Source organism: Teichococcus globiformis (assembly GCF_042646265.1).
Lineage (GTDB): Bacteria > Pseudomonadota > Alphaproteobacteria > Acetobacterales > Acetobacteraceae > Pseudoroseomonas > Pseudoroseomonas globiformis.
Window position 1 is genome coordinate 57,672 of the sequence record NZ_JBHRTN010000006.1, and the last position, 57,671, is coordinate 115,342.

Here is a 57,671-nt window from a genome sequence, read left to right on the forward strand (position 1 = left end):
CACCAGGAAGACCGGCACGACCAGCAGGAAGAAGGGCATGATCTGCGCCGCTAATACGAGGCGCAGCAGCGTGGCCCGCCCGAGAAAGCGGTACTTTGCCAGGGCAAAGCCAGCCAGCGTACTGGTGGCGAGCTGCAGGAATGTAACGCTCACCGTCACCACCGCCGAGTTGAACAGCCAGTTCAGCATGGGCAACTCGCGGAACACGCGGGCGAAGTTGCTCCAGGCAGGATCGTGCGGCCAGTAGACCAGCGGACGCGCCAGCAACTCCGCAGGGCCGCGCAGAGCGCCGACCGCCACATCAAGGAAGGGCAGCAGCATGGCTGCCGCGCTTGCCGACAGGATGCCATAGCGCAGCAGGGAAACAAGCACAGCCTTGCGCTTACCAGCCATCCAACCCGCCCCGCCGCAGAAGCCGCAGCTGGATCAGCGTCAATACCATGATCAGCAGGAAGAGCACCGTTGCGGCCGCCGAGGCACGGCCCATACGTAGGTGCTCAAAGGCCATTCGATAGAAGTAGAGGGCGGTGACATCCGTGCTGCCCGCCGGTCCCCCACCGGTGAGCAGCAGGATCAGCGCGAACGAACCTAGGCCGTTGATCAGGCTGGTAATGGTGGTGAAGAGCAGGGTAGGGCGTAGCATCGGCAGAGTGATGCTCCAGAACATCCTTAACGGTCCTGCACCATCGAGCCGTGCGGCGTCCCATAGCCGGCTATCTACCTGGCCTAACCCGATAGAAAAGAGCAGAATGTTCTGGCCCAGGCTGGTCCAGCCTGCCACCAGGACGACCGACAGCATGGCCGTGGCCGGAGAGCCCAGCCATTCGGGTCCCTCCAATCCCGCGATGCCGAGCAGGTGGTTCAGGATGCCGTCGGCGGGATCGAGCACGAAGCGCCAAGCATAAGCGATGGCCACGGCGTTGGTCACCATGGGCAGCCAGTGCACCACCCGCCAGAAGGGCTGTAAGCGGGCACCTTGCATCGCCCAAGCGATGGCGAGCGCCAGCGGCACGCCAAGAGCCGCGCTGCCGACGGCGAAGATGAAGGTGTTTCCCAAGGTGCGCTGGAACAGGGGATCAACGCCCAGCAGATAAGCGTAGTTGGACCACCCGACCCAACGCGGAGGCGTCAATGCATCCCATTCAGCCAGGGATAGCAGCACCGAGACAAGTACCGGCAGCAGGTAGAAGATGGCACCGGGCAACAGGGCGGGCGCCAGGAACAGCCACGGCGTCAGGCGCCACCGGCGGCTTAATGCGGCCGCGCGGCCCTGTGGAGTGGGCGGGCCCGCGTCCAATCAGCGCTCCTCTTCCAGCAAGGGCATGATCTGCCGCTCCGCCTGCCGCAATGCCAAACCTGGCGGCAGGGTGCGGTTCCAGGCACGCTCTATGTTATGGTGGAGCAGTTGCTGGATCTCGGTCATGCGCCGTAAGTTCGGTAGCGCAACCGCGCGACCGGAAGCGAGCGCCTCAACAAAAGGTCGAGTGAAGTCGTCAGCAAGGTCCGGCGCTCCAAGGGCGATATCGGCCTTGTTGCCGGTCAGCCCGCCCATGCGCAGCAGCATCTCACCGGTACAGGAAGGCCGCCCTCCGGCACGCGGCGTGTTCAGCCAGCGCAACAGGGACCAGGCCTCAAGCTGGCTGGGGCTGCGGGCGTCGACGGCCCAGAAGAAGGAATACTGCAGCGTGCGCCAATCCACCTCGCCAGATGGAATGGGCGCAACCCCGACCACAGCGGAGAAGCGCTCGCCCAGCCCCTGCTGCAGTGTGTCCTTTACCCAGTTTGCCATGATGGCCATGCCCACCGTGCCGCTGGAGAAATCCCGCGACGTGACGGCGTTGCTGGCGCTGCCGTCGGTGAACAGCTGGGCCATGCCGGCCAGTACCTCCTCCGCCTCCGAAGTGGCGAGCCCGGTTCGATGTTGGTCTTGCAACGGCATGACGCCCCGCGCCATCAGCATCGCCAGAAAGGGATGCACGGTGTTGCCGGAAGTGGGACCAAAGGCGTAGCCGGCTGTAGCGATGTTGTTGCGGACGTTGCGGCGCGTGATACTGGCAGCCATTTGCCGCACTTCGTCCCAGCTGCGCGGCGGTGCCGCGTAGCCCGCACGGCTCAGCAACTCCTTATTGTACACCAGCATGTAGGTGCTGATCTCGCCCGGAATGCCCCACAAGGCGCCGCGCACCTCGGCGCCCGGCACCGTGGAGGGCAGGTAGGATTCGCGGATGAAGCGATGGATTTCCGTCGGCGGCTTGGCCAGAAGCCCCGCAGCGGCAAGCTGACCGGACCAGAAGGAGTAAACATTGTAGATGTCAGGCGAAGTTCCCGCCAGGCGCGCGGTGATCACGGTTTGCAAGTAGTCGGCGATGTCGGCTTGCCGGTAGACGATGCGGAGGCCTGGATGCAGTTTCTCGTATTCTCGGTAGCAGGAGAACAGTGGGGCCATCTGATCGTTCGTGTAATGCGCAGCAATAGTGATCGTACGGTCCTGCGCCGTGGCCACTCCTGCTGAACCGCATGTGAGCAGGGCCGCGAGGCTTGCGCCCTGGAGACGCCGTGGGAGGTTGCACCACCTACGGCCTGCCGACTTGTTTCGAACGCATGGCCGCCTCATGAGGCAGCAGCACGCGGCCGGGCCGTCATCACGCAAAAGGGGATGCTGCCGATCAGTCCGGCCAACGCAGGCAAAGCCACAGCCACGGCAAAGGCCGAGCCTGATGTGATCAACAAACCGAGCAGGAGCAGCCCTGCGATGCTGTGCGGCCAGAAGCGGCGCACCGCCTCGCGCCACAGGATGGCGCGGGGCCGCCGTTGCTGCACCGGCCAGCCCGCCCGGCGCAACCTGAAAGCATGGCTCAGCACCGTCAAGCTCTTGTCGAGTGCCGCAATGCTGTCGAACAGCAGGATGAATCCGCTTTCTGCGGCGGCGTCACGCATAACGCGGCCTCGCCGGCCAGCGGGGGCTGCCATCAGGTTCAACGCATGGCCTGCCAGGCGCGGCAGGTGCAGCAAACCGTAGCCGGAGAGAAGCAGCACCAGCAGCGATCCACGCGGCGTTCCCTCCGCTCCCTCCATGGCGTTCAACACCGCCAGGGGCAGCATGGCGAACCAGAGCGGCGCCAGCGCGTAGTGCAGCATGGCCTGCAGCATCTGGAGCCGCCCCAGCACACCCAGCGCCGGGTTGAGCAGCAGGTGGCGGTACTGCATGTTGCCGGCATTCCAGCGACGGTCCCGCTCAAGGAATTCCGCCACATTAGGCGGGTGCGCCTCGAAGGAGCCCTGCGGCGTCGGCAGCACACGGACCTCCCATCCGGCCTGGTGCAGCCGCGCGGCCTCGACATGGTCGTGCGACAGGATGGCGGAACCATCCGGCAGGGTCTCCAGCCGGCAGTGCTGACGGAAAGGCGCAATGCGCAGAAGGGCGTTGTGCCCCCAGAACGGACCTTCGCCGCCCTGCCACCAATCCTGCCCCGCGGCCCAGGTCAGCATCCCTGGCGCGTGGCCATGGCCCAACAAGCATGCAAAAGACGTTGCACCTTCTCCGCCCGTTACCGTGGATTGCAGGATCGCCAGACCGGGTTCCTGCTGCATGGAGCGCACCATCTGCAGCACCAGCGCCGGCTCCATTACGGAATCGGCGTCCAGCAGCAGCAGCAGGGAGAAGCCGCCGGCGTGGTGATCCAGAAATTCCATGACGTTGCCGGCCTTGTAGCCAACATTGTCCGCGCGGCGGCGATAGATCACTTCGCCCTGTGGCCGCGCTGCAGCGAGCTGCGAGACAGCTGCCTCTTCGCGCGCCGCGGCATCGTTATCCTGCGTGTCCGAAAGAATGGCGATGGCAAAGGCATCGCCGTGCCCTGAAGCCTTCAGCCCGTCCATCAACGCCGCGAGCGGCTGCAGTACCTCCGGCATGGCTTCGTCCCGCACGCAGACGGCCAGAAGCGTCCGCAAGACCAGTGGGTCATGCGTCGCGGCTTCACCGACCGATGAAGCGCGCAGCCGCACCAGAAAGCCCAGCAGCCCCGTCACGCCGCCAAGCGCCAGCCAGGGAGCATTGGCCAGGATGCAAAACAGCAACGCCACTTCCCACACGCTCCAGCCGCCAGGTGCCAGCACGTGCACGCCGAGCGCGATCCATGCCATGGCCACGGCGCCGACCATAAGCGCGAACAACCGACGCCGGGCCGCAACATCCGCCTCAGGAAAGGTGACGGCTCGGGTCCATTCCGTACTCATCCGCCGGCGGCGGCCAGGCCGCTGCCATCCCGTTCCATCATCCGGCGTTCCCAGCCCAGCGCGTCAGCAGCGATGCGGTCGAGGCTATCGTATTGCGGCTGCCATTGCAGACGTTGCCGCACATTCTCCGCCCGCGCCACCACGGCGGGCGGATCCCCCGGGCGACGCGGTGCGACCCGCCAGGGTACGGGCCGGCCCGCCGCGCGCCCCACTGCCGTCAGCACCTCGCGCACCGAGTGACCGCGGCCGTATCCGCAGTTCAGCGTCAGGCTCTCTCCTCCACCCAGCAGGTGGTGCAGGGCCGCCACGTGGGCGCTGGCAAGGTCGGCCACATGAACATAGTCCCGCACCCCGGTTCCGTCCGATGTCGCGTAATCCGAGCCATGGATGTCGACCGCCATGCGCTGTCCCAGGGCGGCCTCGCAGGCCACCTTGATCAAATGCGTGGCGCCGGCCCGGCGCTGGCCAGTACGACCCGCAGGATCGGCGCCGGCCACGTTGAAGTATCGCAAGGTGACATAGCGCGCGGCATGCGCGGCGGCGGCCTCGGCCACCATGCGTTCCGCCGCGAGCTTGCTGGAGCCATAAGGATTGATCGGGCGGCAGACCGCATCCTCCCCGACCGGAAGGGTATCTGGAATGCCGTAAACGGCCGCGGTCGAGGAAAGCACCAGCAGCCGCACCCTGGCGGCAACCATCCCCTCAAGCAACCCTATCGTGGCCCCAAGATTGTTCTGCCAATAGCGTAGCGGCTCGCGAACGCTTTCCGGCGCCACCATCAAGGCGGCGAAATGCATCACCGCACAGGCTCCAGTTCGGGTGAGGATCGCTTCAACCAGCGCGGCATCGCCGGCATCCCCACGGACAAAGGTGACGCCCGCCGGAACAGCTTCCTGAAATCCAGTGGAAAGATTATCCAGCACCACAGGATGGCAGCCAGAATCTTGTAGCGCCAGCACGACCTGGCTGCCGATATAGCCGGCACCGCCGGTGATAAGCACGGTGGTCATGGACGCGGTCTCACCTGCATAAAGGATTGATTGGGAACGCCCTCTTTGCCCAGTTGAGGAGTGAGGCGTGAAGTCCCGCGTCCGGGCTCATTCCGCCAGCTCCGGAAGCGGCGACTGGCCCTGCAGGCGCATCTGCTCCGCCCCGCCGGTTTCGGCCAGCGCCCGTGCCAGTCCTTCCGGCCCATCGAACTGGTAGCCGAGCTGCGTGGCATAGGCGGCGCAGGCTCGGTGCTTGCGCGCCGGATCGGTGGGCGGCGCGCATTCGGGCAGGCTGTTCCAGAAGTCCGAAAACGGTCGGCGCGGCGTGTCGGCGCGGCGCAGATACGGAAAATCTTGCCACCACAGCACCGGGGGCGAGAGCGACAGGGACAGCAGCGCCTGTACCGTCAGCACATGGTCCACATGTCCACCAAGCGCCTGGGGTGCAAGGATCAAGGCTGGGCGGTAATCCGCCAGCTGCAGGCGCAGGGCCGCAGCCACGGGTTCAGGACGATCATCGGCGCGCAGCGGGCCGAACAGCGCTGCTGGGCTTTGGTAGCCGCGGTGCGGCGCTTCCCGCAGCGGCAGGTGCAGCACGCGGGCACCCAGCACCGCACCGGCCGCCTCATCCTCAGCCCGGCGGATCGCCATGTAATCCGCCTCGGTCGGCAAACCTTTGTCGGTCTGGCAACGCAGGGCAAAGCCGGCGGGAGACGGAACTGTGGCGGTGAAAACGGTGACCACCACCACGTCCCATCCCTGCTGTGCCAGCCAGGCCAGCGTACCGCCGGCCGAAAAGGCGGCGTCGTCCAGATGGGGCGAGATGGCGAGCGCGGTTGGCATCACAGCAGGTGCGGCGCATCGCGGAAGCGGCACTCGCTGCGCGGCAGCTCCGGGTCGATTGCAGCCTTGTGGTGGCTGCCCTGCAGTTCGGCGTAGAGGTCCATGATCTGCCGTCCCACCGCTTCCCAGGAATAGGTGCGCCGACACTCCTCCAGGGCGGCGGCGGCGAGACGGCGACGCAGTGCCGAATCCTCGATGATGCGGCGCAGGTTCTCCGTCAGCCCGGATACGTCCCCTGGCGAGGAGAGCAGTCCGTTCTCCTCATGCCGCAAGCAGTCCACCACGCCAACAGCCGTGCAGGAAACCGAAGCCATGCCGCTCGCCATGGCTTCCAGCACCGTATTGGAGAAACCTTCGGCATAGGTTGGGGAAACGAACACGTCCTGTTCCCGGTAAAGCGCCGGCGTGGCGTTGTAGTCCGCGTAGCCGCTGAACCGAGTGCCGAGGCAAAGTTCTGCATCCAGCGCCTGCGCCGCCTCCAGATCCGGACCGATGCCGCTGATCGTGGCGGCGAAGCGGATCCCTTCCCGGCGAAGCGCATCCAGCGCGTGAAGGAAGTCCAGCACGCCTTTCCGGCGATCCACCCGGCCATGGTAAAACAGCCGTACAGGATCCGCCGCATCGCCTGGCCGTCGACCGGCAGCCGGGTGGAAACGATGCACATCCACCGCGCCGGGCACGATGGTGAAGCGCTCCCGTGCCACGCCTAGCCGCTCCACCACTTCGGTTGCGAAGCTGTTGCAGCCGATCAGCAGCCGGTCTGCGCCTTCCAGCACGCGCACCATCGCCAAGCGGTGTGTTTCGCAGCATGAGCCGACCCAATGGCCGTCCCCGCCTTGGATCGAAACCACCACGGGCACACCGATCTGTCGCGCCGCCAGCAGCGCTGCCCAGCCATTAGGGTAGCCATACTGCGCGTGCAAAACATCAAAGGGTGCGCGCTCGTGCTCGGCCAGAACCGTGTCCACCATGTCGTCCACGTCGCGTTCGAAATCTGCGCCGCCAGGCTCGGCGAAGGCTTCCTCGCCGAAGGATTGGCGGCCGATCACGCGCACGCCGGGCACCGGCGGCGGCGGCCCGCCGCCATAAACCCGCGTGCCGGCCGGATCGCCACGGTACTGGCTGACCATGGTGACGTCGTGGCGAGCGGCGACAAGTTGCGCCAGCAAGTTCTCGGCATAGACGCTCATGCCGCTGATCGCCGGAAAGTAGCGGCGCGACAGGAACAGGATTCTCATGCAAGCCCCCGGCAATTGCGCAGCCACTCGATGGAGTCGGGGATCATGCTGTGTGCGCGGTGGCTTTCGCGCGACAGCTCCACGCAGACCAGCCTGCTGAAGCCGATTTCCTCCAGCGCCTCGAGGCAGGCGGGCACATCCATGTCGCCCTCGCCGAACGGGAGGTGGACGTGCTCGCCACGCGCCATGCCCTCGATGGCGACAGTGCCGAGATGGGTGGCAAACTCATGCAAGGCTGCAGGTGGCTCGCGCTCCTGTGTCACCAGGAGGTGGCCGAGGTCCAGCGCCAGGGTCAGGCCTGGCATGTCCCGTTGCAGCGCGGCCCACTCGTCCACCGTCTCGATCAGCATGCCCGGCTCAGGTTCCAGCGCCGCCGGCACCTGGCGCGTCGCGGAATGATCCAGCACCCGCGCCACCCCGTCCCGCAGCCAAGTTCCAGCGGCTACTTTGTCTACGCCGGGGCGGGGCACACCGGCCCAGAAGGACATGGCTTCCGCGCCGAGGATGGCGCCGATGTCGATGGCCCGGTTCAGGAAGGCGATGCGGCGGGCACGGCCCTCCGCGGCCGGGTTCAGCAGCGTCGGCTCGTGCTTGATGCGCGGGTCCAGAAGGTAGCGGGCCCCGGTCTCGATGACGCAGCCCAGACCGAGCGCGTCCAGCCGCCGGGCCAGCGCCTCGGCACGCGCTTCCCAACCATCTTCCATCGGGTCCAGGTGGTGGTGGTCCAGGGTCAGAGCGACTCCCTGGTAGCCGGAATCGGCAATGATGGCGACGGCGTCGTTCAGCCGGTGGTTGGCGGCGCCGTTGGTGTTGTACGCGAAGCGGAGCTTCATGCCGGCACCGCGTGGCCACGCCGCTGGGCCAGTGCCAGCTGCGCAGAGAAGGTGCCGGTTTCCCTGTACATCGGATAGAGGCTGCCAACGATGCGATCGGCCAGCGCAGCGTCGAACCAGGCCGGGCCACCGGCCCGCTCCTCATCTTCCGGCCGCAGCCGCACCGGCTTGGCACCCTCCTGCGGCGCGTCCAGCAGCAACGGGTCACCGCGTTCGCGCAGACGGCGCACGCCGCGCCAGCCAATGCGGTGGTAGCTCATAGTCTCGCTTTCCAGCCCCGGCACGATCACCTTCACCACACGCACCGGCGAGCCGCCGGGCGGCGAGCAATCGACGTAGAGCACCTCCATCCCTTCCGCTGCGAGCCTCGCGACCAGCAGTGCCAGGCGGTCTTGGGAGGACGCGACGGCGGCGGCCGGTACGGTGGGGAGGGCGGAGAATGGGTGCCGCGTCCGCTCAGAGAAGACGCGCGGCGCCAACCGGTCGCGCAGCGTCGCGGCGTCCTGTTCCATCCATTCCACCATCGCCGCCAATGCACGGGGCTCCTCCTCTTCCAGCATGGTGGCAGCGAGCTGCCGCTCCACATAGTCGGAGGGCAGGCTGGCACGCACCAGGGGGATGGGTCCGTGGGTGGCCGCCTTGCGCGAGCGCGACCCGCAGAATTCCAGCAACGCCTTCCGCAGTGCGCGGTCGCGATCAGGATGCACGGCCTCGCCGCAGGCAGTCACTTGGATCGGTACGGTCGGCTCGCCGCGATCGTTGCCGACGACGTAAAGATTGGTCATACCGAAATCGGTGGCAGCCAGCTTTACCTGCACCTCGATGCCAAGGCCGTGCAGATGCTCCAGCAGGTCGCGGACCGCCGGCTCCCGTACCACGTCCAGTTCCACCACAGCGCCCTGGTCCAGTGCGCGGTAGGAGAGGACGTTGCCATCGCGCTGCAGCGCCTCCATGATACCGTGGCCAATGGCGTGCTCCAGATCGAAGCCGGCGCCGAGGCCGTTGGTGATGGGCGTGATCAGCCGCGCCGCCTCGCCCAGCTGGTAGGGGTAGGCGGCGACCCATTCGCGCGGCACGAGCACAGCCTCGCCCGAAGGCCAGCGATGCGCCTCCACCCAGGGAAGCACTGCATCCGGGGTATAGTCAGACCCTGCCGGCAGGCAGAGCGTCAGCGGATCCACCACCGCTTGACTGCCAGACAATTCTGCGAAGCTGCCAATGAAGCGCGGCGCCTCGGCGACGTGGCGGCCGATATGCACTTCCTCGCATAATTCGCCCAGGGCGCCGACCTCAGCCTCAATGCCGGTGAAGCCATAGCCATGGCCCATCGTCGCCGGCTTGCCCGGCTCAATCAAGTTGGCCTGCGCCATCGGGATGCCAGTGCGGTCCAGCGGATCGACGCGGAACACCGAAACCCTGCCGCCGACCGGCATGCTAGACCGGAAGGCCTCGGCCACCGCGTGGAGATCGTCGCTCATGGCTCATTCCTCACATCCTGCCGCGTCATGCGCAGCAATTCCTGCATGGGGATGTGCCGCACGCCCGGCGGGCCGCGCAGCTGGTCATCTAGCACCGCCAACGCAACATCGGTGGTGATGCCGGGAGCGTGCTCGAAGGGCGTGCAGACGGTGTCAAAATCTAGACGTGAGATCACCTCGCGGTACTTGCACGCTTCGCCCGGGGAGAGCGGGATGTCCTTATGGAAAGCCTTGTGGGTGGAAACAGCGAGGTTCTCGCCTGCCGGGTCCTGGTCCACCTTGAAGGCATCGCCACAGAACAGGATGCGGCGCGTTTCGTCGTAAAGCACCGCCTGCCCCTCGTAATGCCCACCCACATGGAGCAGTGTCTGTCCGGGCCGCAGCTGTAGCGCGTCGTCATAGGGCCAGGTCACGCGGAACGCCTTGGTCATGCGCAGGTCATCCTTCTGGATCGCCATCACCTCCGGCTGAAACACGTCCTGCAGCTGCCACAGGGCGCCATAACCATGGACGTGGGAGGCGGCGAGGAAGCGGATGCCGCCAAGCCGCCGGATCTCCTGCAGCATGGGTTCCGTGTAGTAAGGCGCGGCCTCGAAGGCGATGTTGCCGTCGGGGTGAAGAAGCAGCCAGCCGGTGCCGTTCAGGCCAAAGGGCGGCGCGGTGCTGAAGGCCACCATGTCGCGTTCCAGCCGACGCCAGGAACCGGTGAGACGCCCCGCCACCTCCTCTTCGCGCAGGAAATGCCAGCCATCATGCGGCAGGTCGTTGCGGGTGTCGTCGCAGACAGGGCAGGTCAGTGGACCGAAATGCTTCTGCCAGAAGCCGCAGTTGGCGCAGGCCCAGGGTGTCAGCGGCATGGATCATCTCCGGCATAGGCCTGGTGGAGCAGGTGCATGGTATGCAGGTCGCGCCGTACGCTGAAGCCGTCCTGGTCTCCCTGGGCTACGGCTTGGGCGAAGGCCGCCATCTGACGGGCGAAAGGACAGGCAGAGGCGTCGGGCACGGGCAGGACACAGCTTGTGCCTTCCACATCGGTGAAGGTCACCTGGCCTCCGGAGTCCTGGCCCATGGTGTTCACGGCGACCAGCTGACCTGCGCTGCCCAGCACCTCCAACCGCCGGCGTGGCAGCGCGTCCGGACAGTTGTAGGCGACGTGAAGCTGCACCAGCACGCCGCAGCCGGTGCGGCCGATCAGCACCGCGCCGTCATCCGCGTCGTAGCCCTGCACCCGCCTCTGGGTCAGCGCCGCGATCTGGGCAATGGGATCGCCCAGCAGAAATTCCACCAAGTCCAGCCCATGCGGCGCCAGGTCCATCAGCGCGCCGCCGCCGGCGCGTTTCGGATCGGCCCGCCAGTTGTCGCCCTCGCCGGTCATGCTCCAGCCGACGTCGAGCCAGCAGGCATAGGCGATGCGGATGGCGGTGGGCCTGCCGATCAGACCCGCTGCGACCGCCGTACGCATGGCAGCGTGGGCTGGGTGATGGCGCTGGTCGAATGCAGTGCCGTAGAGGACGCTGCCGCGTTGAACAGCCGCGGCCATGGCCACTGCATCGGCCAAGGTGGCGGCCATCGGCTTCTCGCACAGCACCGGCTTGCCGGCGGCGACAGCGGCCTCCACCGCGCTGCGATGCAAGTGGTTCGGCGTCGCGACATAAAGCGCCTGCACCGCCGGGTCGTTCAGCAACGGCTCCAGCCTCTCGTGTACGCCACCGATGGGGTTGAAGCGTTCTGCGGCGATCTCCCGCGCCCGGTCGCCCGGGTCGCACACGGCCTGAATGCGGTGGCCGGCTGCCAGCATGGCAGGCGCCGCGTGATCTCGTGCGACCCATCCAAAGCCAACGATTCCCCAGCCAAAGGCCGTGTCCGCCATCACCAGCGCTCCGGCAGATCGAGCAATTCGCGCCGTAGGGCCCAGCCCTCGGTTCCAGGGTCGAGCCGTGCTGTCTCCGGGCACTCCGTGTGGGGAGGGTAGGGCGCGCGTGGGCCATACTCCCCCGCATAACGTTCTGAAGGCCAGGCAATCTGGCCATTGCGGTAGAGAGGATTACGTCGCAACGGTGCGCCGGCCGGCGGCAGCACCAATCGCCCCTTGACTGGCATCGCCTGACCAGATGCCAGCGCCACGGAGAAGGCTTCGGCCCCGCGCAGGGTTTCGGGCAGTGCCGCGCGAGGAGTGCGCCGATCCAGTGCAGCCCGGCTCAACTCGGCATCGTCATACACGTGGGTATCGGGGAACAGGGTGGACAACTCAGCCGCTGTTACCGCCGCGCCGGCAGAAAGATTAGGCCATTCACGGTTGTGGATGTGGCTGACGGCCAGGACACCGCCCGGGCGCAGCATGTCGCGCAGCCGGGTCACGATTGCACCCTTGGGCTCCAGGAAATAGAAGGCATCGTGGCAAGTCACCAGGTCGAAGCGCGCGTCTTCCCGCACTGGCCAAGGCTGTGACGCCGCGTCGAGGCAGGTCAGTTCAGCTTCAGGCACCACCCAGCGGCGTGCGACCCAGAGCTTGGCGAATACAATGTCGGCCCCGCTGACCTCTACGCCGTGTTGTGCCAGGGCGCGCAGGTGGTGGCCGATGCCGCAGGCCAGTTCAAAGGCGCTGCGTGGCGCATTCCAATGCGCCTCTGTCAGCGCCAGCCCGGCCATGAATGTTGCATCACTCCAGCGATGGGCGAAGTAATCGGCGACCGGCCCCCAGGCCAGCAGCGCCATGGCTTGTCGCAGCGATAGCCCATCTGCCTTCTGCACCAGCTCGCGCAAGGCCTCCGGTTCGGCCGCGGGACCGTTCCACCAATCATCTTGATCAGCCAGCAGCAGCACCAGCGCACGCTCCTGCTCCCCTGCGTCGAGGAGAGCGAGCGCCTCGGCGGCGAGGGCGGCGCGCGATACGCGGGCGAATGCAATCCCTTCCAATACCGGCCAGCGCCGTCCCTGCGCGTCCACGCAGGAATGCGCGGTGTCTCGCCGGTTCATGCGGGCAGGCCCAGCTCAGCAAGCAGCCGGTCCTGGAACGGCTTCACAGGTCCCTCGTGCACCAGCTCCATGTCGTGCAACACCTGCCGCATGGTGATGTGCCCGGAGCGCAGATGTTGCTCGATCTGCAACACTCGATCCAGCGTATCGGCGGCGTGAAAGGCGCGGCCCTCCGGCGTGTCCGCATTTGGCAGCACCATGCAGGCTTCCTGCACGATCCCAGCCAGTTCCGCAGGCAGCTCGGCCAGAGCCATATGAGTCGCACGGCGCATCACCGGCTCTAGCTGCTCGCCGAGCAGGACCTCGCCGGCGAAGCCGGAATCCGGCAAGAGGGCGTTATGGAGATGATGGGCCATCGAGGCGAGAAACACCGTCACAGGCGCCGCGCCGTAGGCCGGCGCCAGCAGAACGCCGTAGACCGCCACCATCAGACAATGTTCCGCATGGCTTTCCGGCGGTTCGAGGAGGATTCGCGGCTTGCCGGGGCACGTGACGCCGGCGCGAGGCTGCTGCGATAGCAGTGTGACGAACGCCGGCGGGTCATGCTCCAGCAGGGTAGGCTCCAGCGCCTGCCCGAGCGTTGCGATGGAGGGGGCAGCGAGTGGCGTGGGCAGCTCCGCCAGAACCTCCTGCAGCCCGCAGTGCAGAATGGACGAAGCCCGTTCCGGCGCGACGCCAAGCCTGCGCAGCAAGAGCGCGTCAATGTCCCCGAGCCGCACGGCGCAGAGCGCGGCACCTGTGACTTCTCCGCACACCGCTTCGGGCGTTGCGCCAGACGCCAGCAAAGCCCAACCGCGTGCGAAGAGTCGATCGGCAATGGAACCACGCTGCGCCGCCGATCGGACGCGCTTCAGCTCGCCCAGTTCCCGCAACGTATCGAGGCAGGAGGCGGGCAGTGTCGGAGCCGCCAACTCATGCAAGGCCATGGCTTCACCTCCGCTCAGAGCGAGGGTGCGCCGAGCCAGTCCATCAGCATGCGCTCCTGCACATGAAAAGCATGCTCCGGTGCGTGGCCATTGGCCACCATCGGCGCCTTGAAGAAGACGGAGAGTTGTTCCTGCACTCCACCATCGCCGCGCTGCTGCGCCAGGTCCAGCACGCGGGCGATCTCCAGCGCCAGCGGTGCCGCGAGCACGCTGTCCTTGCAGAGGAAGTTCACCTTGATCTGCATGCGGTGGCCAAGAAAACCGGAGATGTCGATATTGTCCCAGGCTTCCTTGTCGTCGCCGCGCGGCTTGTAGTAGCGGATATCGACCAGATGGTCCTCGACGTGGTATCCAAGGATGCTGTCCAGCACGGACCCCTTGGTGTCGAGCTTTGAGCGCAGGCTATCGGGATCGCGCAGCGCCTCGCCATCGCGGTTGCCGAGGATATTGGTGCTGAACCAGCCATCCACATGCAGCGCGCGGGCGCGCAGCGCTGGCGCCAACACCGTTTTCATCATGGTCTGCCCGGTCTTACCATCCTTGCCGGCGACCGGGACGTTGCGTTGACGCGCGAACTCCTTCAACGCTGGTGCATCGGCCGCAAGAGAAGGCGTGAAATTGCCGTAGGGGACTCCGCTCTCGATGGCCGCGTAGGCGTAGAGCATGGCCGGGCCAATACCAGGATCGTTCCGGTCCAGCGCACGCTCGAAATCATCCAGCGAAGCCAGGATCCCATCATCGGAGGGTGTACGCTCGGTTGAAGCCAGGTTCACCATGACGACACCATCAGCACCGCTGGTGTGGCGGAAACGTTGGAGGTCGGCGCTGATAGCCGCAATGGCAGCGCGGTGGCCGGCTGCCTCGTGCTTGTTCGCTCCGTCAACGCCGCGGCAGAAGGCACCGCTGCCCACCGCAGGCCAGGGCGAGATGTCGGACAAGGCTTCTCCGGTTTCAGCGAGCTGGTCGTGACTTAGTACACGATGCTCCGCCGCCGCACTGGCAAGGTCGGCCGCGTTCAAGTCCCACCCGCCGAACATCATGTTGCGGTAATCAACAAGGCCAGCAACGTTCACATCGCCCAGCGGCAAACCATCCATGCGATTGGAGCCCTTCCGCAGGACTTCAATCCCAGCAACTGCGGTGGTTGCCACGGCGCCGCCGAGCCCGACAATCGCGACGCCCAGTTTCCGTCCAGACTCTGTGACTGACATTTTTGTCCCTCTGGCTGTGGCCTGGAACTGGGATGACTTGAGGGATCGCCAAGTAACACATTAAGTTGAAATCTTCTGACTTGCAGCGGAAGCCAAGATCGGTGTTGCTGGAGGCAGCAGCTGCGAACTGATGGACTCTGAGGAACTTGCTCCTTCAATGCCTATGCGTTGAGAGTGCAGCTACGAGACGGGAAGCCGGTGCACGAAGAGGCATCTTTGTTCAATACCTGCTTGCGGATGTTGCACGTTGAGGACGCACGCCAACCTCCACGGTAGCTTCCTTTCTCATCGGTTGAACTGCATTCTGACATTTTCTTCTAACATTGGGCTTTCGGTCATGGACGTTGAATAATGCCACTATGGCATCGACCAAAAGATGTATCCTTGTCAGTTCGAGGTACATCGTCGCTGGTATGAGAGGCTGCGCCCGATACGAGTCACAAGGGTAGCGGAAGCGCCATCTGAGATGCGCTTCTGCCGCAGCATGCAAGTCCCCGGAGTGAAGATCATTGCAGGTGCTGGTGGCAGACCAGCGGGAATTACAGAACGCTTCATGCACCGCGGCATCTCTGAAGAGACTGTCGCGCCACAGTCTGCGCTATGCCGTCCAGCCGAGGATGCGGGCACTCTGCCGGCATTTATAGCTACGATCTTACCCTCACGCTTTCCGTTGGATACAGCCGGCGGCCAAGCCGCTCATGCTGGTCCGCCGAACGGAAGCAACAACGCCATTGAGACCATCAAACCCTTGCGTAGGTAATAACTCCGGTAGCCTACTGCCTGCATGGCGGACCGGAACAGCATCAGGATGGAACGTCGTTGTCGATGATCAGCGCCCTGATTTTCTCTCCAAGCATCGAGAGCAAAAATGGCTTCGTGAGCACCGCCATGCCGGCTGGAAGGTGCTTCTCCCCCATCACGGCGTTCTCCGCGTAACCTGTGATGAACAGTACCTTCAAGTCAGGCCGTAGACTTCGACCTGCATCGGCGAGTTGCCTCCCATTCATACCACCTGGCAATCCAACATCGCTGACCAGCAGATCAACGTGGACGGATGAGCGAAGGAGCTGCAGGGCGGAAGGGCCATCGGCGGCCTCGAGAGCGTTGTAGCCGAGATCTCGCAGTACCTCGGTGACCAACATGCGCACGGCGGCCTCGTCGTCGACGACCAGAACAGTTTCACCTGGCGCGGCACGGGGCGCCACCAGGAGGCCAGCCTCCTCTGATACAGGCTCTGGTTGCGCAAGATGCCGCGGCAGGTAGAGGCGAACTGTGGTGCCCTGGCCAACCTTTGAATAGATGCCGACCTGCCCGCCGGATTGTTGAACGAATCCGTAGATCATGGAGAGGCCAAGCCCCGTGCCCTGGCCAAGAGGCTTGGTTGTATAGAAGGGGTCGAAGGCGCGCTTGATGACCTCCGGAGGCATGCCAGTGCCGGTATCGGTCACGGCAAGGGATACATACTGTCCGGGTGGCAAACCGTGACCTTCCGCCTGTTGCGCTTCCAGCTCAACATTCTTGGACTCCACAAGAATGCGACCGCCGTCTGGCATCGCGTCACGTGCGTTGATGCAGAGGTTCAGCAGCGCATTCTCGAGCTGGTGGGGATCGACCAGGGTTGTCCAGAGGTCTGGAGCAGCAATCGCGTCCAGGGTAATGGACGGGCCGACCGTGCGAGTGATCAGATCGCTCATGCCTGCCGTGAGGCGATGAATGTCAGTGGGCCTGGGGTCCAGGGTCTGCCTGCGCGAAAAGGCCAGCAATCGGTGCGTCAACGCCGCCGCGCGGCTGGAAGCTTCTTGCGCCGAAGCGATGAACCGATCCAGCTCGGCCGTTCTGCCTTGCTGCAAACGCATCTGCAGCAGTTCGAGGCTGCCGGTGATGCCAGCAAGGAGATTGTTGAAGTCATGCGCCAAGCCTCCTGTAAGATGCCCAACCGCCTCCATCTTCTGCGACTGGCGCAGCTGGTCCTCCATCCTCTCACGATGTTGCACTTCGGCAAGGACGGCGTCGTGCGCCTGCTTTAGCTCCGCTGTGCGTGCGGCGACCCGTTCCTCTAACGTCTCATTCGCTTGGCGAAGCCGGTCTTCGGCTGTCTTCCGATCCGTGATGTCGGACGACACTCCAACCAAGCGCGCCCGACCTCCCAGCCGGTTCCGCACCAGCCGAGCGCGAATTTCGGCCCAGTGGACGCTGCCGTCCGGCCAGATGTTTCGGTACTCGATGGCATAGTCGGTAGCGTTGGCAATGGAGTGCTGCACGGCGGCCTGCATCCGTTCAAGGTCTTGCGGATGGATGCTGCGAAGCAAATCATCGTAGCTGAAGGGCGCTTCCGGTCCGCGCCCGAACACTGCCTTGCAGGTCGCGGAGGCTGTCAGGAGTCTCGTCTCCACATCCAGCTCCCAGGAACCCAGTCGCCCAGCGAGCAAGGCCGTCTGAAGCCGACCCTCGCTTTCGCGCAACTCTTCAATTCGGGCTCGGGCCTCAAACTGGCGCTGCCGACCTTTGAAAGCCGATCGGGCAATGCTGACGAAGGTTGTCGGGTGGAATGGCCGCTCCAGAAAGGTGACGTTGCCCAACACTTCCGTCAGATGCAGTGCAGCCGGGTTCTTCTCGGGACCACCACCGCTTCGGGTCAGGACGATAAACGGAAGATCGGACCATGCGGGTTGCATCGCCACCTTGGCGGCAATGCCGCTGAGGTCTGCGCCCTGTAGGGCTTCCTCCGTGACCACTGCAAAGCAAGCATCGTCGGACAGTGCAGCCTCGAACTTCGCCAAGTCTCTGCAGATGTGGGACACGACGCCCACCTCATGCAACAGCCCCTCAGCAATGGTCGCATCGCGACCATGCGGTGTATAAAGCAAGGTACGAGGCAGAGGCAGTGCTGGATTGAGCATCACTTGGCTGTAGACGTGTCCAGCAGAGGCTCAGCCCGTCCAACAAAGGTCGGTACACCCCGGAGCACGCCTTGGAACTCGTTCAATGGCGCACCCAGGCTCAGACCGTTCGGGCCGATGCGGTACTCGCGGATAGTATCTTCATGTGCGCCGGTGCGCTTCTTGATCACAGATACGGCACGGCGCACCTTGCCCAAAGCCTCAAAGTAGCGGAGCAGGATCACCGTGTCCGCCAGGTAGGTGATGTCGACCGGCGACTTCATGTCGCCCACCAGCCCGTGTTGCGCCACCGTCAGGAAGGTCGTGGCGCCCTGCCGATTCAAGAACTGCAGCAATTCGTGGACATGGAGCACCAGCGCGTTCTCGTTCGGCATCGCAGCCTGGTAGCCGTTGAGGCTGTCGATCACCACCGTCTTGGCCTGCGCTTCCGTGACATTCGCCCGCACCCGATGCGTGAACTCGCCGGGAGAAAGCTCGGCCGCGTCCAGTTGCTCGATGTGCAACATGCCGCTGCTGCGCATTTGCTCCAGATCGAAGCCCATGGTGCGGGTACGGTTGAAGAGTAGGCCCAACTCCTCATCAAAGACAAAGATCGCTGCCTTCTCGCCACGCCTGACGGCGGCGGCGACAAACTGCAGCACGAACGTGCTCTTTCCCGTGCCTGCAGGTCCTAGAACCATGGCACTCGAGCCCTGCTCGACACCGCCGCCAAGAAGCGCGTCCAGCTCGGCGATGTCGCTCGTCATGGGGCGACGTTCAAAGCCGGAACGATGCTCGGCGGCGATGAGGCGCGGGAACACCTGCACTCCGCCATGCTTGATGCAGAAGTCGTGGAAGCCGCCCCGGAATGACTGACCGCGGTACTTCGAGACACGCAGTCGGCGGCGTTCCGCACCATATTCCGGTGCCAGCTCCTCCAGCCGGATTACACCGTGCACCACACTGTGCACCGTCTTGTCGAGTGTGTCCGAAGTCAGATCGTCGAGCAGCAGCACCGTCGCGCCGAGTCGTGCGAAGTAGTGCTTCAGGGCCAGAATCTGCCGCCTGTAGCGGAGCGAGCTTTGCGCCAGGAGGCGGATCTCGGACAGGCTGTCCAGCACTACGCGAGCAGGCTTAACCCGCTCGAATGCTTCAAAGATCTGCTTCGTCGCTTCTCCGAGCTCAAGGTCGGACGAATACAGCAAGCTCTGTTGCTGTGCTGCGTCAAGCAGGCTTTCTGGTGGCACAAGTTCGAAGATCTTGATGTTGTCTGGCAGGCTCCAGCCGTGCGACCGGGCTCCCTCCCGTAGCTCCCGTTCCGTCTCGGATAAGGTGATGTAGAGGCCTTGTTCACCCCTGCGCGCCCCGTCCAGCAGGAAGCTGAGCGCGATTGTCGTTTTGCCGGTGCCGGGATTGCCTTCCAGCAGGAACAGGTGACCTGGAGCGAGCCCTCCGGCCAGAATGTCGTCCAGGCCAGCAACGCCGGTCCGGGCTTTGCTCCCGACGGCAGATTCATCGATCATGGGGAGCTCCGATCTGAGCCAGAACGGCATGGGAGAGAGAATGGTGAGCGATCTCGGCGCGGGAGCCCCGCAGGGCATCCTTGGCCCGAGATAGGTCGTAGGCCTGCTGACGTTCCAGCCAGAACATGGCAGGGACACCGCAGAAGCGCTCCAGCCGCACAGCCATCTCTGCGGTGATAGATGACTGCCCGGCGAGAATTCGGTGCAGGTTCTGCCGAGTGGTTGCGAGGTCGATGGCGGCTTGACTCACAGTGAGCCCGAGCGCGGGGAGGACTTGCCGACGCAGCAACGCACCTGGATGCTCTGGCTGCATGAGTGCGGGCGCTGCTAGGCGGCGGTTCATCACGTGTTTGTAAAGCAAGACTTGACATTTTACAATTGGGAGGTTTGTGGGGTTGTAGGTTGGCGACCGAGAATGGTGCCTCCTAGCCACGCCACCGAGGCTCCCGGCAATGAACTCAATCCATCCGGCGCTCAGCACATGGCGTGACTGCGTGGTGCGAGGGCTGCCGCGGCAGGGCAACTGCCTTCCCAGGTATCGCTGTACGTCATCAAGAGGATGGACCCATGACTATAGGGGCAGCAGCCATCCGGACGGTTCTGACGGGCCATGCTGCTTCCCTGAGCCGAAGTGGTCGGAACAGTGCCATCGCCAAGCGGCCGATGCTGGTTCTGTTGTCATCGGCGTATTGAGAATGGAAGGAAGCCAGCAGGCTGGCCGGCGGTACCATGGCTGGCTGGAGAAGGCCGTGCATCATTTCTGTTCAGGACGCCGGCAGCAGTCCGCTAAGCCCCTTGGTAGGACGGCCACCTGCCGTGACCTGCGAATGGCTGCGGGCCAGCCGCGTCAACAGGCATCAACGATCAGCAATATGCCCAGCAGTGCCTTGAACCGGCACATGCCAAGCAGCGCCAGGATGGCGACGCCGACTAGAATGCCCATCATGCCGCCGCAAACAAACCGAGTTGGAAGGGCAGGATCAACCTCACGCCGATCTGCTGGCGCTGTAATATCTTGCGCCGCCAGTACTCGGAAGAGGGCGAGCAACGCCGCGAACGGCGGTTCAAGCATCGACGCTCGGTCCGAAGGTGAAGCCTGAAAGGTCCTGCACGAGGCCGGTCAGGCCTGCGCCGAGAATGACACCGATCAGAACGGGAATCATTGGGTTCCTTTTGTATGTCCGACGAGAGGGGTCGCTGCCGTGCTGCCGTGCTGCCGTGCTGCCGTGCTGACGGGCTCCGGCGTGGCGAGCCGCCAGTTACAGCAGCGCGGTCCGGTAGCGTCGTTGCCCCACCGTGCAGATGATTTCACCCTGTATTGGTCCGGTACTGGGCCAGATCTGGCTGGCACTATAGCGTCGACGAACGGCATCCACGACGCTTGCTCGAGCGTGATGCCGAGGATGGAGTCCTTCTGCGCGCTCGACATCCAGCCGTGAAACATCGGCTTGTCCTGAATCAGAGGGAAATTCCGCATACAGGATGGGAGTACCTCTTCGCGATACACTCTGGATTTCAGACAAGGGCCCAGGATTGGCAGGCTGTACGGTGGCCGCTCCGCACTACTCGCAACGAGCACACCGCGTGCGCAGTGACCGGATTAAGCGCTGGCAGGAAGCACCAGCAGGCGAAGCCGCCAAGATCGACCAAAGTGTATTGAATTACATCGCTGTCCTTCAGGCTCAAGGCCATAGTTTATGCTGAGGCGTCTTCCATCCGAAGGCTGGGCTGACCCTTGAAGAGCTGTCTAAAGCGACTGGGTTGACGCGCAGCTATGTTTCCAAGGTCGATTTTGGCTCTTCTGGGCCATCGACTCGGGTTGCCCTTAAGCTGGCGCAAGCTCTGAATGTCCCGATGGGCAGGGTGTCCGGAGGTTCATCTACTGTGGACGTCGTATCGAACGCCGGACTGTCGCGAAACCTGCGGTCAGCTAGTCCTCGTATTGTGGCCGGGACAACGAGTATCACCGAATGGTGGCGTTCGTGCTAAATAATAGCCAGCATCAGGCCGGCAGGTCGCGCATGGATGATCACCAGGGTGAAAAGATCCAATACCTCCCCAAAGGCGAAGTCAGCCTGCATCTTCCTGGCGGGGTCGGACATCTGCAAACTGGCGACTGTGCCTCACTCGGCGCATCCATCCTGCACCAGGTCGGGTTCACCAGCCCCCCGACGGTAGAGATTCCGCTCGCCACCGTGTCCTTCAGCAAGCATCACCGAATGACCGAGCATGAAGTTGAGAGGGCTGGATCTCCTGGGTCGGCGACAAGATTCATCGGCTGCTCGGGCCGCGACCATTGAGGGCATAGGGATCCATGAATCATAAGAGTTCTGTTTCTGTGACGAACAATCATGGTGCGACGTCGCTGCGCGACACACTCTTGTTCGGAGCGCCGCTTCTCGTGCTCGCTATGGGGCACATGCTCTCGAATTTGTTGCGCACGCTGCCTGCCATCGCAGCCGATGTCATCAGCGCCGACATCGCCGTCTCGCCTGAAAGCTTGGCCAGCCTCACCGGCGCCTACCATTTTGCGTTTGCAGCGGGGCAGATTCCGGTTGGCGTGGCACTTGATCGCTACGGAGTGCGCGTGGTTTCGCTAGTCCTGCTTTCCATCGTTACCGTAGGGGCGGTGCTTGCCGGCACCGTCGGGGGTGCGTCCGGCTTCCTCTTCGCGCAGATCGTGCTCGGCATAGGTTGCTGCGGGATGCTGCTGTGTCCGATGACCTTGGCTGCCAAATTGCTGACGCCAGCGAAGTTCGGCTTATGGTCTGGCCTTGTTCAAGGCGTCGGGAACACCGGAATGCTGCTATCGGGAAGCCCCATGGCCTGGCTTGTTGAACAACATGGTTGGCGAACCGGATTTCTGGTATCGGCAGCTCTTGCTGTTGTCATAGCTGCGCTGGTCCTTGCCTTTGTTCCCGGGGGTAGTTCTGATCGTGCGGCGAAGCACACGACCTTGAAGGCGGAAGCCGTTCAGGTTGTACGAATTGGCCTTTCCCGCCCGCTGCGGGGTGTCATCATCCTCGCCTTTTCCTCATTCGCTGCGGCGATCGCCGTACGCGGCCTTTGGGGGGGACCATGGCTGATGGGGATCAAGCACCTCGACCGCCTCGAAGCAGGCAGTGCGCTTATGCCGTTGACCTTGGCAATGGTCGTGGGCCCCATGATCTACGGCATGGTTGACCGTCGCCTCGGCCGGCGTGGTGCCATTCTGGCGATCGGCCATGTAGCAGCGGGCACCGCTCTGTTGCTCGTCGCCGTAGGAGGGTCTCAAGGCTTTATGTCGAGCACCTTCGGCGTACCGGTCTTGTCTGCCAAGTTCGACACAATGGCCTTCTTTGTCTTCGGAGCGGCCATTGCCGTGCAACCGCTTCTTTTCGCCCTGGCCCGAGCTGCGGTGTTGCCAGACCAGGCAGGCAAGGCTCTAGCCGCAGTCAACCTGTCGTTTTTCGGCGGCGCCGCCATCCTTCAGGCACTCACGAGTCCGGTGGCCTCGGCCTTCGGTCTTCCCGCTGTGATGGCCTTCCTTGGCGTTGTCCTCCTGGTTGCGGCTACCGCCTTCGGTGTTCTGGTCCGTCGGATATGATCTGCCATCAGGGCTGCTTGATCCAAAAGAGGACAGTACCGGCCGCGCATCCAGACCACTGGCATGCTTGCCCATCATGATCTTGATGAGGCGAGGACGGTGTGGGCGCGGCGCCCTTCCTTTCCGCAACGTGAATTTCACTTGGCGCCGCTAGGAAACGCAAGCGTGCTGAGAACGGCCTCTATCAAACACGGCACCGTCTCTAGCCTTGCTTCCTTCTGCGGCGGACAGGGAGCCGGCGCCTCGGGGCCTACTGTCCCCCTGCAAGCCTAGAAGTCACCGGGAGGGGCGGTCCGCAAGCATGGCCAGAACTTCTTCGACATCCTTCGCCAGCCTCTTCCTGCACCATTGACTGCGAAGAGTGGGCATCAGCAGGCTGAGGTCAGTAAAGTGCGTCGGCAGCAATGGCCGCCCAAGCTTCCACCCCTGCCTTTCAGCCATTCGAGAATGACCAGGGCGCGGCGCGTTCCTCATGGGGATCTAATGTGAGCCGGTGCTCCAAGGGCGGGAAAGCACGGCTGCGGCAATCCAGCCTCTCACAGAGGCGACACTGCAGTCCTATGCCGACCCTGCAGCTGTCGAGGGACAGGCCATCCACATAAACAACGTCACCTGCGTGCGCGATATCGCAACCTAGCGTGACAACATGCGTGGGTACTGGATCACTCCAGCGCGGTGCCGGCGCCATGACCGCACGTGCAGCATTGGGCGCGCTGCCCGCCACGACCTGGATCTCTGCCTCCGGAACGCTCTCCAGCCCCAGAAGTGGATCGGCCATGACCTCGCGCAAGCCGGCTTCGAGTTGCCGCTCGACCTGGCCGGACGGGGCCGCCAGATCGACCAGCAGGCAGCTGGTCAACTTCAGGAGCAGCGACGCGGTGACACCCCGCTGATCTGCCTCGATCAGGTTCAGGTAGCTCATGGAGATGCCGAGCCGCTGCGCGAGCGCCTGCCGGGTTGCTTTGCGCTCCACCCGCAGCCGCCGGATGGTACGGCCGATGAGCGCGCGGGGCACGGCAGAATTTACACATCTGCAGCCTCTGCTGTGAAGAATTCGCCATAACTACAAGGGGCTTAGGAAGAATGAGCCGTGCGTTCCTGCAGTGCAATGTCAAGAGTTCATGAGTCAACCCAAGAGCAGGAATAGTGCCATGCATCACTGTCCCACCAGCAACAGGTCGCCTGACGGAGCATCGAGCGGTGGCTTTTCTGGGGAGACCCGCTTCGTCGGCATACGACTCGACTACATGCCCGAGGACGTGGAGCAGCTCGCCGGCTCCTTCCGCATCCGACATACCCTCGCCGAGATGGGTACGCGGCGGCTCTGGCAGTTGCTGCAAACGAAGCCCTGAACACCCTCGGCGCGCTGAGCGGCAACCAGGCGCTGCAGCAGGTCAAGGCCGGGCTAAAGGCTATCTATCTGTCGGGCTGGCAGGTCGCCGCCGATGCCAACACGGTCAGACAGGATGTACCCTGATCAGTCACTCTACCCAGTGGACTCTGTGCCCAAGGTCGTGAGCCGCATCAATGCCGCGCTGCGCCGCGCGGACCAGATCGCCAATCTCGAGAACGTGGGGGATCCTACACCGTGGATGGCGCCTATCATCGCCGATGCCGAGGCAGGATTTGGCGGACCCCTGAACGCCTGTGAGCTGATGCGCGCGATGATCGCGGCAGGCGCTGCGGGCGTACATTTGGAGACCAGCGGGCCAGCGAAATGAAGTGCGGCCATCTTGGTGGATAGGTTCTGGTGCCGATCTCGCAGCACATTCGCACTTTGAACGCTGCTCTCCTCGCCGCCGATGTTGAAGGCGTGCCGACTATGCTGCTCTGCAGGACCGACGCCGAGAGCGCACAACTTCTGACGAGCGATGTGGATGAGCGTGATCGCCCCTTCATCGGCGGAAAGCGCACGGAGGAGGGCTTCTTCCGCATCAAGCCCGGTGTCGGTAAGTCATACGCCATCGCGCGTGGATTGGCCTACGCCCCCTACGCGGACCTGCTGTGGTGGGAAACGTCCGATCCTGATCTGGACGACGCCCGGGCCTTCGCGGAGGCTATCAATAAGGAATTTCCAGGTAAGCTGCTGGCCTACAACTGTTCGCCCTCCTTCAACTGGCAGCGGAAGATGGGGGAGGAGGCGGCAACGCGCTTCCAGCGAGAGATCGGCGCAATGGGATACAAATTCCAGTTCATCACTCTTGCCGGCTTCCACAGCCTGAATCATGCCATGTTTGAGCTGGCACGTGGTTACAGGAACCGCGGTATGGCGGCTTACTCTGAGCTGCAGCAGGCGGAGTTCGCCGCCGAGCCGGCGGGCTACACCGCCCTCCGGCATCAGCGGGAGGTCGGCGTCGGCTACTTCGACGCGGTGGCAAGCGCGGCGTCCGGCGGCAGGTCCAGCACCACGGCTATGACCCACATTACGGAAACAGCACAGTTCCATGATGCGCCTGTTGTGCCCGAACTAACGACGGCGAAGTAAGGAGAACAACCATGTCCAATGACAACTTCGATGACGGTCTGGTGCACAATCATGCCTGGGCTCAGGAGCCCGCCGTGAAAGTGTCGGGTCTAGCTACCGTTGCGCAGGCGGTCACAGTGCCGACCCCCAAGCACGGCCTTCCATGACGATCAGGTCGAGTAGACGGGCTGAACCAGGCTCTGGTGCACCGGCAAAGCCGCCGGTGGGGCCTGCTCAGAAGCGGGCATAAAGGACGCAGCGTGGAGCAGGGAGGGCTGGTGGAAGGGGTCGTGCCCGCACCGTCGTACTTGCGACGGCTCTCCGCTCCGGCGATCTACAGGCTCTGAAGCCGCCGCGACAGTTCGGCGGCTTCCCTCTGCAACGCGGCACCGAGCTTGAGCAAGCCCTGGCGTCGGAGCTGCTCGGTCACTCCAACAATGACGATGGAGTGCGAGATGCGCCCGCGCTGCATCACGGGTGCCGCGATCACCGTTACGCCCGCGATATAGCGTCCCTCGTCGATGGCATATCCACTGCGCCTGGTTGCCTCGATGTCGCTGTGCCATTGGACCAGCGTCGGCGGGTCTTCCCACCGCAGGGTGTGGAAGCGCCGATCCAGTTCACGGGCGGGATAGCCGCCAAAGGCTGCGATGCAGCGACCAGTTGCGCTGATCAGGGCCGGGTAGCGGCTTCCCACATCGACCTGCAGGCGCAACGCTTGGCTTGGCCGAGCAAGAGCCAGTGCGACAATATGGTCGAGGCCCATGGCTTCCACGCCGATGGCGGTCGCGCCGTACCCGGTCGCGAGCCGGTCTAGCACCGGCTGGACGGCGTTGCTGAACGGGTCGTTCCGGAGCATCCCGCGCGCCAGCGCGACAACACCGCTGGCAAGCGCATAGCGCTTCGTCGCAGGGTCCACCACCAGCATCTCCTCCGCAACCAGGGCGCGCAGAATATGCAGGCAGGTACTCGGCACGATGCCAAGAGTTCGGGCCAAGACCTGTACACCGAGCGGTGCTTCGCTTCGGGACAGCAGGCGCAGGATTGCGATAGCCCGCGTCACGGCAGGAACGGCACGGATGGTCTCCTTGCCGGTAGATGAGGAGGTGTCGCTCTCAACGGAGTTCATGTTGTACAGATACAACAGAGTAATCTATTTGACAACAGAAGAGACTGCTGGTCTGAATGTCGCCACGGGTCAAAACCGAAGGGGACACGTTCAATGACACGGCTCGCCGAAAGCTGTGACTATGCATTCGCGCAGTCGAACTACACGCCGCAGCGTTTGTGGGAGTTCTTCGAGGGCAACCGATCGCGCTTCAACATCGCGCATGAATGCGTCGACCGGCATGCGGTCGATCCTGCGCGCCTGGCAGTCCGCGTGGCTCATGCCGATGGTCGTGACGAGTTGATCACCTTCCGATCCATTGCTGAAACCTCTTCCCGCATCGCCCATTGGCTGCGGAGCCGCGGCATCGTGGCGGGTGACCGGGTGGCGGTCATGCTCGACCCGTCGCTGCCATTCTATGCGGCTATGTTCGGCGCCATGAAGTGCGGCGCCATCGCTGTGCCATTGTTCACCCTGTTCGGACCGGAGGGTGTCCGGCTGCGAGTTGCCGACTGCTCTCCACGGGTTTTGTTGGTCAACACTGAGAAGGCACCGACGGCAGTTGGTATCGAAGGGACGGAGACCGTTGTTGTCGATTCCGAATTCGTGGAGGCACTGGCCGCCTTCCCAACAGAATACCAGCCTGACACCGAGGCAGATGATCTGGCGCTCTTTCAGTACACTTCGGGCACAACGCGGGAATTGCCTGCGGCGGTGAAGCACACGCATCGCTCGATCGTGGTGCTGATGCTGGCGGCGCTGTATGGCACGGGCATCCGTCCAGGCGACGAGTTCTTCTGCCCCTCATCTCCCGCATGGGGGCATGGGCTGGCGCACGGAACTCTTGCGCCACTGGCTATGGGAGTGACCACAGGGACCTATGCCGGACGTTTCGACGCCATCAGGCTGATGCGGGCCTTACAGGATTACGGCATCACGAACCTTTCCTCGGCCTCCACCCATTACCGCATGATGCGCACCAGCGGTGCCGCCAAGCAGTTCCGCTTCGCCATCCGCAAGCTGTCCTACACCGGCGAGCCGATCGACGCCGAGACACTGCGCTTCATCGACGAAACCTTTGGCGTCCCCGCCTGCAGCATGTACGGCACGACCGAGGTCGGGGTTGCGCTCGTCAACTACCCGGGAGCGAGTGACTTCGTTGTTAAACCCGGCTCGCTGGGCAAGGCGGTGCCGGGACTGGAGGTGCAGGTGCAGCGACCGGATGGAACTCCCGCACCACCCAACGAGATCGGCGAGATCCGCCTTCTGCGACGCGGCGAGTGGGTACCCACCAAGGACCTCGGGCGCGTGGACGAGGATGGCTACTTCTACCATGCTGGCCGTGCAGACGACGTCATCATCTCCGCGGGCTGGACCATGAGTGCGGTCGAGATCGAGGATGTGCTGATGCAGCATCCCGATGTTTGCGAAGCCGCCGCCATCGGTGTGCCCGACCCTGTCCGGGGCCAGGTGGTGAAGGCCTTCGTGGTCAGTCCGCGGCCGGGCGACGAGACGTTCACGCGTGATCTTCAGGACTTCACCCGCGAACGCCTGAGCCAGCACGAGTACCCGCGTCAGGTCGCCTTCGTGACAGAGCTGCCGAAAACACCGGCGGGCAAGATCAACCGCAAGGCCATCCGCGACGCCGAAGCGGCCTTTCGCGTGACCGCCTGAACATCAAGATCGACGGAGGAACGAGCATGTCGGCATCCACCTTGGAAGAACCGGCGACCCGACACTTTCCCAAAATTACGGAGGAGGCGCTCGATGACCTGCGCACCCGCATCGGCAAGCCGATCGAGAACACTGCCGAGCCCTGGAACTACGAGGCGACCCGAGACGGAATCCGCCATTACGCGCACGGCATCGGCGACGACAACCCCCTCTGGTGCGACCCGGCCTATGCAGATCACAGCAAGCTCGGCGGCATTGTGGCGTTGCCAAGCTTCCTGTTCACCACCAGCCGGATCATCTCAGGCTATGTGGGGGGGCTGCCGGGTGTGCACGCCATGTGGTCCGGGGCCGACTGGCGGTGGCACCGCTGGGTGCGCCGCAACGAGACCATCCGCACCGAGGCGCACTTGGCCGGCCTTGTGGAACATGACACAGGCTTTGCCGGCCGAGCCATCCGGCAGATCTACCATGTGGATTTCTACGGCGATGACGGCGACAAGGTGGCCGAGGCAGAGAGCTGGTGCTTCCGCACCGATCGCGATGCGGCGCGGGAGCAGGGCACCAAGTACCGCGAGGTGAAGAACAAGCCGCCCCGTGTGTACACCAAGGAGGAACTGGATCGCGTCTACAAGCTCTATGAGGCCGAGGAAGTTCGGGGCGCCAGGCCCCGATACTGGGAGGACGTGCAGGTTGGCGAGGCTTTGCCGACCATGGCCAAGGGGCCGATGACGGTGACCGGGTTCGTGGCCTTTGCCCAAGGCTGGGGCGGCCTCTACATCCGCGCCAACAAGCTGGCCTGGCGGCAGATCCGCAACCATCCCGGCCTCGGCATCAAGAACCGCTTCGGCATTCCCGACTGCCCGGAGCGTGTGCATTGGGAGCCGGAGATGGCGCTGATGGTCGGCGCACCCGGGGCTTATGATTACGGGCCTGAGCGCTGCTCCTGGTTAACCCACCAGATGACCAACTGGATGGGCGATGAAGGCTTCCTGGTGCGCGCCACCAGCAAGCTCCGCCGTCACAATCCCGAAGGCGATCTGCTGTTTATCGACGGCAAGGTGACTGGCAAGCGCACCGAAGGCAGTCGCCACCTCGTGGACATCGAGCAGCAGGCCGTCAACCAGGATGGCGAGTTGTCGGTGCTCGGCACCGGCACGGTGGCGCTGCCGAGCCGCGGCGTCTGAAACAAGGGCGTCACTGCCACGGGGTGCCTTCGTCGAAATTGCTCCGGGGACGATTCGCCCCCGGCTTTGCGCCTGATAAGCAAAACAGAACATGGGGAGGCATGTTATGCACAGGAGGACCATTTTGGCGGGTCCGCTGGCCATGCTGGCTGGAACAACCGCCTTCACGCGCGGTGCCGGCGCGCAGGCATCCTATCCCAGCCGGCCTGTCCGGGTGATCGTGCCCTACGCTGCCGGTCAGGGCTCCGACCTGTTCGCCCGGCGCTTCGCCGAGTTCTTCCACAGGCAGCTCGGCCAGACCTTTGTGGTGGAGAACCGCGCCGGCGCGGGAGGCAACATCGGCACGGCCGCGGCCGCACGCACCGAGCCGGATGGATACTCGCTGCTTTGGGGCACCAACGGGACTCATGCGGGTAATGAGTTCGTCTACGCTTCGCTCGGCTTTGATCCGGTCAAGGATTTCGAGCCGATCGCCGGCGTACTCCGCTTCGGCATGGTCCTCAACACCAACAAGGGCAGCAACTATGCGAGCATGGCGGAGCTGATCGCGGCTGCAAGGCAGCGGCCTGGCCAGCTTTCAGTGGGTTGCCCCAGTACCACCGCTCGCGTGCTGCTACAGATGATCCGCGACAAGGCGGGGATCGACCTGTTGCCGGTGCCATATAACGGCAGCGGCCAGGCTCTGACGGGCCTCCTGCGCAACGACGTTCAGGCCTCCATCGACACGATTACCGCCGTTCTGGGTCCCATCCGGCAAGGTCAGGTTACGGCGATTGCGATCTCCACCGACAAACGCTCCGAGTCCCTGCCCGAGCTGCCGACGCTCAAGGAAGCCGGCGTGGACGCGACGCTGGAGGCCTGGAATGCCCTGTACGGACCTCGCGGCATGCCTGCACCGGTCGTTCAGGTCTTGAACCGGGCGGTCAATGCTGCGCTCAACGACCACGCGGTCCGCGCCGCGATGGTCCAGGATGGCGCCGATCCGCTTGGCGGTGCGCCGGCCGATCTGGCGGCTCTGATGCAGCGCGACCGTGCCATCTGGGAGCCGATTGTGCGAAATCTCGGGCTGACGGCACAATAGCGACAGTGTGGGAGGACGCCGCCATGGATCAACCGATGCAGCAGAACTCCGCCGCCGGTGACGACGCCGGCGGGTGGGGTGGTCCGCTGGCGGGCCTCCGGGTTCTGGATCTGACGCGGGTGCTGGCTGGTCCGCTGGCAGCCCAGTTCCTGGCCGACCTCGGCGCCGAGGTGCTGAAGCTGGAGGCGCCGGAGCGTGGCGACGAAACTCGCGGCTTCGCTCCGTTTCTGGAGGGAGAGAGTCACTACTTCCTGGCGTTGAACCGTGGCAAGCGCAGCATGGTTGTGGATCTCCGCCAGCCCGAAGGGGCAGACATCCTTCGCGGCCTGGTCGCCAGTGCCGACGTATTGATCGAGAATTTCCGTCCAGGCGTGATGGAGCGCCTCGGCCTCGGCGCGGACGCCCTGATGGCGATCAATCCCAGGCTGATCTATTGCGCGATCAGCGGCTTCGGGCTGACTGGACCGCTGGCCGGGGCACCTTCCTTCGACATCGTGACGCAAGCCATGACGGGCGTCATGAGTGTGAACGGTGCCATGGGCGGATCGCCGGTGAAGCTCGGCCTGCCCATTGGCGACATGTCTGGCGGGATCTTCGGCGCCCTTGGCGTTCTCTCCGCCTTGCACGAGCGTGCAGCGACGGGACACGGCCGTGTGGTCGATGCCAGTCTCTATGACGGCACCATGTCGTTGCTGGGCTACCTTTCGCAGCTGGCCTTTATCACGGGGCAGGACCCGCGCCCGATGGGTTCGGCGCATCCCAGCGTCGTCCCCTACGACTCCTTTCCGGCGGTTGATGGAGCTATCGTCATTGCCTGCTTGGCTGACCACTTCTGGCCGCGCCTGTGCGCAGCACTGGGCTGCCCGGATCTTGGCGCCGATCCCGGCTTGGCCACCATGGCCCAGAGACGGGAGCGGCGCAGCGAAATCGAACCGCGTATTGCCGCCATCACCCGCACACGCAGTGTCGCAGAATGGCAAAGCATTCTGGAGGCGCATGACATCCCCCATGCTCCGGTACTGGGCATCCGGGAAGCGCTGGCCCATCCCCATGCCCAGGCTCGGGAAATGGTGGTTGAAGTTCAGCACGACCGGCTTGGCCCCATCCAGGTGCTGGGTCGTCCCATCAAGTTCCCTGGTAGCCATCAGACGCCGTTGGCCGCACCGCCCGTGCTGGGCCAACATACGGCGGACATCCTGCGGCGCGAGTTGAACTATTCCGAGGAAAGGATCCGGGATCTGTGCGAGCGCGGCGTCATCGACAGAGGGACCAGGAAGTGACTACGCAGGCTTCAACGCACTCGAAGGCTGGGAGAGGCTGATGCCCGTGCTGCGGACGGAACTGGAAGCGCGCTCGCCGGATAGCGTCGCGAACTCGGCCCAAATGCGCACGGTGGTCCAGGATCTCCGCGCACAGGCCGAGCAGGTCCGCCTTGGCGGTGGCCAGGCTGCACGCGACCGGCATCTTTCCCGCGGCAAATTGTTGCCCCGCGACCGTATCCGGGCCCTGATCGATCCTATGTCGCCCTTCCTTGAGGTCGGCCAGCTCGCTGCGCACGGGATGTACGGAGGCGCGGTGCCCTCGGCTGGAATCATTACCGGCATCGGGCGCGTGTCCGGCCGTGAATGCATGATCGTAGCCAACGACGCGACCGTGAAGGGTGGTACCTACTTTCCCATTACGGTACAGAAGCACCTGCGAGCGCAGGAAATCGCGCAGCAGAACCGGCTGCCCTGCATCTATCTGGTAGACAGCGGCGGCGCCAACTTGCCCAACCAAGACGAGGTATTTCCCGGACGCGACCATTTCGGACGCATCTTCTTCAACCAAGCCAACATGTCGGCCCAGGGCATCGCGCAGATCGCGGTGGTGATGGGGTCCTGCACCGCCGGTGGGGCCTACGTGCCCGCCATGTGCGATGAGAGCATCATCGTTCGCAACCAGGGCACCATCTTCCTGGCCGGCCCACCACTTGTGAAGGCGGCGACCGGCGAGGTTGTCAGCGCCGAGGAACTGGGCGGGGCAGAGGTGCACAGCCGGATCTCCGGCGTTACCGACCACTTCGCCGAGAACGATGCCCATGCGCTCGGCATTGCTCGTCGTGTGGTGGCGAACCTGAATGTGGTCAAGCGTTCCTCCTTGGCATTGCGCCAACCGGTGCCACCGCTTTACGCAACCGAGGAGCTGTATGCCGCGGTGCCGGCCAATCCGCGCACGCCCTACGACGTGCGGGAGGTCATCGCCCGGCTGGTGGACGCGAGCGAGTTCGACGAGTTCAAGCGGCTGTACGGCCCGACCCTGGTCTGTGGCTTCGCCCATATCTGGGGCTATCCTGTCGGCGTCATCGCCAATAACGGCATCCTGTTTTCCGAATCCGCTCAGAAGGGTGCACACTTCATCGAGCTGTGCTCCCAGCGCGGTATTCCGCTGGTGTTCCTGCAGAACATCACCGGCTTCATGGTCGGGAAGAAGTACGAGACCGGCGGCATTGCCAAGGACGGCGCCAAGATGGTGACGGCCGTGGCAACCTCGGCGGTTCCCAAGTTCACCGTGATCATCGGCGGCAGCTTCGGGGCCGGGAACTACGGCATGTGCGGCCGGGCCTATTCGCCCCGCTTCCTGTGGATGTGGCCCAATGCCCGCATCGGTGTGATGGGTGGGGAGCAAGCCGCTTCCGTGCTGGCCACGGTGCGGCGCGACGGCATCGAAGTCCGCGGCGGCACATGGTCGTCTGAGGAGGAGGAGGCGTTCAAGGCGCCGATCCGCGAGCAGTACGAGCGCCAGGGTCACCCCTACTACTCCAGCGCCCGGCTGTGGGACGATGGCGTGATCGATCCGGCAGATACCCGCCGCGTGCTGGCGCTCGGCCTATCCACCAGCCTCAACGCACCGGTCGAGGAGACACGCTTCGGCGTGTTCCGCATGTGAGGGCAAGCCGATGAGCAGCAGCTTCCTGGAAGACGTGGACGCGCGTGGCATCGCGACGCTGACTTTGAACCGGCCTGACCGCCACAATGCTTTCGACGATCATTTGATTGCGGAGCTCGCCGCCGCATTGCAAAAGCTGGGGTCGAATGCCGCTGTGCGGGCCGTGGTGCTGGCCAGCAACGGCCGGTCGTTCTCGGCCGGCGCCGATCTCGAATGGATGCGTCGCGTGGCGACGCATTCCTTCGACAGCAATCTAGCCGACGCAGCAGGCCTGGCCGGGCTGCTGCACACGCTGGACCGGCTGCCGAAGCCGACGATTGCGCTGGTACAAGGAGCCGCCTATGGCGGTGGAGTTGGGCTGGTAGCGTGCTGCGATGTCGCCATCGCCACCGAGCAGGCGAGCTTCTGCCTGAGCGAGGTGAAGCTGGGCCTCACCCCAGCCACTATCAGCCCCTATGTGGTCAATGCGATCGGTCCCCGCTGGTCACGCCGCCTGTTCCAAACGGCCGAGATTCTCAATGCGGCGCAAGCCCAGGAGATTGGGCTGGTGCAGGAGGTCGTGGCAAGGGAGGATCTCACTTCCCGAGGAGAGCAAATCCTGCAGGCACTGCTGCAAGGCGCGCCGGGCGCCCAGGCCGATGCCAAGGATCTGGTGTTCCTGTGTGAAGCCCGTCCGGTGGACGCCACCCTTGGTCAGGATACAGGACGGCGAATCGCCATGCGGCGTGCCTCCACCGAAGGCCGGGAAGGCATCTCCGCCTTTCTCAACAAGCGTCCGGCCAGCTGGCGGCCCGGCTGAGAGAGGAAGGCCTATGTTCCGCAAGATCCTCATCGCGAACCGCGGCGAGATCGCTTGCCGGGTGATTGCCACGGCCCGACGGCTCGGCGTGGCGACCGTTGCCGTCTATTCCGAGGCCGATGCAGGCGCCCGGCACACTCGGTTGGCGGACGAGGCTTGGCCGATCGGACCGGCGTCCGCCCGCCAGAGCTACCTGGTGGGCGAGCGTATCCTGGAGGTCGCGTGCCGCACAGGCGCAGAGGCCATTCACCCCGGCTACGGTTTTCTGTCCGAGAATGCAGAATTTGCGGCAGCTTGCGCCGACGCAGGCATCGTGTTCATCGGCCCGCCTGCCTCCGCCATTCGCGCCATGGGGTCCAAGGCGGAATCCAAGACGCTGATGGAGCGGTCCGGCGTGCCGCTGGTGCCAGGATACCATGGTGAAGCGCAGGATCTGTCGCTGCTGGCACGGGAAGCAAGGCGGATCGGATATCCTGTGCTCGTCAAGGCTTCGGCAGGGGGCGGGGGCAAGGGCATGCGCGTGGTGGCGGGGGCTGATGAGTTCGAAGCCGCCATCGAGGGCGCGAAGCGAGAGGCGTTGGCCTCCTTCGGCGACGACCGAGTGCTGATCGAGAAATATCTTACCCAGCCACGACATATCGAGATCCAAGTTTTCGCCGATGGACAAGGCAACACCGTTTCGCTGTTCGAGCGCGATTGCTCGATCCAGCGGCGGCACCAGAAGGTGATCGAGGAAGCGCCTGCAACGGGCATGGATCCCGTGCGGCGCCAGGCGATGGGTGAGGCCGCAGTCGCCGCCGCGCAGGCGGTGGGCTATGTTGGGGCGGGCACGGTGGAGTTCATTGCCGAAGGTGGCGCCTTCTACTTCATGGAAATGAACACTCGCCTTCAAGTTGAACACCCAGTGACTGAAATGGTGACCGGGCTGGATCTGGTGGAATGGCAATTGCGGGTCGCTTGCGGCGAATCCTTGCCCATGTCGGCCGAAAGGCTCCGTATCCGGGGCCACGCCATCGAAGCACGCATCTATGCCGAAGACCCGGCGCAGGATTTCATGCCGGCGGTGGGCACTCTCGTGCATCTTCGTCAGCCTGTGGAGGTACCCGGCGAGGTGCGCGTTGACACCGGCGTGCGGCAGGGTGACACGATCACCGCGAACTACGATCCGATGATCGCCAAGCTGATCGTCTGGGCGGAAGACCGAGCAACCGCGGTTCGGCGGCTGTCCAAGGCATTGGCAGAGTATGAGGTAGTCGGACTGCAGACCAATTTGGAGCTCCTTCGGTCTATTGCAGGACACCAAGCCTTCGCCGCGGCGGCACTGGATACGGGATTTATCCAGCGCCACGCAGACCAGCTGATGCGGTCGGCCGAAGTGAAGGAGGATGAGGAGTTCATCTGGGCGGCAGCGGTCATGGCCGCGCTGCGGGATCAGCAATCAAAGATGCAGGCCCAGATCCGCGACAGCGGCGACCATTGGTCGCCTTGGGCGCAGAGCGATGCTTGGCGCATGAACGGGGACGGCTACCAAGACCTTCACCTCCGTCGGGGCGAGGAGGAGCCAATCTGCGTCCGTGCCTGGCCGCAAGGGGAAGGGCGCTTCCGGCTGGAGCTGCCCGGGGGCCTGGCTCAGGCGCAACTCGCCGAAGACGAGGCAGGTTCACTCCTGTTGCTGGATGGTGTGTCCCGGCGGGTGCGGATCATCCTACAAGGAACCCAGCTAACAGTGGTGGTGGGAGGGCGAAATCATGTGCTGCATCGCGTCGATCCGCTAGCGCCGCCGCAGGCGGAAACGGCGGGCCATGATAAGGTCCGCGCTCCTGTTCCTGGGCGGGTCGCACGCGTGCTGGTGAAGGTTGGGGATGAGGTATTGAAGAACGCGCCGCTGGTGGTGATCGAGGCCATGAAGATGGAGATGACCTTGCGAGCACCCATGGATGGCCGGGTTGCGAGCCTGCGCCATCAGGTAGAGGAAATGGTGGAGGAGGGCGCCGAGCTGGTGACCTTTGAGGCGGAGGCGGCACAGTGACTTGCCCGCCGAAGGTGCGCGTGGTCGAGGTCGGGCCGCGTGACGGCTTGCAGAACGAGAAGGCAATCATTCCGATCGGCACCAAGGTCGCGCTGATTGAGGCCCTGGTGGCCAGCGGACTGACCAGCATCGAGGCTGGCAGCTTCGTTTCCACCAAATGGGTGCCACAGATGGCGGACACGGCAGAGCTGCTCGGTTTGCTGCCGGCGCGACCGGGCGTCCGCTACCCTGTGCTGGTGCCGAACCTGCGTGGGCTGGAGCAAGCTCTGGCCACTTGCCGTGTGGAAGAGATTGCCGTCTTCGGTGCCGCCTCGGAGGCGTTCTCGCGGCGGAACATCAATTGCTCTATCGACGAGAGCCTGCGGCGCTTCGAGCCGGTGGTGAGTAGCGCCCGGGAACACGGGCTGCGCGTGCGGGGCTACGTTTCCTGCGTGCTCGGCTGCCCCTACGAGGGTGAGGTCGATGCTGCTGTCGTGGCGCGTGTGGCGGCGGCACTCACAGGAATGGGCTGCTATGAGGTTTCACTGGGCGATACCATTGGCACGGGCACGCCGCTCAAGGCCCGCCGTATGGTCGAGGCCGTCGTCGCAAAGGTACCGGTCGAGCATCTGGCACTCCACTTCCACGACACCTACGGCCAGGCCCTGGCGAACATCTTCGCCTGCCTCGAACTTGGAGTAACTGTGATAGACAGCGCTGTCGCAGGCCTTGGCGGCTGCCCCTACGCTTCAGGAGCGACAGGCAATGTGGCAACCGAGGATGTGGTGTACATGCTGCATGGCATGGGAATTGATACGGGTCTGGACCTTGCCCGCCTTTGCGAGGCTGGAGCAATGATCTCAACAGCACTTGGACGGGCTGGCGCGTCACGCGTTGCCCAGGCCTTCCACGCTGCGCCAAATAGGCGGCGAGACTAGGCTGAAGGACCTTCTCCGCGAAGCGGATCCACTGCCTCCTAAGTTCGCTTTGCTGGCCGCTCCGGGGAGCAGTCTCAAAGGAAGATGGAATAGGCCGGCGAGAGAAGCAAATATTCGCGCAAGCTCTTAACTTCTCGATCGTGCTGAGGTTTCTGTGGATGCAGTCATTACTCTTTGCTTAAGACTTTGGTGGGAGGAATGAGGAGCGGAAGCGATCCGAGTGTTCCGCGTTGCGCCTGCCGCAACCGCTGTGCCCAGAGTGCTGCACGACCTTGAGAGCCGGCTCCAGGCATCGGTGCCGTAGTGCGGCATCGCTTCCACGAAGTCCGGCTGCTCCATGGTTCGTTCCAGAACAACAAGGCCCGGTTCGGGATCACGCCTGCGCAGTGCCACAACAAGAGCTTCTTTGTTGAGAAGTCGTAGGCAGACGGCCGGGACTGATCCGCGCCCCTGCGGATTGGTCGTCGATGCTGGCTCAGCCGGTTCTTCCTCAAAAGGAGGGAAGTGCAGCATCAAGAATCTGCTGGCACCGTTCTTCACGCTTCCGAGGATTCTCCACGCTGCAGATTGTCCTGCAATCGCGTTTGAATCATTCTGCCTGGGCACCACATCGCTTCCGTTCCACCGATGGACCCAGGTTGTCAGATTTCGACGCCTCAGCGATTTTCTGGCCTACCGCCCGACCTGCAGGCAGCTCAGCACGAGCAGACAGGCGTAGATGCGCAGGTCAATGGCATGACGCGCGAGATTTATCGGGGCCGCTCTGAGCCCGCATCCATGCAGCGGACGCCGATATCATTGCTCGCGACCACCGCTCGTCCGCCTCGTTCGCTGCAGCGTACCTTCATCACCATACAGGGCAGCGCCAACCACATCCTCCGGATGCGGAATGCTCAAGATGACTTGTACCCGGAGTTTGGCGGAATCCACAGAGTCCATGCTGTGCGGCTCCATCAGGCGGCGCGTGATCAAGGTTGAAGGATGCGTAAGCGCCGCCTGCTCCCGCTTCAATGCGCCTCCTTCAGAGCGACAAGCGGTTTCTCAATGGGGATCGCCCGAAACCGCTATGTCTTGGCCTCGTGGCTGATCCGACTTTATTCCTCTCTTCTCTGGCGGATTGCTGGATTACTGACCTGTGCAAACAGAACATGTTCTTTCGCATATGGCATCGACAAGCACCTGGCTGCGTTCTTTTCTGCCCAAGTCTCAGGCCCTTGGCGCCGCCGGAATCCTGCGTACTTTGCTTGGTGCCTTGGTAGGAATAGGCTCGGCTTCCTTCGTTGACCGCGTTCTGGGTACGCAGCTGGACGGAGCCTACCTCATTGCACCGATCGGTGCGTCCGCGGTGCTTCTTTTTGCCGTGCCGGCCAGTCCTTTGGCACAGCCATGGCCGGTGCTAGGCGGCAACCTGATCTCAGCGGCGATCGGTGTCATGTGCCTGCAGGTAACGTCTGATCCGAATCTGGCCGCGGCGCTAGCAGTAGCTCTCTCCATCTGCACTATGTCGCTGCTGGGATGCTTGCACCCGCCCGGCGGAGCCGTCGCCCTCACCGCGGTCCTAGGTGGCCCTGCAGTGGCAGAGATGGGTTTCCGCTTCCTTTTGGCACCCGTGGCTTTGAACTCACTGGTGCTGTTGATGGCAGCGGTCGTGTTCAACAATCTGGCAGGCCGGCCTTATCCTCACGTCGCGCGAATCCCCGACGCCAACACTCATGCAACTTCGGACCCTCCTCCGGCGCATCGTGTCGGTTTTACCCCAGAAGACATTCAGGCCGCCCTTGATGAGCTGGGTGAACCGCTGGATGTGAGCATGGACGATCTCAATTCGCTCTTCCGGCAGGTTGAACTTCAAGCCCTGCGACGCATGCATTCGCCCGTATGCTGCGGACAGATTATGTCCCGCGACCTCATCAGCGTTGGAGCTGGTGAACCAACGGAGAAGGCAGGTGAACTGATGCGGGCCCATGATCTGCGATCTTTGCCGGTTCTGGACGGTCGAGGCACGCTGATCGGCAGCATCAGCTATGCTCACCTTATCACCGGCGTTCCGATCCGCTCCTGCATGCAAACCGGGTTGCACACCGCTACGGCCGATACGCCGGTGGACAGCTTGCTTCCCTTGCTTTGTTCGGGAACTACGCACGAAGTGATGATCACAGATGATAAGGGCCAACTCACCGGCCTTGTCACAACTACTGATGCGTTGGCTGCATTGTACCGATCTCGCGTGGCAGCCTTGGCTCGGGCAGAATAGCCCATGCCGCACCGTGAGCCTGTGGCTTCGGGCTTCCTCTCGGACTACTGTCATGCCCGGCTCAGCTACGACCCGTCAGCCTCGAATTTAGTGGCGCATCTAGAAGCAGCCGCTTGTACGTCGGCCGGCAGACTGTAGGCAACTGATTGCCGGTGGACGGGTCGAGGCATGGATGTACATCCCGGGGTGTGGCGCACGCGATCATGACAAGCATGGCCTGAAAGTCCTGTAGAACCGCGTCCTGGCCCGCGCAGTATGCTGACAACCAGCGTTACGAAGGAGCAGGGGGAGGGCACTAAAGTATCAGGCAGTTGCAGTACGAGTAGGGCGAAACACTTGCCAGCGCATGGCACTCGCCGGAGGAATTGTTGCCTCAGGTCTTGGTGCATCTCTGGTGATGGGGCTTGATGATAGGCTGGGCCTGGCCGGTGCCATTCCCGCCGACAACGGGCCTGATGCCGATGGCGCGTAGCAAGGTTAAACGCGCGGTGCGCAGATGTACTCGGCATTTTGCATCAACCGCCCTGAGATCACGCGATCGAAGTGCCGCGATGTAATCAAGGTGCTCATGGATGGCGACAACATTCCGTTCTTTCTCGTCCGATTTGTCCCACTGATAGTGATAATGAAAAATGAGGGATATCACGTCATAGAAGTTCTGAATGAAACGATTACCGGACGCCTCATGGATGAGGCGATGCAGCTTCTCGTCGAGCGCTGAGAAATCGCTGTATTGTTCATCGATCTGCTCCAGCAGTGCCCAGTGTTCCCTCTCGATCGTTTCGAGTTCTTTCCAGGCGCGCGTCGTATCCGGCAGATCCATGAAGCGACGGGCGGAGCGTAGCTCGAACAACTCTCGAATTTCGTAGATTTCCTTGGCAAAGTCCGACGTGATACCTTTGAAGATCCAGCCGCTGTTCTCACGTCGCTCCAGCAACCCGAAGCGGCTGAATTGGGTCAAGTATTCACGCACCGCCGAGGCCGATGTCCCGAACTGCCGTGCCAGATCGGACGTATTTACCATTTGCCCGGGTTGGTAATCACCATGCAGGACCATCTGCATGAACTTGCGTTCTACGCGATGAGCCACGCTTTCCGTTTGTGGCTCCGGGAAGAAGTCTGTTGCATCCGGATGGCGCCGCAGGATGCGACCGCCACGCTGCGGCGTAACAAGGCCGGCTTTGGCAAGGCCCGCGAGAACGGCACGGACGGTAGTACGGCTTACATCCAGCGTCTCGCTGAGCTCAGCCTCTGAGCCTGACCACTCGCCTAATGGGCGTGCTGCGAGCAAGCGCAAGCACTGATTGTAGGTGCGCTTGTAGACAGTGTTGCCTCGCATGGCCGCGCCTCCTGCCTTGTTCCGTGAAATCGGCTGCCATCTATCAACCGTCCGAATCTATTTTTTATCTACTAAAGACCAATTGACAGATGGGGGCCAGATGGTTCTTTATCGCTAAAGAGACAAAAAGAAGCAAAAGCTGGAGGAAGTGTGTTTCGCCAAGAATCCCGAGCCGTGATCAATCCTCCGCGGACGCTTTCTGCATGAGTGGCCGGATTATCCAGTTTGGAACCAGCCGTTTCCTCCAGGCGCATGTCGCACTGTTCGTGCATGAGGCGCGTGCATCTGGCCAAGATGCGGGACCGATTGCCGTGGTTCAGGTTTCAGGATCCCCCGCACGGGCCAGCAGGGTCGCCGCGTTTGGCCGGTCAGAAGGCTATCCCGTCATCATCCAAGGGCTTGAGAACGGTCAAAAGGTTGATCGCCATGTAACGGTCACTAGCATCGATCGTGGCCTGTCCGCTGTCAGCGACTGGGCAGCACTGACAGCCTTGTTTGTCGGCGATGCGGCTTTCGTCGTCTCGAATACGGGAGATGCAGGGTACGAGATTGCCGATGTGGATCGCGCACCGGCGCTGCTGGACGGACGTGTTCCTGCCTCTTTCCCCGGCAAGCTTACGGCACTGCTGCACAGCCGCTGGCAGGACAATGCCAAGCCGTTGACCGTGCTTCCCTGCGAACTGGTGAACCGGAATGGTCAGGTGCTGCAGGCCGCAGTCCTGGAACTGGCCTCGCTGGCCCTGGCCCCCGAGGGATTCATTGACTGGCTCCGCAGGGATGTGATCTGGCCTGACACACTGGTCGACCGCATCGTTTCCGAGCCCCTTGATCCCATCGGCGCCGTCGCCGAACCCTACGCCATCTGGGTGATTGAGCGTCGGCCCGGCCTTACCCTGCCCTGTGCCCATCCGAGCATCGTCATGGCAGATGATCTGGAACCGTTTGAGCGGCTGAAACTGCATATCCTTAATCTTGGCCACACAGTGCTGGCCGAACTGTGGCGCCAGAGCGGTCGTCCGGGCGGCGAGACCGTGCGGGAGATCCTGGCCGATCCGACCATTCGTGCCCGACTGGACGCCGTCTATGCGCAGGAAGTGCTGCCAGGCTTCGCCATGCACGGCATGGGGACGCAAGCGGAGCGATACGTTAATGATACTCTTGGCCGCTTCCTCAATCCCTTCCTGGCGCATCGCGTCGCCGACATCGCGCAGAACCATGCCGTGAAGGTGGAGCGTCGCATTGCCGCTTTCCTTGCGTGGTTGGGCGATGCCCGCCACCCGACCCCGGTGCTGGACGAGATCGTGGCGCGCCACCAGAATCGGAGCGCCGCGTGACCTATCAGTTCGATTTTTCCTCCCTGCTGCCATACTGGCGGGAGTTCATGGAAGGGGTGTGGCTAACGCTGCAGCTTTCCGCGATCTCGACCGTGCTCGGTTTTGTTGGGGGCGCACTATGCGCCATCGCGCGTGCCGATGGCCCTTCGTGGCTGCAGCGCGCCGTCGGGGCCTATGTTGAGGCGATCCGCAACACACCATTGCTCGTGCAGGTCTTCCTGGTCTATTTCGGCATCGCGGTGCTGGGTATCCGGGTGGACGCCAACTTGGCCGCGATCATCGCCCTGGTGGTAAATGTTATCGCCTACACCTGCGAGATTATGCGCGCGGGCATCCAGAGCGTGCACAAGGCGCAGATCGAGGCAGCAGACTGCCTGGGCCTGAACCGGCGCCAAGTCTACTGGCATGTCGTGCTGCGGCCCGCTATCGAGCGGGTCTATCCGGCATTGGTCAGCCAATACGTGCTTCTGATGCTGGCCTCCTCGATCACCTCGCAGATCTCCGCTGAAGAATTGACGGCGGTGGCAAACCGCATCCAATCCGATACTTTCCGTGCGTTCGAGACATACATCGTCACTGGCCTGCTCTACCTGGCTCTGTCCTTCGTGGTCCGCTGGGCCTTCTTGGGATTTGGCATGCTGGTCTTCACCCGCCGCCGCAAACTCGGCACGGCGCTGTAAGGGGAGGATGCCACATGCCTAGCTTTGGCCTCGGCCACATCTGGTTCCTCGTGATCGCCGCGGGGTGGACGCTGGCGCTCTCAGCTGTTGCCTTCATCGGCGGCGGGTTGCTCGGCTTCGCCATCGCCCTTGCTCGCGTGTCCGACAATCGAGTGCTTCGAGGCGCCGCCTCGGCCTATGTGCAGGTAGTGCAGGGCACGCCGCTGCTGATCCTCCTGTTCCTGATCTATTTCGGGTTGGCCATTGTCGGCTTCGATCAGCTACCTGCCCTGATCGCGGCCGGCGCAGGTCTGACAATCTATGCATCGGGCTTCCTGGGCGAAATCTGGCGCGGCTGCATCGAAAGCGTGCCCAAGACGCAGTGGGAAGCGGCTGAATGCCTGGCCATGTCGCGCTGGCAGCGGATGACACGCGTTATCCTGCCGCAGGCCATGCGCATCGCAACGGCGCCGACAGTCGGATTCCTGGTGCAGATCGTCAAGAACACGTCGCTGGCATCGGTGGTCGGTTTCGTGGAGCTGTCGCAAGCCGGCAAGCTGATCAACAACTCGACCTTCCAGCCCTTCATCGTCTTCATCACCGTCGCGGTGTTCTATTTCATCATCTGCTATCCGCTCTCGGCCTGGAGCCGGGGGCTGGAAAGGAGGCTCAATGTCGGCCGTCGTTAAGCTGGACAACGTTCACAAGAGCTTCGGCACGCTGAAGGTTCTGGATGGCGTCTCCTTCGAGGTCGCCCGAGGTGAGGTGGTCGCGGTCATCGGGCAGTCGGGCTCCGGTAAGTCCACGGCGCTGCGTTGCATCAACGCTCTGGAGACGATCGAGAAAGGCAGCATCGAGGTCTGCGGTCATGCGATCCACAGCGACAAGCTCGACAAGCGGGCGCTGCGCCTGGACGTCGGCATCGTCTTTCAGAGCTACAATCTTTTCCCGCATCTGACGGCCGAGCAGAACATCATGCTGGCGCCGACCTGCGTGAAAAACCTAGGCAAGAAGGAAGCTCGCGATCTTGCTCGCGAATGTCTTGCCCGCGTCGGGCTGGCCGAGAAGGCTGACCACTATCCCGAGCAGCTTTCCGGCGGACAGCAGCAGCGCGTCGCTATTGCCCGCAGCTTAGCGATGCAACCCAAGGTGATGCTGTTCGACGAAGTCACTTCAGCGCTAGATCCGCAGCTCACCGGCGAGGTGCTGCGCGTCATGGAGGATCTGGCACGTGGCGGCATGACCATGATCCTGGTCACCCATGAGATGGGCTTTGCCCGAAAGGTGGCGACCAACGTCGTCTACATGCGCCAAGGCCGTGTCTGGGAAGTGCTGCCCGGCCACAACCTGACAGACCCGCGCACTCCGGAGCTGCGCGAGTTCATCGGCAACGAGCTTTGATCGACAGTACCGAAGGAAACACAAGAATGAACCGCAGGACCCTGCTGAGTGCCAGCCTCTCCATCGCCGCCATGTCCGGCTTTGCTGTGCCCGCGCGTGCCGACGCGCTGACGACAATCCGGGATCGCAAGAAGCTGCTTGTGGCCATCGACCTGGGCTCGCCGCCCTTCGGCCAGACGGACGCGCAGATGCAGCCGACCGGTTCGGATGTAGAGACGGCGAAGTTGCTGGCGGCGGACTGGGGTATGCCGCTGGAGATCGTGCAGGTCACGAGCCCGAACCGCGTCCCCTTCCTGCTGACTGGCAAGGCCGACATGGTTATCGCGTCCTTTTCCGTCACGGAGGAGCGGAAGAAGGTGATCGATTTCTCCAATGCTTATGGCGTCATCCAGATCGTTGTCGCCGCACGTAAGGGCACGGAGATCAAGGATCATGCCTCGCTCGCCGGCAAACGCGTTGGCACCACCCGCGGCAGCTCCAACGACAAGGAGTTCACTTCGCTGAATACCGGCGCACAGATCGTACGCTACGACGACGACGCGACGCTGATCACAGCGTTGGTTTCAGGCCAGGTCGACATTATGGCAACTTCACCGCAAGTGATGGCGGCGGCCAATGGTCGGGCGAGCGGAAGCCCGTTCGAGGTCAAGATCGTTGTTAAAACCAATCCCTATGCCATCGGCATCCGCAAGGGTGAGGCGGCACTGCAGGCAGCGCTGAATGAATGGATTGCAGCCAACCTCGCTAACGGCAAGCTGAGCGCGATCTATGAGAAGTACAATGGCGTCGCCCTTCCGGCACAGATGCCATCTGCCTGACTCTGCGGCCCGCTTCACAAGCAGCGGGCCGTCCTTCCGAGTGATACGCGAGAGACACGACGACGATGAAGGTGCTGATCTGCGACGAACCCGGCAAGTTGTCGGTGATCGACCGGCCTGAGCCAACGCCTGGTGCAGGTGAAGTCCTGGTGCGCATCCGCCGGGTCGGCATTTGCGGTACCGACTTTCACATCTTCCAGGGCAAGCATCCTTTCTTGGAGTATCCTCGTGTGATGGGACATGAGTTGTCCGGCACGGTGGAACGGGCACCTGCGAACAGTGATCTCAAGCCTGGCCAGAACGTGTATGTTGTTCCTTACCTGAGCTGCGGTCGCTGCGTTGCCTGTCGCAAGGGCGTAAGCAATGCCTGCCAGAACATCAGCGTCCTTGGTGTGCACAGTGATGGCGGCATGGCGGAGCTGTTATGCGTTCCCGTTTCCAACGTGGTTCCGATCGGTGACACCCCGCTGAACGACGCCGCCATGATCGAGTTCCTTGCCATCGGGGCGCATGGTGTGAAGCGTGGCGGCATCGGTGCGCAGGACCGGGTTCTCGTTGTCGGTTCCGGGCCTATCGGTATGTCGGCCATTATCTTCGCCAAGGCACGTGGGGCGCATGTCACCGTCATGGACGTGCGCGAGGACCGCTTGGCCTTTACCCAGGATCAGCTTGGCGCGGATGCTTTGCTGGTGGCCAACGCCGATGCTGAAGCAAAAGCCGGGTCAGCGACCGGCGGTGACTTCTTTGATGCCGTTATCGACTGCACAGGTAATTTGGCCGCGATGCAGCGAGGCTTCGGCTTTGTTGGCCATGGAGGACGGTATGTGCTCGTATCGGTAGTACGCGACAACCTTACCTTTTCGGATCCAGAGTTTCATAAGCGTGAGACAACGTTGTTTGCGAGTCGCAACGCTCAGCCTGACGACTTTGCCGAGGTGGTGCATCAGATGCAGGCCGGCAAGGTGCCGACCCGCGCGCTGAACACCCATTCAGGCCCGCTGACGGCAGGACCCGAATTGTTTCGCGATTGGTTGCGTCCGGAGGCCGGCGTCATCAAGGCTATCCTTGAAGTTTGACCTGCCGAGGATGCCATCCCACACCTTCATCGAGCGTTATGGTCGCGCTCGTGGCGGGTGCTCACTCGGGGGGGCTTTGCTATCGCTGGCTGCCGTTGTGGGAGCATAGGGTAGTGGTCCGGCGTGTTCCAAAGAGCTACAAGCCGGTCGTAGTGGTAGGGGTCCCGGCGATCTGAATTGCGAGTTCAGTTAGGTTCTTTGGGTCTGTTGGAAGAACCTCGATCTCGAAGGGTGGGCCGACGATATGGAAGCAGTGATGGTGGTGCCTCCTGCCATCCCTCCATGTCGTACCTTCATGTGTCACATGAAGGTACTCGACGGCCGCCCTCTGCAATGAAGGGGCGTGGATAGAGACGGTGTGCAACTTTTCCATGCGCGCTGCCGGGACTGTCCTCCTCCGTGAAGAGCTTGCGAATCCATCGGCGTGGTGCCTTAGGTAGTTACATGAAGTTCCGGGAACGATGATGGATTGAAGACTAGCCTCTCCTGGGCGGTATTTGTTGGTAGCACAAGGTCGTGTCAGTCATCCTGAGCAGCAGCAAGAAGCGATGGTCGACAGCCAGATCAGCAGAGCCATTCAAAGGGTGATGATCATGTTGGCCGATCCTTGGTAAAGGGGCATGCATCGCAATCATCTCAGCCCGGCATTTTCCTGAGCTTCACTAGGGAAGGACAGTCATCTTCCGGCTTGAGGAGTCGAGTTTCGTGCCGTAGCTGGCCACGAAGTTCGCTCATTCACAGATCTCGTGGTTCCTGCGCATCGATAATTGCCACCTAACTGACTTCCTGCAGAGATAGTCGATCAGCACTGAGTCGACGTTCTGGTTGGTCATGAGGGCACATCGGCGCATTCTGAATTTGCTCTCAACGCTCAACGCCGATGCTCATGCCTTCGCAGGCTACCTAATCACACTTGCCATAATATATCTTATGAGTGCGTGGTGTTCTGGACGCAGAGTTCGTCGGGAGTTTTAGCTTTACGACCGGAACTACGGGCTTGATCTGTTTCGGCTTCCTGCCTCAGCTTCGTTGATCCAGGCTTTTTTGCTCTATGCAGCCTCATAGAGCAGCTTCACCCGGGTGGAGCATTTCATCTGTCCACAATGCTCCTGCCCCCCTTGAACTGCCTGCCGCCATCAAAGAACACTGACTGCAGGCTTGTGCTTAGGACAGTTGGCCGAATGGAGATGATGTTCGGCCCTATCTTGGTAAAGAAAGGATCTGCACCGATCATCCCCGCCCCATCATCAATGCGGTTTCGTCTTTCTTGCATCGTCGTAGTCCACCTGCCTGCATGGGTGCCAACTTAACCGGGGAGCCAGTCAGGGTTAGCTCTGCGCAATAGACGTTCAAGGCTTCGGTCCGGTCATCTCCTCGGCACGCACCCACTGGTCGAACTGCTCACCGGTGACGTGCCCGAGTTTCACGGCCGCTTCCCTGAGAGTCGTCTTCTCTCGGTAGGCAGTCATTGCGATCTTGGCCGATTTCTCATATCCGATATGGGGGTTCAGGGCGGTAACCAGCATGAGCGAACTATTTAGATGCTCTCGGATCCGGTCCTCGTTCGGCTCGATACCTTGGGCACAGTGCTCGTCGAAGGCACGGCAGGCATCTGCGATCAGCTCGGCGGACTCCAGCACGTTGTGCACCATGACGGGCTTGTAGACGTTGAGCTGGAAGTTGCCCTGGCTGCCCGCAAAAGCGACCGCGGCATCATTGCCGTAAACTTGCACGGCCACCATGGTCATTGCCTCACTTTGGGTAGGGTTCACCTTGCCCGGCATAATGGAGGATCCCGGCTCGTTTTCGGGGATGCGCAATTCTGCGAAGCCGGCACGTGGGCCACAAGCATACCAGCGAACGTCATTGGCGATCTTCATCATCGCGCCCGCCAGAGTTCGCAGCGCTGCACTGGTGTTCACCAGATCATCGTGGGCCGAAAGGGCTACGAATTTGTTCGGCGCCGAGATGAAGGGGTGACCTGTCTCGTCCGCTATGAAGCGGGCGGCGCTTTCACCGAAGAGGGGGTGTGCGTTAAGTCCGGTCCCAACTGCAGTGCCGCCGATGGCCAGGCGATAGAGGCCTTTCAGCGCATGGGCCAGTGTGGCGATCGCGTCGTCCAGTTGCGCAACCCAGCCACCAATCACTTGCCCAAGCGTAACCGGTGTCGCGTCCTGAAGATGAGTGCGGCCGACCATGACAATTTCGCCATAGGCCTGAGCCTTGGCATCCAGGGTATTTCGCAGCTGTTGCACGGCGGGAATGGTGGTGCCTGTTAGCACCTCGACGGCAGCAATATGCATGGCCGTCGGAAAGGTATCGTTCGACGACTGGCTGTGGTTCACGTCATCATTTGGGTGGACCGGCTTCTTTGATCCTGCTTGCCCACCCGCCATCTGGATCGCTCGGTTCGCGATGACCTCGTTTGCATTCATGTTGGTTTGCGTGCCGGAGCCGGTCTGGAACACAACCAACGGGAACTCTCCATCCCAGTGTCCCTCGATCACCTCGTCGGCAGCACGCACAATCAGCCTGGCCTTGTCCTGCGGGATCTGGCCCAGCTCGGCATTGGCCTTTGCCGCCGCCTTCTTCAGGATCCCCAGTGCACGGATCACCGGACGGCCGAAGCGGAACCGCTCGACTCCGATTGGAAAGTTCACACATGACCGCTGCGTCTGGGCACCCCAGAGCCGATCGGCAGGAACTTTCACCTCGCCCATCGAGTCGGTTTCAATTCGAAAGGCGGCGTCATTGCTGTTCTGATGCATCATGTGTCTCCGCTTCGGGGTCAGATAAAGGAAGCTTGATCCTGCGCCGGGGTTTGGTTGCGAACCATTCTCATTAGTGCCTGGAAGTCACTCTAGGGAAGCCCTGCTTCGGCAGTGTGATGCTGCGTCTCTCAACGCATGAACGCGGCTTTTCACATCAGGGATGCGACCGAGAGGCGTGGGCCGCGGCGTATATGGCTCCCGCGCATCGACCAGGAGGACAGATGTGACCCGCCCTGTCTTACACCGGGCCGCCAGTGCAGATAGGGTGGCAAGGCACGCATCGGGGCCAGTCCATGCTTGCTGGCCGCGTCTTCCTCGGCGGAGGGGAGACATGCAGGGCTTCTCCAGTCTGTCGAACGTTGGTGGCTTCCAAATGGAGGCTCGCGACGACCCTGTCATCCAGTGCCTTGCTGGGAGCGGCCCTGAGCGGAGCAAGAGGCTGAAGCAGCTCAACGTGCTTTGAGTATCGAGGACCCAACATTTCGAGGTGGATCAGGCAGCATGATTGAACTGGGCTGGTCCCACCGGAGGTCCGGCCAAATTTCTTTATGAACCATACTAAGGGAGTTCTTCTTCTACACGAGTGGCTCCAGTGCTTAAGGATGGCTCCAACGACCATCCCCAGGATTCTTACAGCGCAGCTTGTGAGCTGATCCGACGGGGTTCACCCCGCCCTTGTCCTGCTTCGTGAAGCCAACTTCACCGAGGAGCATGAGGCGTCTTACCTGCTTCAGTCCGTCTAGCCGCGCTTCAAAGAAGAATTTGAGGAAGACCTCAATCGTCACAAGTCAGCTCACTGAAGGGCGGAGCTTTCCGCCTGGTGTGGGAAATGGTAGTCACTCGCCTACGGCCTCCCGCCTGTCCGATAGCAGCCAAATGGCCTGATCGAACGTTCTTCCTGCGGCTTGGCCCCGCCGGCTGCCCATAACGGCGGCGGCTGATCTGCACAGGTCATTCCTGTATTTCTGACGATCGCCGCATGGGCACCCTTCGCTTTGCGCGATCGACGTCATGAATTCATCGCAATCAGCCATGTTCCCTGCGCCAAGTACCAGGCGGCGATGGTGTAGATTAGACGTTGGGCCCAGAGGCGGAACTGTGCGTCGGTCAAGGTTTCGAGGACGCGCCGTGCCAATGTTGTTCCAGCCATGGAGGCTGCTATTGCAACCGCGATAAGCACCGGATCGATGGCGTCAGCGCCTGCCGCCAGACCTCCGAAGTAGGCCAGCTTCAACCCGTGGCCAAGCACTTGTGCGGTAGCTTTGGTCGCCACGATGCCGCGGCGGTCACTGGTCTTTGCACCGAGAAAGAAGGTGTCGAGGAGCGGACCGGTCACACCCGTCAGCAGCATCAGGGACATGCAGATCAGGCCGTAGAGCAAGCCATGCGGGGCCCGCGTCGGATCGGGCCGCCAGTGCGGAGGCAGCAGTCTCGCCAGGAAAGGGGTTGCCCCAAGGCAGATGAGCGCCACCGGCTTGTCCGGAACAAAGAACAGTATCGACCAGATGCCGAGGGCGACGAAGCAGCCCACGGCGTAGGCCCAGAGCTGGCTCCAGATGATGTGCTTGCGCCACAGCAGCGCCCGCCACCCATTCGACGCCATTTGTGTAATGGCATGCAGCGCCATCGCGGTGGGCAGCGGCATGAGCGCCAGAAGCACGCCGATCAGGATGAGGCCGCCCGCCATCCCAAAGATGCCGGATAGGAACGCAGTGGCCGTCATCAGGACGCCAAGCGCGATGATCATGATGGGTGACATGGGAGTGGTCTCAAGGCTCTTGCACCGAAGGTGGCGTCAGCGCTTCCTCTGCCAGCGTGCGCGTCAGTTCGCCCGCTGGCAATTCACGCCCCAGGGCGGCCGCCTGGCCTGCCCACAGGCTCATGAAGTCCCCCAGGCCTAGCGCTTCCGTATGCCCGCGCAGAGGGCTCAACGATCCGCCGGCGGTTGGAAAGGCCGGTGCAAGCGGTGAAATGGCACCAAGTTCCCGCATCGCACGGTTCAGGATGCCGCGTGCCGGGCGGCCGGTGAAGATGTTGGTCAGCGCCGTATGGTGACGGCCCGCGCGTCGAAGCGCCTCGCGATGCACGGCTGGAATGCCGGCCTCTGGCGTAAACAGGTAGGCGGTGCCCATCTGAACAGCCGACGCTCCGAGCACCAGGGCAGCACGGATGCCCCGAGCATCTCCGATGCCGCCCGCAGCGATAACCGGCACGCGCACGGCATCGACCACCTGCGGCAGCAATGCAAAGGTACCGAGCTGTGTTGTCATGTCTTCCGACAGGAAGTTCCCCCGGTGACCGCCTGCCTCCAGACCCATGGCAATGATGGCGTCGCAGCCGCGCTCCTCCAGCCAGCGCGCCTCGGCGATGGTGGTGGCGGAGGAAATGATGCGAGCACCGGTGCGCCTGACCCGCTCCAGCAGGGACTGTTCCGGTAACCCGAAGTGGAAGCTGCACACAACTGGGCGAGCCTCCTCCACGACGGCGCAGAAAGCTGCGTCGAAAGGCGCACGGCCGCTGACAGGTGGCGGAGCGCTGTGGTCCAGTCCGAACTCGGTGTAGTAGCGCTTCAGCGCCTGATGCCACGCTGCGGCACGTGCCGGATCTGGTTCCGGATTAGCGTGGCAGAAGAAGTTCATGTTGAAAGGCCGCGATGTGGCGCCCTTAACCTTCCCTACGGCATCCCGCGCCTGCTGCGGCGTGTACTGGGCGCAAGCCAGGGAACCAAGGCCCCCAGCCTGGCTGACGGCCGCCACCATTTCAGGCGTTGTGCCGCCGGCCATAGGTGCCTGGATGATAGGCAGTTCGATGCCGAAAAGGTCTAGGATGCGGCGGTCGGTGAAGGTCATGTTGCTTTCCTTGCTGAAGCGTCCAGAGCCGGATCATGAGGATAAAGAGAAGGGCATGAAGTCCCAGGATAAGACGCGCATCGGCAAGGCATGGCGAAGCCAGCACGCGTGTTCCGGCGATCTGCGGCAAGTCAGCCGCGGCGGTATTGCGGAAGCCGGTAAGCCATGGGCCAAAAGGTCCTGCAGCAACGAAGCTCGATAGCTGTACGACCGCGCTAGCTATGTGCAGATTGACAATGTGCCGCCTGATGGTGGCGGCTCCGGGAGCGTAAAGCCAAAACGCCGGAGACCAATGGTGACCTTGATCAATGTCGCCTCCTCAGCGTCGATCATGGCCTGAACCCGCCTGGAGGTAGCTTGCGGCAGGAGAAGCCGTGCCTGCGATGACGACGCGGACTGCACAAGTCGCATCAAGCGCACAGTCACTTGTCGGCCGAAACGAGGGGAACAGGCCCCGTATCGGGAACCTAGCCCCGAACAGAGGCGACTATGCTGGTAGTAGTGCGCCCTGCATGCAGTGTGACAAGACAGCACCCCAGGCCTGACCTTTTCAGTCAGCTGTATCGCTCAGCTCCTTCCATGCACGAAAATCCCTGTCTGGCTCATCCAAGCCGCCGCTTCGTCAAGACAGCTCGCGCAAGGCGCCCCAAAGCCGTCGGAGCTGAATAGCCGATGCTTAAGACGCTTCACAGATGCGGCCGTTCCAATGCTGCTTGCTTTGTGTCCTGATGAAGACATATTACATATATAGACAGAAGAGGCTGCAATGCCAAGACCAACACTCCTCGTCCGCCCGCCCATCGGCAAAGGTCCTGAGCATCTCAACCAGGGCCGCTTTCTGCCAGAGAACCGTAAGCGCCTGAGCGCACCCGGCCTGCGGACTTTTCTGGCTCTCGCTGATCTATGGGGCCTGGATGAGGGCCGGCGGCTTCTGATCCTGGGCTGTCCAGCCCGCTCGACCTTCCATAAATGGGCCAAGACCGCTCGGGAGCATGGCGAGTTCACCCTGGATGTGGACACCCTCACCCGGATCTCCGCCTTGCTCGGCATCCATCAGGCTCTTGGCGTCCTGTTCAACAGCGAGCAGGCCGGAATTGCCTGGCTCAAGACCCCGCATCAAGCCACCCTTTTTGGTGGTCGACCACCGCTCGATTTGGTGACCAGTGGAACACAGGACGGGCTTATGACTGTCCGTCGCTTTCTCGACGCCATGCGCGGTGGCATCTCCATGGAGCCCGTGGCAGCACTGGACAACCACTTCCAGCTGTACCGGGATGAGGACCTCGTGCTCACTTGAGCGATGTTTTCGCGGCAGCGCCGGTTCCAAGCTATCGGCTCATCCCGTCGAGGTTCCCACCGATCGGGCTGTTCGACACGGTGGCGACCACCGCCGATGCCGAGAAGGTCATGGAACTCGCCGGCTGGACCAATGACCGACTCGTGGCAGAGCGGCTGCGGCGGCTCCCCGAGGAGGAGTGGGTCTACGGGCGCCCCAATGCCAGCGTGGTCATGGCTAGCTATCTGCACGTGCCGCTTGGCGGAGCGCGTTTTAACGGACCGGATCTGGGGGCTTGGTACGCAGCGGCCACGCTTCGGACGGCTGCTTTCGAGGTCGGTCATCACCTGCGCCGAGAGGCGGTGCTGAGCGGCATGGCCAGCCTGACACGTGAATACCGCACCTATACAGCCGAGCTGGCAGGCTCCTACCTGGATATTCGTGGTCAGCAGGCTGAGCGTCCGGCAGTTTATGCGTTGATGAGCTACACGGTCTCCCAAGCGCTTGGGGAGGGCGTCCGTTCCTCGGGTGGTGCAGGCATTATCTATGACAGCTTACGCCACTTAGGCGGCGTCAACATCGTGGCGCATCGGCCAAGCAACATCCTGCAGGTTAAACAGGCCGATCATTGGCAAATGGCCGTGCAAGCCGCCTCGCCCAGGATCGAGATGGTCAAGCTGACGGTGAGGGGGTAGCGTTAGGATTGTTCTGCCCCCTTCTTTACCCGCTTCACTCGTCGTCCATGGAGACGGACCGACAAAGAGGCTGGAGTGAAAAGGCTTCGCTCGAGTAGCCCTTTGTGGTTGCTGTTTTCTTGCAACGCCTTGAGCGGTGCATTCCGAGAAACGCCTGTAAGAGCTTGATGGACGTTCTTGTGCTCCGGCATGGGCGAGAGCTCCGGTAGACAGGCTCTCAAGGATGTGGCCGAGGCGATCCGGAAGCCGGTACTCAAGAACATCGGCCCCGCCAAAACACCGCAAAGGATCTGAGCCGAACCCTGCCGGCGATCCTCTGGCGGCATAGCACCTCATTTGGCGGGTCCGGGCCAGTGCCTCCAGAGCGTCTGCCGCATGTTGTGCGGGTGCTTCTGCTGCGCCCATTCTTCGGAATGGCGCGGCAAGGCCGCCAGTGATCCGCAAGGGGCTGGCCGATTGGCAGGTCCGGCGGGTGACCGCCTACATGCAGGACTTCGTCGACACGAAATCCGGCTGGATGAGCTGGCGGATCTGGTGAATTTGAGCCGGTTCCACTTCTGCACCGCCTTTCGCTGGGCCACCGGCCAGATCCCGCATGAATGGCTGACCGCGTTGCGGATCAGCGAGGCCCGCTGGCTCCTGGCACAGTCGGAGATGCCAGTGACCAGCATCGCCCTGGCCGTCGGCTACCAGACACCCTGGACCCTTCGCGTCCAGCTTCCGGTGCGGGAACCACATTCCAGACCAGCCCCTCAAGCATCAGTTCGCGGACATACCGTCGCCAGAGCGGCGCCTGACGTAACGCGGCAGGCAGGGCGCCATGGCCGAGCCTTCGTCCTTAGAAAAGAACTCGACCTCCTCGCTCTAGCGACACGATGTGGCCGAGCTTCTATGGCTGCTCTCAAGAGCTACCGCCCACCAGCCCCGAACATCATCCTAATTTTGATACGAACGCTCTCAATTGAGTGATTTGTGCGTAAAATTTTCAACCTGTAGATGATTATCAAGGCTGCGATAACGCTGATACCCGATGGAGACCAAGATGTCCGCCCTTCGCCAGATCCTCATCATTGAGGACGATGCCGTGCTGCGTGCCACCCTGGCCGAACAGATCCTGATCGGTGGCGAGTTCGGTGCCGATGAAGCCGAAACCGCGGCGGAGGCCGAAGACAAGCTGTCCAGCGTAGGCGCCCGCTACGACGCCATCCTGCTTGATGTCGGTCTACCGGATGCGGATGGGCGGGAATTTTGCGCCAAGCTGCGCCGTGACGGGCGGCGCATGCCGGTGATCATGATCACCGGTGCAGATGCCGAGCAAGACGTGATTCGTGGCCTCGATGCCGGCGCCAACGACTATCTGTCGAAGCCTTACCGTCTGCCGGAGCTTCTGGCCCGGGTTCGGGCGCAGTTGCGGGTCTTCGACAACTCCGAGGACGCTACCTTCCTCATTGGTCCCTTTATTTTCCGTCCCGGCATGCGCCTGCTGCAGGAAAGGGCCCGCAACCGCAAGGTACGGCTGACCGCCAAGGAGACTGAAATCCTGAAATACCTCTATCGTGCCAACGGGAACGTTGCGTCACGGCAGACCCTGCTGAATGAAGTCTGGGGCTATAGCAGCGGCGTCACCACGCACACCCTGGAAACCCACATCTATCGGCTGCGCCAGAAGGTTGAGGCTGATCCCACGCAGCCCAGGCTGCTTCTGACGGAGCAAGGTGGTTATAAGCTCGACGCCACCGTGTTCGAAGTTGCTGACCGTTAACATGCCATCGTCGTGGTCGTTAGATATGACTGCGGCATAATGTCGGCGACATAGGCAGCCACAGCAAGAAGCCTGATCGAGCGGCCGCAGCGTACCTGACTGTCCGTCTCCGACAGCCCTCTATTACGGTCGAGCCAGCCCCGTGGTGCAGGGCTATTCTGCACCATGGAGTATCAGCCTGACGCAGATCTGGAAATGGACCCGATGAGGTCTGCGTCCGGAAGTACGAACTTCCCCAAACCGCCCAATCGAACGACAGGCCAGCAGCGATGGGCAAGACGGCGCGAGAGCACGCGTAGTGTCGGATGCGGCGGTTCATGCTTGTGCGTACACTTGCAAGTCCATGCTCGAGCACGGCCGCCGGGGCCAGAAAATACCGGGTCAAGGCAGCCCCGTATGTACGGGGCTGAGCGTGAAGCGGCCGCTGCATGCGCTGCGACTCTGGACGAAGTTCAGCAGTACTCCTTCAACACCAGATCGAAGCAACCGACCTTCCGCAGGAGGCGGCGGCAAGATGCCGTGCTCGTAAGTGTTGCTCATACCCAGCACGACGGCTCTTATTGATCAAAAGACCTCCTGTCCCATCCGGAAAAACAGCCGCAGCCGTAACTGCCCCATGCATGCGCCGATCGTTGCAGGGCTGTGAGCAACTGCATGGGCTCTCGCATGCCGCCAACTCATCCCCGCACTGCTGGTCGACGGCCGCCACCAATGTCCGTGCCTCGCTCTGTCAAAGCCATCGGTCGATCCACTGCGGCAGGCGAGATGACAGATCGGCAACCGGCGTCCCCGAACAGGTTGCATGGGGGATCGCAATCATTCCCTTCGCATCATTGAACAGACTTCTGGCCTTGTTGTGTGGCTTCCAGCTGAAGCCAAAAGTTTAGCCGGTCCGCAGATCGGAGATCATCCAGAAGGGTCGCGAGGATTCCAGGCCAGAAGCGACCTTGGCAGATCATCACCACCACAACATCTGCCACAAGATGCGTGCTTTCCGCCCCCTCTTTGACACGACCGTCAGAACACGGGAACAGGAAGTCAGGACCAGATATGACGATCTTCTTCACAGCGGACACGCATTTTGGCCATGGCGGCGCTAAGGGGCTCTACAAACGCCCGTTTGCCTCAGTGGCGGAGATGGATGCTGTTATGGAGGCAAACTGGAACGCAGTGGTCACCGCGGACGATGAAGTTTGGCACCTGGGCGACTTCGCCGTGGGCTATTCCGAAGCTGCAGCCTCTGCACTCCTGGGACGGTTGCGGGGCCGGAAACGATTGGTCACGGGCAATAATGATCGATCGGGCATCTGCGCCCTTAACGGCTGGGACAGCGTGATGCCCTACGCCGAGATGAAGTGCGAGGGACGGCTCCTCGTCCTATGTCATTATGCCTTCCGAACCTGGCGAGATATGGGCCGAGGGGCAGTCAATCTTCATGGCCATAGCCATGGCCGCCTTAAGCCAATGCCGCGGCAGGTGGATGTGGGCGTCGATGTCTGGGACTTTCGCCCGGTGCCGTTGCCTGAGATCCTTATGGGTCTGCAGGTGGGCAAGGCCGATCTCGGTCGGCTCTAGAAGAGCTGCCCGTTCCGAAGCTGAGCCACCAGCACGATCGCGCCAGCTCCGAGCACGCACCAGAGAAACAGAGCGGCGGCGACAGCCAAATGCCAGCGCTGCATGTCTATAGTCTTGTAGGCTTGCCGAAGCATCGTGCCGTCCCTTGATCCGCACGGTCGTAAATGGCGAACAGGGACCGGTGGTTGCTACGTCAGTGATACGCACACGTGCATGTGGCCCGTTAGCCTATCCCACGAATGCCAGATAGATGGCTCCGAAGGCGGCAACAGCACCAAGGTAGATCACGCCGAGTGTCGCGACCTTCAGTGCGGGATTGAGGCGTGTGCAGGGCATTGCTGCCATATAGAGGCAGCCTGGAAACCGGCAATAGCTTGGTTCGAGATGGATGATCGTCATTGTCTGAGGATAGGCTGGACCTTGCAGTCCCGAAGAACATTCTGGAAGAGCCGATGAAACGAGTGACGAACAGATAACAAGATCCTAGGCAGCGCCTCCCAATCTGACATCGCGCGGTTGTGGTCGATCGGGGCCAGGATCTTGAGAACTGCGCACTTGGGCACCCGCAGCTTCGACTTTCCTGGCTCCCGGTTACCTTTAGCGGGGTCGGCATGTCGTTGTCAGCAGCGGCAGACGGTGGGAAAGGTGCCAGTGCTGGACCGTCGGGTGCTGGCAGGTGGCCGTTGCCGGGCGCTTGGCTACAGCTATTCCGCGGCTGGTTGGTGGACACTGCGGCGGTTCGAAGGGCTGCCGATATGGCCCGTACCGCGCTGTAGAATAGCTCGGCCTCGGCGTAGGTTTCGGCTGATGCCTCCCGGCGGGATGACGTGCCTCACCTGCTGACCTGTTACCAGGGTAGTTTAATCGGATCGGATTGCAGAAGCTTGCTCCGTGCCGCTGTGGCGGACAACGTGCGTCATCAAGCAAATCCGGTGTTTCGGTCATCGAACCACTTCCTCA

52 protein-coding genes (1 of these 52 only partly in view) are annotated in these 57,671 nt (G+C 62.7%); 28 read left to right on the top strand and 24 right to left on the bottom strand.

Annotated features, from left to right (window positions below; all coding sequences use genetic code 11):
* The 18 genes from ACFOD4_RS04925 to ACFOD4_RS05010 all read right to left on the bottom strand — a co-directional run.
* Positions 1-393, bottom strand: partial view of a carbohydrate ABC transporter permease gene (locus ACFOD4_RS04925; protein WP_379594818.1) — the beginning only. 492 nt of this gene lie to the left of the window's left edge; only the first 393 of its 885 coding nucleotides appear in the window; the start codon lies at positions 391-393; its stop codon lies beyond the left edge, outside the window.
* Complete coding sequence (locus ACFOD4_RS04930) at positions 383-1,297, bottom strand: carbohydrate ABC transporter permease (RefSeq protein ID WP_379594819.1); 915 nt, start codon at positions 1,295-1,297, stop codon at positions 383-385. The genes ACFOD4_RS04925 and ACFOD4_RS04930 overlap by 11 nt, the downstream gene beginning before the upstream one ends.
* Positions 1,298-2,446: an ABC transporter substrate-binding protein gene (locus ACFOD4_RS04935; RefSeq protein WP_379594820.1), complete on the bottom strand. Its 1,149-nt coding sequence runs from the start codon at positions 2,444-2,446 to the stop codon at positions 1,298-1,300.
* A gap of 164 nt (positions 2,447-2,610) precedes the next feature.
* Positions 2,611-4,236 (bottom strand): glucans biosynthesis glucosyltransferase MdoH, encoded by a 1,626-nt coding sequence (gene mdoH / locus ACFOD4_RS04940; protein WP_379594821.1) that lies wholly within the window; start codon positions 4,234-4,236, stop codon positions 2,611-2,613.
* Positions 4,233-5,246: a UDP-glucose 4-epimerase GalE gene (gene galE / locus ACFOD4_RS04945; protein WP_379594822.1), complete on the bottom strand. Its 1,014-nt coding sequence runs from the start codon at positions 5,244-5,246 to the stop codon at positions 4,233-4,235. The genes mdoH and galE overlap by 4 nt, the downstream gene beginning before the upstream one ends.
* Positions 5,247-5,333: 87 nt before the next feature.
* The gene (locus ACFOD4_RS04950) at positions 5,334-6,068 is read right to left on the bottom strand and encodes a PIG-L deacetylase family protein (protein WP_379594823.1); all 735 of its coding nucleotides are present in this window, start codon (positions 6,066-6,068) and stop codon (positions 5,334-5,336) included.
* Positions 6,068-7,306, bottom strand: a complete 1,239-nt coding sequence (locus ACFOD4_RS04955; RefSeq protein ID WP_379594824.1) for a glycosyltransferase family 4 protein — start codon at positions 7,304-7,306, stop codon at positions 6,068-6,070. Before ACFOD4_RS04955 ends, ACFOD4_RS04950 begins: the two co-directional genes overlap by 1 nt.
* On the bottom strand, positions 7,303-8,139 hold the full coding sequence (locus tag ACFOD4_RS04960; protein ID WP_379594825.1) for a sugar phosphate isomerase/epimerase family protein: 837 nt from the start codon (positions 8,137-8,139) through the stop codon (positions 7,303-7,305). Before ACFOD4_RS04960 ends, ACFOD4_RS04955 begins: the two co-directional genes overlap by 4 nt.
* Positions 8,136-9,617, bottom strand: a complete 1,482-nt coding sequence (locus ACFOD4_RS04965; protein ID WP_379594826.1) for a YcaO-like family protein — start codon at positions 9,615-9,617, stop codon at positions 8,136-8,138. Before ACFOD4_RS04965 ends, ACFOD4_RS04960 begins: the two co-directional genes overlap by 4 nt.
* Positions 9,614-10,474, bottom strand: a complete 861-nt coding sequence (locus ACFOD4_RS04970) for an MBL fold metallo-hydrolase (RefSeq protein ID WP_379594827.1) — start codon at positions 10,472-10,474, stop codon at positions 9,614-9,616. Before ACFOD4_RS04970 ends, ACFOD4_RS04965 begins: the two co-directional genes overlap by 4 nt.
* On the bottom strand, positions 10,465-11,487 hold the full coding sequence (locus tag ACFOD4_RS04975; RefSeq protein WP_379594828.1) for a Gfo/Idh/MocA family protein: 1,023 nt from the start codon (positions 11,485-11,487) through the stop codon (positions 10,465-10,467). The genes ACFOD4_RS04970 and ACFOD4_RS04975 overlap by 10 nt, the downstream gene beginning before the upstream one ends.
* The gene (locus ACFOD4_RS04980; protein ID WP_379594829.1) at positions 11,487-12,593 is read right to left on the bottom strand and encodes a class I SAM-dependent methyltransferase; all 1,107 of its coding nucleotides are present in this window, start codon (positions 12,591-12,593) and stop codon (positions 11,487-11,489) included. The genes ACFOD4_RS04975 and ACFOD4_RS04980 overlap by 1 nt, the downstream gene beginning before the upstream one ends.
* Positions 12,590-13,519, bottom strand: a complete 930-nt coding sequence (locus tag ACFOD4_RS04985; protein ID WP_379594830.1) for an HD domain-containing protein — start codon at positions 13,517-13,519, stop codon at positions 12,590-12,592. The genes ACFOD4_RS04980 and ACFOD4_RS04985 overlap by 4 nt, the downstream gene beginning before the upstream one ends.
* Positions 13,520-13,533: 14 nt before the next feature.
* On the bottom strand, positions 13,534-14,616 hold the full coding sequence (locus ACFOD4_RS04990; protein WP_379594831.1) for an inositol-3-phosphate synthase: 1,083 nt from the start codon (positions 14,614-14,616) through the stop codon (positions 13,534-13,536).
* 917 nt (positions 14,617-15,533) lie between these two features.
* Positions 15,534-17,510 carry a hybrid sensor histidine kinase/response regulator gene (locus tag ACFOD4_RS04995; protein ID WP_379594832.1) on the bottom strand — a complete coding sequence of 659 codons (1,977 nt, stop codon included), beginning with the start codon at positions 17,508-17,510 and terminating at the stop codon, positions 15,534-15,536.
* Positions 17,511-17,629: 119 nt separating this feature from the next.
* Entirely contained in the window at positions 17,630-19,162 is a 1,533-nt protein-coding gene (locus tag ACFOD4_RS05000; RefSeq protein WP_379594833.1) for an ATPase domain-containing protein, read from the bottom strand.
* Positions 19,122-19,475, bottom strand: a complete 354-nt coding sequence (locus ACFOD4_RS05005; RefSeq protein ID WP_379594834.1) for a HigA family addiction module antitoxin — start codon at positions 19,473-19,475, stop codon at positions 19,122-19,124. The genes ACFOD4_RS05000 and ACFOD4_RS05005 overlap by 41 nt, the downstream gene beginning before the upstream one ends.
* Positions 19,476-19,979: 504 nt before the next feature.
* Positions 19,980-20,204 (bottom strand): hypothetical protein, encoded by a 225-nt coding sequence (locus ACFOD4_RS05010; RefSeq protein WP_379594835.1) that lies wholly within the window; start codon positions 20,202-20,204, stop codon positions 19,980-19,982.
* 656 nt (positions 20,205-20,860) lie between these two features.
* Here ACFOD4_RS05010 and ACFOD4_RS05015 point away from each other — a divergent pair.
* From ACFOD4_RS05015 to ACFOD4_RS05025, 3 genes are read left to right on the top strand one after another with little or no spacing between them, the layout of a single operon-like run.
* Positions 20,861-21,121: a helix-turn-helix domain-containing protein gene (locus ACFOD4_RS05015; RefSeq protein WP_379594880.1), complete on the top strand. Its 261-nt coding sequence runs from the start codon at positions 20,861-20,863 to the stop codon at positions 21,119-21,121.
* A 32-nt stretch (positions 21,122-21,153) separates the two neighbouring features.
* Positions 21,154-21,432, top strand: a complete 279-nt coding sequence (locus ACFOD4_RS05020; RefSeq protein WP_379594836.1) for a hypothetical protein — start codon at positions 21,154-21,156, stop codon at positions 21,430-21,432.
* Positions 21,433-21,446: 14 nt separating this feature from the next.
* The gene (locus ACFOD4_RS05025) at positions 21,447-22,718 is read left to right on the top strand and encodes an MFS transporter (RefSeq protein WP_379594837.1); all 1,272 of its coding nucleotides are present in this window, start codon (positions 21,447-21,449) and stop codon (positions 22,716-22,718) included.
* Between the two features lie 433 nt (positions 22,719-23,151).
* On the opposite strand, the gene ACFOD4_RS05030 is transcribed toward ACFOD4_RS05025, so the two are convergent.
* The gene (locus ACFOD4_RS05030; RefSeq protein WP_379594838.1) at positions 23,152-23,733 is read right to left on the bottom strand and encodes a short-chain fatty acyl-CoA regulator family protein; all 582 of its coding nucleotides are present in this window, start codon (positions 23,731-23,733) and stop codon (positions 23,152-23,154) included.
* Positions 23,734-23,869: 136 nt separating this feature from the next.
* Here ACFOD4_RS05030 and ACFOD4_RS22090 point away from each other — a divergent pair, with 136 nt between their 5' ends.
* The 4 genes from ACFOD4_RS22090 (at position 23,870) to ACFOD4_RS05040 (ending at position 25,349) form a co-directional block, all read left to right on the top strand.
* Entirely contained in the window at positions 23,870-24,070 is a 201-nt protein-coding gene (locus tag ACFOD4_RS22090) for a hypothetical protein (protein WP_456316870.1), read from the top strand.
* Positions 24,071-24,184: 114 nt separating this feature from the next.
* Positions 24,185-24,439: a hypothetical protein gene (locus ACFOD4_RS22095; protein ID WP_456316871.1), complete on the top strand. Its 255-nt coding sequence runs from the start codon at positions 24,185-24,187 to the stop codon at positions 24,437-24,439.
* A gap of 29 nt (positions 24,440-24,468) precedes the next feature.
* Positions 24,469-25,203 (top strand): hypothetical protein, encoded by a 735-nt coding sequence (locus ACFOD4_RS22100; protein ID WP_456316872.1) that lies wholly within the window; start codon positions 24,469-24,471, stop codon positions 25,201-25,203.
* An 11-nt stretch (positions 25,204-25,214) separates the two neighbouring features.
* Positions 25,215-25,349: a hypothetical protein gene (locus tag ACFOD4_RS05040; RefSeq protein ID WP_379594839.1), complete on the top strand. Its 135-nt coding sequence runs from the start codon at positions 25,215-25,217 to the stop codon at positions 25,347-25,349.
* A 167-nt stretch (positions 25,350-25,516) separates the two neighbouring features.
* Here ACFOD4_RS05040 and ACFOD4_RS05045 read toward each other — a convergent pair whose 3' ends face one another.
* Positions 25,517-26,326, bottom strand: a complete 810-nt coding sequence (locus tag ACFOD4_RS05045) for an IclR family transcriptional regulator (RefSeq protein ID WP_379594840.1) — start codon at positions 26,324-26,326, stop codon at positions 25,517-25,519.
* Between the two features lie 78 nt (positions 26,327-26,404).
* On the opposite strand from ACFOD4_RS05045, the gene ACFOD4_RS05050 reads away from it, so the two are divergent.
* From ACFOD4_RS05050 to ACFOD4_RS05090, 9 genes are all read left to right on the top strand, one after another.
* The gene (locus ACFOD4_RS05050; protein WP_379594841.1) at positions 26,405-27,964 is read left to right on the top strand and encodes an acyl-CoA synthetase; all 1,560 of its coding nucleotides are present in this window, start codon (positions 26,405-26,407) and stop codon (positions 27,962-27,964) included.
* Between the two features lie 26 nt (positions 27,965-27,990).
* On the top strand, positions 27,991-29,148 hold the full coding sequence (locus tag ACFOD4_RS05055; RefSeq protein WP_379594842.1) for an FAS1-like dehydratase domain-containing protein: 1,158 nt from the start codon (positions 27,991-27,993) through the stop codon (positions 29,146-29,148).
* Positions 29,149-29,272: 124 nt separating this feature from the next.
* Entirely contained in the window at positions 29,273-30,229 is a 957-nt protein-coding gene (locus ACFOD4_RS05060) for a Bug family tripartite tricarboxylate transporter substrate binding protein (RefSeq protein WP_379594843.1), read from the top strand.
* A gap of 23 nt (positions 30,230-30,252) precedes the next feature.
* Positions 30,253-31,509 carry a CaiB/BaiF CoA transferase family protein gene (locus ACFOD4_RS05065; protein WP_379594844.1) on the top strand — a complete coding sequence of 419 codons (1,257 nt, stop codon included), beginning with the start codon at positions 30,253-30,255 and terminating at the stop codon, positions 31,507-31,509.
* Between the two features lie 40 nt (positions 31,510-31,549).
* On the top strand, positions 31,550-33,157 hold the full coding sequence (locus ACFOD4_RS05070) for a carboxyl transferase domain-containing protein (protein WP_379594845.1): 1,608 nt from the start codon (positions 31,550-31,552) through the stop codon (positions 33,155-33,157).
* 10 nt (positions 33,158-33,167) lie between these two features.
* Positions 33,168-33,956: an enoyl-CoA hydratase/isomerase family protein gene (locus ACFOD4_RS05075; RefSeq protein ID WP_379594846.1), complete on the top strand. Its 789-nt coding sequence runs from the start codon at positions 33,168-33,170 to the stop codon at positions 33,954-33,956.
* Between the two features lie 13 nt (positions 33,957-33,969).
* Positions 33,970-35,985 carry an acetyl/propionyl/methylcrotonyl-CoA carboxylase subunit alpha gene (locus ACFOD4_RS05080; RefSeq protein WP_379594847.1) on the top strand — a complete coding sequence of 672 codons (2,016 nt, stop codon included), beginning with the start codon at positions 33,970-33,972 and terminating at the stop codon, positions 35,983-35,985.
* Complete coding sequence (locus ACFOD4_RS05085; protein WP_379594848.1) at positions 35,982-36,902, top strand: hydroxymethylglutaryl-CoA lyase; 921 nt, start codon at positions 35,982-35,984, stop codon at positions 36,900-36,902. The genes ACFOD4_RS05080 and ACFOD4_RS05085 overlap by 4 nt, the downstream gene beginning before the upstream one ends.
* Positions 36,903-38,037: 1,135 nt before the next feature.
* Positions 38,038-39,156 carry an HPP family protein gene (locus tag ACFOD4_RS05090; protein ID WP_379594849.1) on the top strand — a complete coding sequence of 373 codons (1,119 nt, stop codon included), beginning with the start codon at positions 38,038-38,040 and terminating at the stop codon, positions 39,154-39,156.
* Positions 39,157-39,529: 373 nt separating this feature from the next.
* Here the strand turns inward: ACFOD4_RS05090 and ACFOD4_RS05095 are convergent, their stop codons facing one another.
* Positions 39,530-40,495 carry a GntR family transcriptional regulator gene (locus ACFOD4_RS05095; protein WP_379594850.1) on the bottom strand — a complete coding sequence of 322 codons (966 nt, stop codon included), beginning with the start codon at positions 40,493-40,495 and terminating at the stop codon, positions 39,530-39,532.
* A 203-nt stretch (positions 40,496-40,698) separates the two neighbouring features.
* Here ACFOD4_RS05095 and ACFOD4_RS05100 point away from each other — a divergent pair, with 203 nt between their 5' ends.
* From ACFOD4_RS05100 to ACFOD4_RS05125, 6 genes are all read left to right on the top strand, one after another.
* On the top strand, positions 40,699-41,829 hold the full coding sequence (locus ACFOD4_RS05100) for a mannitol dehydrogenase family protein (protein ID WP_379594851.1): 1,131 nt from the start codon (positions 40,699-40,701) through the stop codon (positions 41,827-41,829).
* A complete protein-coding gene (locus tag ACFOD4_RS05105; RefSeq protein WP_379594852.1) occupies positions 41,826-42,509 on the top strand; it encodes an amino acid ABC transporter permease in 684 nt (227 codons plus the stop codon). Before ACFOD4_RS05100 ends, ACFOD4_RS05105 begins: the two co-directional genes overlap by 4 nt.
* A gap of 14 nt (positions 42,510-42,523) precedes the next feature.
* Positions 42,524-43,177: an amino acid ABC transporter permease gene (locus ACFOD4_RS05110; protein ID WP_379594853.1), complete on the top strand. Its 654-nt coding sequence runs from the start codon at positions 42,524-42,526 to the stop codon at positions 43,175-43,177.
* The gene (locus ACFOD4_RS05115) at positions 43,161-43,889 is read left to right on the top strand and encodes an amino acid ABC transporter ATP-binding protein (protein WP_379594854.1); all 729 of its coding nucleotides are present in this window, start codon (positions 43,161-43,163) and stop codon (positions 43,887-43,889) included. The genes ACFOD4_RS05110 and ACFOD4_RS05115 overlap by 17 nt, the downstream gene beginning before the upstream one ends.
* Before the next feature lie 26 nt (positions 43,890-43,915).
* Positions 43,916-44,707, top strand: a complete 792-nt coding sequence (locus ACFOD4_RS05120) for a transporter substrate-binding domain-containing protein (protein WP_379594855.1) — start codon at positions 43,916-43,918, stop codon at positions 44,705-44,707.
* Between the two features lie 65 nt (positions 44,708-44,772).
* On the top strand, positions 44,773-45,783 hold the full coding sequence (locus ACFOD4_RS05125; protein ID WP_379594856.1) for a zinc-binding alcohol dehydrogenase family protein: 1,011 nt from the start codon (positions 44,773-44,775) through the stop codon (positions 45,781-45,783).
* 1,349 nt (positions 45,784-47,132) lie between these two features.
* Here ACFOD4_RS05125 and fumC read toward each other — a convergent pair.
* From fumC to ACFOD4_RS05140, 3 genes are all read right to left on the bottom strand, one after another.
* On the bottom strand, positions 47,133-48,554 hold the full coding sequence (gene fumC / locus ACFOD4_RS05130; protein ID WP_456316873.1) for a class II fumarate hydratase: 1,422 nt from the start codon (positions 48,552-48,554) through the stop codon (positions 47,133-47,135).
* A 1,009-nt stretch (positions 48,555-49,563) separates the two neighbouring features.
* Positions 49,564-50,313 carry a TSUP family transporter gene (locus ACFOD4_RS05135; RefSeq protein ID WP_379594857.1) on the bottom strand — a complete coding sequence of 250 codons (750 nt, stop codon included), beginning with the start codon at positions 50,311-50,313 and terminating at the stop codon, positions 49,564-49,566.
* A gap of 10 nt (positions 50,314-50,323) precedes the next feature.
* On the bottom strand, positions 50,324-51,403 hold the full coding sequence (locus ACFOD4_RS05140; protein ID WP_379594858.1) for an NAD(P)H-dependent flavin oxidoreductase: 1,080 nt from the start codon (positions 51,401-51,403) through the stop codon (positions 50,324-50,326).
* On the opposite strand from ACFOD4_RS05140, the gene ACFOD4_RS05145 reads away from it, so the two are divergent.
* From ACFOD4_RS05145 to ACFOD4_RS05170, 6 genes are all read left to right on the top strand, one after another.
* Positions 51,393-51,605, top strand: a complete 213-nt coding sequence (locus ACFOD4_RS05145) for a hypothetical protein (protein WP_379594859.1) — start codon at positions 51,393-51,395, stop codon at positions 51,603-51,605. The two genes, ACFOD4_RS05140 and ACFOD4_RS05145, sit on opposite strands and share 11 nt — an antisense overlap.
* Positions 51,606-52,169: 564 nt before the next feature.
* On the top strand, positions 52,170-52,700 hold the full coding sequence (locus ACFOD4_RS05150; RefSeq protein WP_379594860.1) for an MbcA/ParS/Xre antitoxin family protein: 531 nt from the start codon (positions 52,170-52,172) through the stop codon (positions 52,698-52,700).
* Positions 52,697-53,374 carry an RES family NAD+ phosphorylase gene (locus ACFOD4_RS05155; RefSeq protein ID WP_379594861.1) on the top strand — a complete coding sequence of 226 codons (678 nt, stop codon included), beginning with the start codon at positions 52,697-52,699 and terminating at the stop codon, positions 53,372-53,374. Before ACFOD4_RS05150 ends, ACFOD4_RS05155 begins: the two co-directional genes overlap by 4 nt.
* 534 nt (positions 53,375-53,908) lie before the next feature.
* Positions 53,909-54,343 (top strand): helix-turn-helix domain-containing protein, encoded by a 435-nt coding sequence (locus tag ACFOD4_RS05160; protein WP_379594882.1) that lies wholly within the window; start codon positions 53,909-53,911, stop codon positions 54,341-54,343.
* A gap of 73 nt (positions 54,344-54,416) precedes the next feature.
* On the top strand, positions 54,417-55,136 hold the full coding sequence (locus ACFOD4_RS05165) for a response regulator transcription factor (RefSeq protein WP_379594862.1): 720 nt from the start codon (positions 54,417-54,419) through the stop codon (positions 55,134-55,136).
* Positions 55,137-56,186: 1,050 nt separating this feature from the next.
* Entirely contained in the window at positions 56,187-56,711 is a 525-nt protein-coding gene (locus ACFOD4_RS05170) for a metallophosphoesterase (protein ID WP_379594863.1), read from the top strand.
* The last annotated feature ends 960 nt before the right edge of the window (positions 56,712-57,671 follow it).

Coding starts and splice junctions, on each gene's coding strand:
- ACFOD4_RS05010 (WP_379594835.1), bottom strand. CDS start 20,204: ATGCTTGAACCGCCGTTCGCGGCGTTGCTCGCCCTCTTCCGAGTACTG.
- ACFOD4_RS05040 (WP_379594839.1), top strand. CDS start 25,215: ATGTCCAATGACAACTTCGATGACGGTCTGGTGCACAATCATGCCTGG.
- ACFOD4_RS04985 (WP_379594830.1), bottom strand. CDS start 13,519: ATGGCCTTGCATGAGTTGGCGGCTCCGACACTGCCCGCCTCCTGCCTC.
- ACFOD4_RS04935 (WP_379594820.1), bottom strand. CDS start 2,446: ATGGCCCCACTGTTCTCCTGCTACCGAGAATACGAGAAACTGCATCCA.
- ACFOD4_RS05005 (WP_379594834.1), bottom strand. CDS start 19,475: ATGAACCGCCGCCTAGCAGCGCCCGCACTCATGCAGCCAGAGCATCCA.
- ACFOD4_RS05000 (WP_379594833.1), bottom strand. CDS start 19,162: ATGCCGTTCTGGCTCAGATCGGAGCTCCCCATGATCGATGAATCTGCC.
- ACFOD4_RS05165 (WP_379594862.1), top strand. CDS start 54,417: ATGTCCGCCCTTCGCCAGATCCTCATCATTGAGGACGATGCCGTGCTG.
- ACFOD4_RS05110 (WP_379594853.1), top strand. CDS start 42,524: ATGCCTAGCTTTGGCCTCGGCCACATCTGGTTCCTCGTGATCGCCGCG.
- ACFOD4_RS05140 (WP_379594858.1), bottom strand. CDS start 51,403: ATGACCTTCACCGACCGCCGCATCCTAGACCTTTTCGGCATCGAACTG.
- ACFOD4_RS22095 (WP_456316871.1), top strand. CDS start 24,185: ATGTACCCTGATCAGTCACTCTACCCAGTGGACTCTGTGCCCAAGGTC.
- ACFOD4_RS04975 (WP_379594828.1), bottom strand. CDS start 11,487: ATGGCGGACACGGCCTTTGGCTGGGGAATCGTTGGCTTTGGATGGGTC.
- ACFOD4_RS05050 (WP_379594841.1), top strand. CDS start 26,405: ATGACACGGCTCGCCGAAAGCTGTGACTATGCATTCGCGCAGTCGAAC.
- ACFOD4_RS05020 (WP_379594836.1), top strand. CDS start 21,154: ATGGATGATCACCAGGGTGAAAAGATCCAATACCTCCCCAAAGGCGAA.
- ACFOD4_RS05125 (WP_379594856.1), top strand. CDS start 44,773: ATGAAGGTGCTGATCTGCGACGAACCCGGCAAGTTGTCGGTGATCGAC.
- ACFOD4_RS05135 (WP_379594857.1), bottom strand. CDS start 50,313: ATGTCACCCATCATGATCATCGCGCTTGGCGTCCTGATGACGGCCACT.
- mdoH (WP_379594821.1), bottom strand. CDS start 4,236: ATGAGTACGGAATGGACCCGAGCCGTCACCTTTCCTGAGGCGGATGTT.
- galE (WP_379594822.1), bottom strand. CDS start 5,246: ATGACCACCGTGCTTATCACCGGCGGTGCCGGCTATATCGGCAGCCAG.
- fumC (WP_456316873.1), bottom strand. CDS start 48,554: ATGATGCATCAGAACAGCAATGACGCCGCCTTTCGAATTGAAACCGAC.
- ACFOD4_RS05075 (WP_379594846.1), top strand. CDS start 33,168: ATGAGCAGCAGCTTCCTGGAAGACGTGGACGCGCGTGGCATCGCGACG.
- ACFOD4_RS05150 (WP_379594860.1), top strand. CDS start 52,170: ATGCCAAGACCAACACTCCTCGTCCGCCCGCCCATCGGCAAAGGTCCT.
- ACFOD4_RS05080 (WP_379594847.1), top strand. CDS start 33,970: ATGTTCCGCAAGATCCTCATCGCGAACCGCGGCGAGATCGCTTGCCGG.
- ACFOD4_RS04970 (WP_379594827.1), bottom strand. CDS start 10,474: ATGCCGCTGACACCCTGGGCCTGCGCCAACTGCGGCTTCTGGCAGAAG.
- ACFOD4_RS05120 (WP_379594855.1), top strand. CDS start 43,916: ATGAACCGCAGGACCCTGCTGAGTGCCAGCCTCTCCATCGCCGCCATG.
- ACFOD4_RS04960 (WP_379594825.1), bottom strand. CDS start 8,139: ATGAAGCTCCGCTTCGCGTACAACACCAACGGCGCCGCCAACCACCGG.
- ACFOD4_RS05055 (WP_379594842.1), top strand. CDS start 27,991: ATGTCGGCATCCACCTTGGAAGAACCGGCGACCCGACACTTTCCCAAA.
- ACFOD4_RS05070 (WP_379594845.1), top strand. CDS start 31,550: ATGCCCGTGCTGCGGACGGAACTGGAAGCGCGCTCGCCGGATAGCGTC.
- ACFOD4_RS05115 (WP_379594854.1), top strand. CDS start 43,161: ATGTCGGCCGTCGTTAAGCTGGACAACGTTCACAAGAGCTTCGGCACG.
- ACFOD4_RS05170 (WP_379594863.1), top strand. CDS start 56,187: ATGACGATCTTCTTCACAGCGGACACGCATTTTGGCCATGGCGGCGCT.
- ACFOD4_RS05065 (WP_379594844.1), top strand. CDS start 30,253: ATGGATCAACCGATGCAGCAGAACTCCGCCGCCGGTGACGACGCCGGC.
- ACFOD4_RS04980 (WP_379594829.1), bottom strand. CDS start 12,593: ATGAACCGGCGAGACACCGCGCATTCCTGCGTGGACGCGCAGGGACGG.
- ACFOD4_RS05095 (WP_379594850.1), bottom strand. CDS start 40,495: ATGCGAGGCAACACTGTCTACAAGCGCACCTACAATCAGTGCTTGCGC.
- ACFOD4_RS05025 (WP_379594837.1), top strand. CDS start 21,447: ATGAATCATAAGAGTTCTGTTTCTGTGACGAACAATCATGGTGCGACG.
- ACFOD4_RS05100 (WP_379594851.1), top strand. CDS start 40,699: ATGAGTGGCCGGATTATCCAGTTTGGAACCAGCCGTTTCCTCCAGGCG.
- ACFOD4_RS04950 (WP_379594823.1), bottom strand. CDS start 6,068: ATGCCAACCGCGCTCGCCATCTCGCCCCATCTGGACGACGCCGCCTTT.
- ACFOD4_RS04955 (WP_379594824.1), bottom strand. CDS start 7,306: ATGAGAATCCTGTTCCTGTCGCGCCGCTACTTTCCGGCGATCAGCGGC.
- ACFOD4_RS04990 (WP_379594831.1), bottom strand. CDS start 14,616: ATGGATGGTTTGCCGCTGGGCGATGTGAACGTTGCTGGCCTTGTTGAT.
- ACFOD4_RS04965 (WP_379594826.1), bottom strand. CDS start 9,617: ATGAGCGACGATCTCCACGCGGTGGCCGAGGCCTTCCGGTCTAGCATG.
- ACFOD4_RS22090 (WP_456316870.1), top strand. CDS start 23,870: ATGCATCACTGTCCCACCAGCAACAGGTCGCCTGACGGAGCATCGAGC.